Raw genomic sequence first — 57671 nt, 5'->3', positions numbered from 1 at the left:
GGCACCCCACCGCGGCGTCGCCGAGGCCAGGGCCAGGACGTTCGCACCCGTGCCGGAAAGCACGGGGAAGGCATGGGTGCCCGCACCGAACAGGCGGGTCGCCACTGCGGAGAACTCTGCGGTATAGGGGTCCTCGCCGTAGGCGCCCACATGGCCGCCTGCCGCCAGGCTCAGCGCGGCGAGGACGTCCGGATGGGCTCCTGCGATGTTGTCGGAGGCGAATGAGATGCGATGCTGATCGTGAAGTGTGCGCACGACCGCAACTGTAGCGAACCCCGCGTGGGTGTCCGTGCTCCCGCCCACCGGTCACGCGGCCATGTTCTCGATCGGCTGCCAGCAGATCCCGGACTACCAGCGCCCCACCTGGCCCTCCGGCCCCATCCCGCAGCAGGCGCATCTGGACTTCTACGTCCCCTCCGTGGCCGAGGCCGTGCCCCGCGCCGTGGCCGCCGGCGCCGTGCCCCATGAGTTCCAGCCCAGCAGGGACGGTCAATTCGTCGTCCTGCTCGACCCAGCCGGCCATCCCTTCTGCCTGTGCGAGGAGTGACGAGCGGATTAATCCATCGGCCTCAGCCGACCTCGCGCTGGATCCGGTTCAAAATCATGTCCATCGCCACCAGGTTGTAGCCGCCGTCGGGGATGATGAGGTCCGCCTTGCGCTTGGAGGGCTCCACATAGAGTTCGTGCATCGGTTTGACGGTCTCCAGGTACTGTTTCTCCACCGACTTCAGGGACCGGCCACGTTCGACCACATCACGCTTGATCCGGCGCATGATGCGGACATCGGCGTCCGTGTCGACGAACAGTTTGATGTCCAGCTGCCGGCAGATCTCCGGTTCGGCGAAGATCAGGATGCCCTCGACGATGAGCACCCTGGCCGGTTCGACGAACACCGTCTTATCCGAGCGGTTGTGCTGGGCGAAGTCGTAGACGGGGCAGTCCACCGCCATGCCGTCCTTCAGCGCGCACAGGTGTTCGACGAACAGGTCGTTGTCGAAGGCCTCCGGTGCGTCGTAGTTGACCAGCGCCCGCTGGTCCATCGGCACGCCGTCCTGCCGTTTGTAGTAATTGTCGTGGTAGAGCACGGCGGGCGAACCCCCGCACTTGTCCACCAGCGCATTCGTCAATGTGGTCTTCCCACTCCCGGTGCCGCCGGCCACACCCACCACAAGAGTCTTCATAGGAGTCAATTCTATGAGTTCCCGCGCCTGGACCCTCCAAAGGTCCGCCGATTCAACCAAAAAACCTTGACACGTACTCTTGTGCCAAGGTAGTGACATAGGCCATAATTGATGGTGAAACCAACACGTAGATCTGGGACAGCGTTGTGCCCACGGATACTCACCGATGGGACGGTAACGCGATGAGACTCGAATCGGAGGACTGGCCGGGCAACCCGGAGCTCGCCTGGCTGATGGCCGCCCAGGACGTGGACACCACGCCGAATGACGCACTGGCTTCCTGCACCCGCCCAGGCACGGCCTCGGCCCGGTGCAACGGCACGGACTGTGGGGACACGGCCACCGCCACCCTGCACGGTCCGGGGCTGCCGGAACCGGCCGAACTGACCCACGACGACCTCGAAGAACCGCCGGTACTGCGCCGCCTGGCCCGCGCGGCCTCCCTGCCCCTGTTGAACGGACTGGTCCGCGTGGCCACTTCCGGGCCCCGCGAACGCCGGCTGCAGGCGGCGCGTTCGGGAATCCTGTGCAGCGTCCACCCCAGCGATCTGGGCATCGGCGATGCGGACGGCTACTACACGCGCAGCACCCACGTGCTCATCGCCACGGACATCCCGGTCCCGCGCGCGCTGCGACTACTGGCCGCCTTCGACCGCTGGATCGGTGGAATGGACGCCGATGCCCGCGTCTACGCCAGCTCGGTGTGGAACTGGTCGGGGCCCGGCACCCTGGCCTACGGCTCACAGGAGATCTTCGGCCCGGAGGCCGCCGGTGCCTTCCTGGTCAGCGGTTCACTCGAATCCTCCTGGGCCTCGCTGGCACTGGACGCACAGACCGACCCGATGGATGCGCCCTTCCGCCGGGGGCCGGTGATCGGACTGCGGGAACGCCCGAGCAAGTAGTCCATATTTCGGTCCGTACCCCCTCCATGCCCTATACTGGTTCTCCAGTGATGTGCTTCACAGCGTTGTGATAGGAGGTCGCAGGCCCTTGCATCTGAATACCGGCACCCACGCCACCATCGCCGCGGGCAACCCGCGGACTGCCTCTAACGCGGTCGGCCGCCGCTCGTTGAAATCTTCGGCCTGGCTGGCCGATGCCCGCCGCTTCGAGGACCCGAGCAGGTTCATGCGCGAATCCCGCAATGCCCATGCCCAGGCGTTCAGCGGCCGCGACCAGTCCCTCATCGACTCCGAGGTAATGGCCGCCTGGCAGCGCTCCACCGCCGCGGGGCTGACCCCCGATCTATGCCAGCCCGAACATGTGCTGGCCGCGGGCGAACTCCACGACCGCCGGCTTGAACACCCCCTGGCCGCCGTGGCCAAGGACATCGTCGGCGCCCTGGCCGACGAATCCGCTGCCGGCCGCCACCTGGTGATCCTGACCGACGCCGCAGGCCAGGTGCTGTGGCGTGCCGGTAGCCCATGGGCCCTGCGCCGCGGCGACAGAGTCGCCCTGGCCGAGGGCGCCGACTGGTCGGAATCCGGCTTCGGCACGAATGCGATCAGCCAGGTGGTCGTGATGAACGAGGCCGTGAACATGATGTCGGGCGAACACTATGTACGGGCCCTGCACGAATGGTTCTGCACCGCCTCACCGCTGCGCGACGACCAGGGCAGGCTGCTCGGAGTGCTCGACATCTCGATCCCCACGCGCTTCGCCTCCAATGAGCTGCGCACCCTGGTCAAGAGCGGCGTGCGCCTGGCCGAAACCCTGCTCAACCTGCGCGTCGAGCAGGTGGGCACTCCGGCCAGCCGGAACGATTTCGTCAGCACCGCGGTCGCCGTCTCACCACCGACCGCACCCGGCGGCGGTCCGCACGTCGGTGCTGCGCCAGGGGACACCGACACCGCGTCCAACACCGCTGAGTCGCACAGTGGGATCGGACTGATCCGGCTGCTGAGCTACAAGCCCGAGGTCGTCTGCTGCGATGGCACGCGCATCCCACTGACGCGCCGGCGGGCGGAGCTGCTGGCGCTGCTGGCCAGCCGCGAGGCGTGGACCGCGCAGGCCCTGGCCCATGCTCTCTATGGCGAATCGGGGTCGCCCACCACTGTGCGCGGCGAGGTCCGGCGACTCAAACAATCCACAGGCCTGGACATCGATTCGAACCCATATGCGCTCAGCGATGAGCACCGCCAGGTGGTCGATTTCCTGCGCCCCGGTGCGGAACTCGAGCGACTCCTGCCCGATTCCGAGGTCGAGGCGATCGCCGACCTGCGCTGGGGGTGAGCACCGAGAGTTCGCCCCTCGGCAGGTCGGGCGCAACCCCTCATTCACGCAGTCCTGAGTGAATGAGGGGGTGACTCACAGAGAACCTACAGACGCACAGCCCACCCGCCCGACTACGACCCGCCGACGCCTGGGCGCCGCCCTGGCCGCCGCAGCGCTGCTCGCCACCCCGGCGTTCTCCCCCACTCTCCTGGCCGTTCCGGCACAGGCTGCCGGGACCTCGGCCACGGCGCCGGCGGCCACAAAGGCCCAGGACCTGGTGCTGCAGAACGGCTCCACCGACTCCCAGCGACTGCTGTCCTGGCAAACGGACGATCCGGCCGAACTCGGAGTGCGCTGGGCCAAGAAGGCGGATCTGGTCGACGGGAGGCTGCCGGAGTCCGCGCAGACGGCGCAACAGACGGAACAGGGCGAGGCGGTCGACGGCCGCCACTTCCACCAAGCAGCCTTGAACGGGCTGGACACGGACGCGCAATACTCCTATCAGGTGGGCAGCGATGAGGCCGGCTGGTCCGATGTCCACTCCTTCGGCACCTCGGTCACCGGTGACTTCAATGTCTACGGCGATCCGCAGATCGGTTCGAGTGGCGATGTCGACTCCGACGCCACCGGCTGGAAGCGGACCCTGCAGGCCTCCCTGCGGACGAACCCCGAGGCCTCCTTCCTCTACACCCTGGGCGACCAGGTGGAGCACAAGGACAACCAGGCGGAGTTCGCGGCCTACCTGGCGCCCGAGCAGAGCCGCACGCTGCCCCAGGCCACGACCCTGGGCAACCACGAGGCCGGGTCGAAGGCCTACAGCGACCACTTCAACCGCCCGAACGTCAGCGCCGACCACGGCCAGAACGTTAAGGGCACCGGCGGTGACTACTGGTTCATCAGCAATGACGTCCTGTTCGTGAACTTCAACGCCAACGCCAGTTCGGAAGACGATATCGCCGAGCACAAGGACTTCCTCGATAAGGTCGTGAAACAGCAGGGCGACAAGGCCCGCTGGACGGCGGTGGTGTTCCACAAGGCCCCCTATTCGACGGCCAATCACCTCGACGATGACGATGTGATGCGCTTCCGCGCTGCCTTCCCCGCGGCCTTCTCCGCCAACGACGTGGACCTCGTGCTCGGTGGGCACGACCACGTCTACTCGCGCACCCACCTGCTCAACGGCTCAGGCTCACCGGCGGACGAGGCCGCGGATGGCGAGTCGATCGTGGACAAGCGGCCGGACGCCTCGGCTCCGGTGGAATTGGACAAGGACTCGGGCGAATCGCTGTATTACACGCTGACCTCCAGCTCTGGGTCGAAGTTCTACGATATGTACACCGATGAGCAGATGGACGAGGCGGGCTTCCCGCGGGACAATATCGCTGCCGCCGAGCAGACCCGCACACCCGGCTACCTCAACGTCAAGGCGACGTGCGAGGCCCTGACCCTGACCTCGCGCTCGGTCGATGCGGCGGGTGCGGACTCGGTCGTGGAAACCGTGAAGCTGGCCAAGGACGCGGGCGACTGCCAGGGCGGGGAGCCCAGTGAGGAGCCCACTGCCGAGCCCAGCGAGGTACCCAGCACTGCACCCGCGGAAACCCCGAGCGCACAGCCGGGTCAGACCTCGACCCCGGAGCAGCCTACGGGCGAGCCGGGAGCCGGAGCCGGCGGCGGCGATGCCAACGGCGGCGCGGGCACGGATCCCGGTGCAGGCGGTGCCCCCGGGGCCGGGTCGCTGCCGCGCACGGGTGTGCAGATCGGCACTGCCCTGGGAATCGCCGGCCTGCTGGTGGCCGGCGGCGGACTGGCCCTGGTGCTGGCCCGCAAGCGCCGCGGCTGACCGCGCGCTGCAGCGGGGGCCGGACTGAGTAGCCTGGAAGCATGACAGACACGACTGAGTTCTGGCCCCTGCAGGTGGGCAGCCAGACCATCGACATCCCCCTGGTGAAGATCGATGACGAGCTGACCATCGCCCTGCTGATGACCATCGATGCCGGGGTGGCGTTCAACGAGACCGCCGGCCGCGAGCTGGCCGACAAGCTGCGGGACTTCGAACCCGAGATCATCGTCTCGGCCGCCACCCTGGGCATTCCCGTGGCCATCGAGGTCTCGCGCGCGCTGGGCCTCGACCAGTACCTCATCCTGCAGAAGACCCGCAAGCACCATCTGCGCGACAGCCCCAGCGTGGAGCTGACGTCGATCACCTCGGCGAACACCCAGAGCCTGATGCTCGACAAGCGGCGCGTCCCGGCGGTGGCCGGGCGCCGTGTGGTGTTCGTCGACGACGTCATCTCCACCGGCGGTTCCACCAACGCCGCACTGCGCCTGCTCGACCAGGTGGGGGCGAACGTCGTGGGGATCGGCGCCTTCGCACTCGAGGGCGATGCGTGGAAGACGGCCCTGGGCGAACGCGCGGGCCTGGTACGCGCTCTGGGGCAGATCCCCAGCTTCACCTCGGTCGAACAGGCCGTGGCCCAGCGGGATTCCGCGGACCGCTGAGCCCGTCTCAGGCCGCCCGGCGCCGCTCCAGCAGGGGGCGCACCCCGAAGTTGATTAGCGGGTGCAGCACGAGCAGCATGATGGTCGAGACCATCATGGGGCTGGTCAGGATGCTCGACACCGACTCCGGCAGCCCCTCGGCAACCCCCGCGGGGATCGCCTGCAGCCCGACGGGCACGGTGAAGCACAGTGCGGCGACCAGCAGGTTCAGGTTGTCCCACTTCACCACGGCCAGCTGCTGCACCCCGGAGAAGGCGATGATGCCGAAGAGCACCGTCGCCGCCCCGTACATCGCCGGCGTCGGCAGACTGGCGAGGAACAGGGCGACCGGCGGCAGGAAGGACACGACGATCGCGATGACGCCCGCGGTCGCCGTGACGACGCGGCTGGCGATACCGGTCACACGCAGCACGCCGACGTTCTCGGGGTAGGACGTCGTGCCGATGCCGCCGAACAGACCGCCGATCGACGAGCCGATGAACTCCACGAACAGGCCGCGATTGGCCCGGTCGACATCGATCCTCTCCCCGCCGATCCGGCCCAGCAGGCTGTAGACGCCCATCGACTCCGAGGCGGCCTGCAGGAAGCCGACCATCATCAGCGGCACCAGCGCCCACTCCAGCTTGAATCCGAACGGCAGCAGGTGCGGCGGGCCGAGAACCAGCGTGCCGGACAGATCGGGCAGCTGCCAGACGCCGAGCACCGCGGCGACGATCGCGCCGACGGCGATCCCCCACAGGACGGCGGCGGTCTTGATGATGGTCTTGCCACCGAAGATCATGCACAGGGCCACGACCACGATCGTCACGATCCCCGTTGCCAGCGCCGCTCCCAACGGCATGCCGGCCGAATCCGTGAACCAGCCGCCCACGCCGATCTGCGCCAGCTGCGCACCCAGCACCAGGAACATCGTGCCGAATACCAGCGGATTGCCGACGAATTGGGCGATGTGCCCGTAGAGTCCCAGGCGTTTGAGTGGGAAGGCCAGCACAGCCGACAGCAGGCCGGCGACGACCATCGATCCGAAGGCCGCATCCAGCCCGAAGGCCGAACCGCCGGCGATGAGTGCGACCAGCAGGGCCGCGGTGGGGCCCTGGACGATCGGCAGTTTGAGTACCTTGGTCGAGGACAGCAGCGTGACCAGGCCGGTCAGCAGGAAGCAGCCCTGGATCAGGAAGGAGGTCTGGACATTGTCCAAGTGCAGGCCCGCACCCAGGGAGATCGGGAAGACCCACAGTCCGTTGAGTGCGAGCAGGTGCTGTCCGCCCAGGGGAATGGCCCTGCCGATGGAGTAGTGCTGGTCGAAGCCGACGGCCAGGGGTTGGTCGGCCGTCCGCTGACCGGGTTCGTTGTCTGGATTGTTCACCGGGTTTGTCACAGTGCTGGTCACGGGGAAACCCTACACGGCCGATGTTTCCACAGGGATAATACGGGACGCCGGAGCCGATTTCCTGTATATTAAAAGTCACGAACATACGTTCGGTAAGCGTAAAGCCCGTAAGCATGACCACGGCGACGAGGCCGTGGCGACAGGAAGGTGAAGCCCCTCATGGACAACCCCCTCAAGGCGATGCCGGTGGTCCCCGACGTCGAAACCCTCGACCTGCGACCCACCGAGCGCGGCCTCGAACTGCGCGAGAAGCTGGTCGCCTTCATGCACGAATGCGTCTTCCCCGCAGAAGCCGAATACCACAAGTACCGGGCCGCGAAGGGCCCCACCGACTCCTCCGTGCCCCCGGTCGTCGAAGCGCTCAAGGACGAGGCGAAGGAACGCGGGCTGTGGAACCTGTTCCTGCCCAGCGAGTCCGGGATCGGGCAGCTGGACTACGCCTCCCTGGCCGAGATCAGCGGCTGGTCGAACGACCTGGCACCGGAGGCCATGAACTGCCAGGCACCGGATACCGGCAATATGGAACTCCTCCACATGTTCGCCACCGAGGAACAGAGCGCGCAGTGGCTCACGCCCCTGCTCGCAGGCGAGATCCGCTCCGGGTTCTCCATGACGGAGCCCGCCGTGGCATCCTCGGACGCCACGAACATCGAAACCACCATCACCCGCGAGGGCGATGAGTACGTCATCAACGGCCGCAAGTGGTTCACCTCGGGCGCTGCCGATCCGCGCTGCAAGATCCTCATCGTCATGGGCAAGACCGATGTCACCGCCGAACGCCACAAGCAGCAGTCGATGATCCTGGTCCCGATGGACACCCCGGGTGTCCGCCTGGTGCGCGACGTGCCGGTGATGGGCCATTACGACCAGCACGGCCACTGCGAGATCGCCTATGAGAACGTCCGAGTGCCGGCGTCCAACCTGCTGGGCGAGGAGGGCTCCGGCTTCGCGCTGGCCCAGGCCCGGCTGGGGCCCGGGCGCATCCACCACTGCATGCGCGCCCTGGGTGCGGCCGAACGTGCCATGCAATTGCTCATCACCCGCGCGCAGGACCGAGTGGCCTTCGGCCAGCCGCTGATCGAGCAGGGCATGGTGCAGGCAGACATCGCCGAGGCCCGGATCGCCATCGATCAGGCCCGCCTGCTGTGCCAGTACGCCGCCAAGACGATCGACGTGCACGGGAACAAGGCCGCAGCCTCGCTGATCTCGGCCGCGAAGGTCGCCGTGCCGCGCGCGGCGCTCAAGGTCATCGACCGCGCCATCCAGATCCACGGTGGTGCCGGCGTCACCGATGACACGCCGCTGGCCTCGATGTACGGCTGGCAGCGCGCCATGCGGATCTTCGACGGCCCCGACGAGGTCCACCTGCGCACGATCGCCCGCCGCGAGGCCCGGGCGGTCGCAGCCACCCGCGGCTGAGGCCTCGGGCCCCGGGGACGGTATCCCCGGAGCCCGTTCCCGCAGCGCGGGCTAGAGGTTGTTCAGCAGATCATCGGAATCATTGAGCCAGGCGTCCTTCGTGGGCGCCTGGCTCGTTTTCCCCTGCGCCCCTGGCCCGCCCCGGCGCGGCGCCAGGGCCCCCAGCTCGGCGAGCAGCTCGGCCTCGGCGTCCTGCAGCCGGACCACGCGTTCGGCCACATCGTCGTCCGCCGGCACCCCGCGGCGCTTGACCATCTGCGCGATATGGCCCAGTAACGAGGTGTCGTCGTCGGCCAGCCGCGCCCGGCCGGCCTGGATCTGCCCGCGCACCACCTCGAGCTTCCAGCGCAGCAGGGTGAAGCGTTCGCGCGCTGCCAGGTCCATCGCCTCCCACACCTGGGAGGTCACGGTGTCCTTGCCGCCGAACAGCGACACGGGTTGGCAGGCGAAGACGATGTCCCCGGCCCGGTCGACCAACAGGGCGCCGCGCCTGTCGCCGGAGCCGGTGTCGTCGACGGCGTCGATGAAACTCGTGTACTCGAACATGCCACCATTGTGCCGCACCGGCCCGAGCCGGTCCGCTGCGCCGACGTGGCTAGGGGCGGATCCGGGCCAGTTCCCGCCCTGGCTGCACCTCGTCCCCGGCGCCGAGGTCGGCCAGAGAGACCGTCCCGCTCGCCGGGGCTGCCACCTGGCACTCCATCTTCATGGCCTCGACCACCGCGATCTCATCGCCGGCGGCGACCTGCGCGCCATCGGCCACGCTGAAGCGCACGAGGGTGCCGGCGAATCCACAGGTCACGGGCGTTCCATCGGCCGGGGCGGCCGAGTGCGGAGCGGGGCTCGGGGCTTCCGGGGCCGAGGCGGCGGCCGGCCCTGCGAGCAGCTCGGCGGGAACCCGCACACGGTGGGCCCGGCCGTCGATTTCCACGGTGAAGGCGCGGAGGTCGGGATAGCTTTCGGGGGCCTCGGCGGCATATGCACCGCCGGCGGGCCCCGCAGCAGAACCCGCGGTACCCAGCCGGTACTCCTCCTCGATCCAGCCGGTGTGCACGGGGCCCGAGGCGAAGTCGGGTGCGCGCACGATGTCGCGGTGGAAGGGCAGAACGGTGCGCACGCCCTCGATCACGATCTCGTCCAGGGCGGCCCGCGCGCGGCGCAGCGCCACCGCACGACTCGGACCCCAGACGATCAGCTTGGCCAGCAGCGAATCGTAGGAACTCGGCACCACGGTGCCCGTGCACACGCCCGCGTCCACCCGCACGCCCGGCCCCGTCGGCGCCTCGAACCGGGTCACCGTCCCGGGTGCGGGGACGAAGCCGTGATCCACGTCCTCGGCGTTGATGCGGAACTCGAATGCGTGGCCGCGGGCGCGGCCCCGCTCCGCCTGCGCCTCGGCGGCCAGGACCTCCGGTGAGAGTTCCAAGCCGGCCGCGATCCGGAACTGTTCGGCCACAATGTCGACCCTGGTGACGGCCTCGGTCACGGGATGTTCGACCTGCACGCGGGTGTTGACCTCGAGGAAGGACACGGTGCCGTCGGCGGCCACCAGGAATTCCGCCGTGCCCGCACCCGTGTAGCCCGCCCGCTCGCACAGCCGGCGCGCACCGGAGACGATCGCGTGTTCCTGCTTGGCGCTCAGGCCCGGTGCCGGGGCCTCCTCGACCAGTTTCTGATTGCGCCGCTGCAGGGAGCAGTCGCGGGTGCCGATGACGGCGACCCGCCCGTGGGCATCCGCCAGGATCTGGGCCTCGACGTGGCGGGGGCGGACCAGGAACTTCTCCACGAAGCACTCGCCGCGGCCGAAGGCCGCCTGTGCCTCGCGCACCGCCGAACCATAGGCCTGTTCCACCTGGTCCAGGGCGTTCACGACCTTGAGTCCGCGGCCGCCTCCGCCGTGCGCGGCCTTGATGGCGATCGGCAGGCCGTGGGCCAGCGCGAACTCGTGGGCGTCCTCCCAGCCGGCGACCGGGCCGGGGGTACCCGGCGCCAAGGGGACCCCGACCTCAGCGGCCATGGCCCGGGCCGTGACCTTGTCGCCCAGGGCCTCAATGACCGGGGCGGACGGACCGATCCACCGCAACCCGGCCGCTGTGACGGCGCGCGCGAAGTCCGCGTTCTCGGACAGGAAGCCGTAGCCGGGGTGCACGCAGTCCGCGCCGGAGCTCGTGGCGATGGCCAGCAGCGCGGACATGTTCAGGTAGGTGTCGGCCGCGCGCACCCCGGGCAGGCGGTGCGCCTCATCGGCCAGCCGCACGTGCGGGGCGTCCGCGTCGGCGTCTGAATACACCGCGATCGAGCGCAGCCCCAGATCCCTGGCAGCCCGGATGATCCGCATCGCGATCTCCCCGCGGTTGGCGATGAGCACGGCGGTCAGTGCCCTGGTGGGCGCCGAGGCGAGCGCTGCGATGTCGGGTGCTTGCGGGTCTGGCACAGTCATGGCCGTCCTTCCGGGATGGGCTGCAGGGTGTCGGGGTCGACCAGGGCGAAGTGGACCTGGGCGCCGGGCGGCACCTGGGCCGCAGGGTCGAGGTCGGCGGCGACGAGGGTGGCGATGACCGGATAGCCGCCGGTCACGGGGTGATCGGCCAGGAACACCACGGGTGCGCCGGCCGGTGGCACCTGGATGGAGCCGGCGACCATGCCCTCGCTGGCGAGTTCACCGCTGTCCGGGCGACGGCGGATTGGGCCGGCCGCGGTTGTTTCCGGGGCGGTGCCGTCTGCCTCCAGGCGCAGGCCGATCCGGTTCGACTGCTGGGTCACCCGCCAGCGGGTCCGGGCGAACCGGGCGAGTTCACCGGCGGCGAACCAGTCCGCACGCGGGCCTGCGACACAGCGCAGGACGGTGGTCTGATCGCCCGCCTCGTCTGTTCCCGCGGTTCCCCTCACGGACCCCAGAGGATCGACGGAACCCGCAACGGACAGGATCGGCCCGCAGGCCGCGCCGGACAGCGCGTTCAGTTCGGCTCCGGCCCGCACCGGCGCGGGCCCCAGGCCGGAGAGCACATCGCTGGCCGCCGAGCCCAGGGATGCGGGTGCCGCGAATCCCCCGCGCACCGCCAGATAGGACCGCAGTCCGTGGGCGGCCGCGGACAGGGTCAGCTCCTCGCCCGTCCGCAGTAGGAACGGCGAGTCCAGGGCCACCCGACGCGCCGGCGCTGCGGCGGTGCGCACCAACGATAGCTCCACCCGGGCCCCGGTGATGGCCACAACGCAGTCATCCAGGGCGCGCAGGTGCAGACCGCCGATGTTCTCGAGCACCACGGCCCCGGCAGGTCGGAGGGACCGGGCCCCGCCCGCATTGCCAACCAGGTCGTTCGCGCGCCAGGCGGCACCCCGGTCGGCCGCGCCCGAGGTAGTCACGCCCATATCCCCACGCCCGGGCCGCCCGGCGTCCTGGAACAGGGTCAGCAGTCCGGCGTCGAGGACCTCGAACACGGGATGTGCGTGGGGAACTGGATCTGCTTGGTCTGCGCCCGGTTCAACGGGCTCGACTGACGGAGGTCCAGCGTCCTCGGTGCCGGTTCCCCCTGCCACCGTTTCAATCCGCTCGGGCACGGCGCGGTAGCGCACCCGGTCTCCGGGGACGATGAGCGCGGGGCCGCCGTGGTCCCTGCCGGCTCCGGACCGTCCGGTCTCGTCCCACAGTGGGGCGTCCGTGTGCCCGATGAGCTGCCAGCCACCGGGGCTGGAGCGCGGATAAGCCGCGGAGAAGCGCCCGGCCAGGCCCACGGAACCCGGTGGCACCGCGGTGCGCGGGGAGGACCTGCGCGGAACATTCCAGACCGGACCAGCCGACCCGGAGTCCGTGAGGAAGCGCTCGGGCACGCAATAGGCGAACCCGGGTGCGAAGCCGCCGAAGGCCGCAATCCAGGTCTCGGCGGTGTGCGCGGTGATGAGCGCCTCGGATGACAGGCCCAGCAGTTCTGCGGCAGCGGCGAGGTCCGGGCCGGTGTAGACCACGTCGAGCACGACCTCGCGCGTCCTCTGCGGGCCGGCGGGGACCTCGGCTGCGGCGGGGGCTCGGACGGAGTCGGCAGAGGCCTCATCGCGCAGCCGGGCCGCCAGCAGGCCCTGGGCCCGTGCGGCGGCTCGTGCCGAGTCCAGGACGAGCAACACGGTGGCGGCAGCGGCGACCACATCGACCTGCCCGGACACGGGTGCGGCGCGCAACGCAGCGGACAGTTCCAGCACCCGCCGTAGCACGGCACTCGTTTCCCCGGAGCCGTCTGTGGCACCACCGAGATCCACCAGCAGTGCCCGGTCCCCGACCCGGCGCACCCGCCCCGCATTTTCTACCCTCAGTCCCATAACACCCCTGAAACCGGCACCGCCATAGGACTGAAAGTACAGAATGCGACGGCACTCATACGAACCTCTGCACCTGCACGCCGGCCTCCTGCAGGGACGCGACGATGCGGCGGGCCAGTTCGACCGCTCCGGGCGAGTCCCCGTGGACGCACAGGGATTCGGCCTCCATGCGCAGCGGGCTGCCGTCGCGCGCGATGATCGTCCCGGTGCGCGCCAATTCGACGACGCGGGCGGCCACAGCGTCCGGATCGGCGATCACCGCGTCCGGCTCGCTGCGGGAGACCAGTGTGCCGTCCGGGTTGTAGTTGCGGTCCGCGAAGGCCTCACCGACGGTGCGCAGGCCCGCCGCGGCCGCCCGTTCGATCGCGATCGAGCCGGGCAGCAGGAGCAGCGGCAGGTCACCGCCGAAGGCCTTGACCCCGTCGACCACGGCCTGGGCCTGCACCGGATCGTGCACGATGCGGTTGTACAGCGCACCGTGTGGTTTGACGTAGGCAACGCGGGTTCCGGCGGACCGGGCCAGGGCTTCCAGGGCACCGATCTGGTAGAGAACCTCGTCGGCCAGTTCCGCCGGGGCGTAGTCGATGAAGCGGCGACCGAAGCCGGCCTGATCGTGATAGCCCACATGCGCTCCCACGCTGACATTCCGGGCGACGGCCGCGCGCAGGGTCGCGGCGATCCCGTGCGGGTCCCCGGCGTGAAAGCCGCAGGCGACGTTCGCGGAGCTGACCACCCGGATGATCGCGGCGTCGTCACTGACGGGATTGCCCGCGGTGGTCTCGCCCAGATCGGAGTTCACATCGATGCTGACCATGGCGCCAGCCTACCGGGGTGGTGGCCTCAGAGCCCGGACGGACTCTGAGGCCACTCGGTTACTTCCCCAGGGCCTCCTTGGCCGAGGCGATGAAGCGATCGAGCAGCTCGTTCAGGATCGGCCGCGGCAGACCCTGATTCAGGCGCACGTGCTTGGCACCCACAGCACCGCACAGTTCCCCGTCCGTGAAGGCGATGCCGGCGTGTTCCAGGAAGTACTCCTGCACATTGCCATCGATCCCCAGCGCCGAGCAGTCGATCCAGCCCAGGTAGGTGCCAGAGGGCTTGATGTAGACGACCTCCGGCAGCTCCTCGGACAGACGCTGGGCGACGAGGTCACGGTTGCCCTGCAGATAGTCCTTCGTGGCCGCCAACCAGTCCAGGCCCTTGGTGTAGGCGGCGGTGCCTGCCATAATGCCCGGATTCGAAGCCCCATGGGAGGTGAACACGCACTTCTTCTGCCACAGCGCCAGGTCCTCGTCATTGGAGAACAGGATCTGCGCGCACTTCAGGCCCGGAGTGTTGAACGACTTCGAGTGGCTGGTCGCGGTGATCGTGTGCGCTGCTGTGTCCGCGTTGACCGTCGCATAGGGCACGTGCTCGGCACCGTCATAGACAAGGGGCGCGTGAATCTCATCGGAGAACACCCGGCCGCCGTGCTTGGCGACGATCGCGGCGATCTGCTCCATCTCCTCGCGGGTGTAGACCTTGCCGATCGGATTGTGCGGATTGCACATGATGAGCACACCGCCGGACGTCCCATCGGGACCGCCGGTCGCCATCGCCGCATCCAGGGCCGCGAAGTCGAAGTCCCAGCGGTCGGCCGCGTCATTGCGGTGCAGCGGGACCTCGACGATTTCCCGGTCGTGCATCCCCGGCAGGGTCATGAAGGGCATATAGGCAGGGGTGGGCAGGATGACCTTCCCGCCGGCGGGCGCGAACACGTCGAGAACGGCCCCCAGGCCGGAGAGCACATCGGAGATCGTGTCCACATGGTCGGCCGCGATGTTCCAGCCGTAGCGCTGGGCGTAGAATCCGGCGGTCGCCTCGCGCAGGGCGGTGACGATGTCCGCCGGCGGGTAGCCGTAGAGGTCGCGGGCGTCGAGGTCTTTGAGGACCTGGCGGATGGGCTCGGCCACGCCGTAGTCCATTTCCGCGACGAAGGCGCCGATCTTGCCGGGATACGTGCTCCACTTGGTGGAGGCCTTCTCCTCCAGGCTGGCGCGGGTGATGGAATCGTATGCAGCGGTTGTATCCGCCATGTGCGGGTTCTCCTTGGTGCTTGTCGTGTCGTGTATCACTGTCATTGTGTCAGCCGCCCCCATCAGCCGAGCATGCGCATCGCATAGCGGACGAAGAACTCGACACCCAGGGGCAGGACATCCTCGTCGATGTCGAATTTGGCGTGGTGATGGTAGAACTGTTCGACGCCCTCGCGTTCCACACCCAGGTGGGCCAGGAAGCCCGGGAACTCGTGGACGAACAGCGAATAGTTCTCCGAGGCGAGGATATGGGGCGCCTGAACGCCCATCAACCGGTCGCCCATCTCGTCGAGCACGTCCACCGCCTCGTCGACACAGGCCTCCGTATTGACCACGGCCAGACCGCCGCGCAGGAAGTCCAGGTCGACCTCCACATCCCAGGCGGCCGCCGTGTGTTCGACGACTCGCTTGATCCCAGCCAGCAGGTTCTCCCGGACCTGCGGGTCGAAGTGCCGGATCGCACCCTGGATGAAGGCGGTATCGGGGAACACATTGCCGGCTGTGCCGGCCGTGATCTGCCCGATGTGCAGCACTCCGGAATCCAGTGGGGAGACCACGTTCGACGGCAGAGCGGACAGCTCCAGGACCATCTGGCATGCGGGCTTGATCGGGTCCTTGGCCAGGTCGGGGCGCGATCCGTGCCCGCCCACCCCGTGCACCGTGATCGTGAAGCCGTCCGCCCCTGCCATCACCGGCCCTGGTTTGAGCGATACGGCGCCCGAGGCGACATCGGCCCACAGGTGGTAGCCGATCGCCTCGGTCACCCCGCCCTGCTCCTTCAGATAGTCGATGATCGGCTGAGCGCCCCGGCCGATCTCCTCGGCCGTCTGGAAGCACAGGTAGACGGCTCCGTGCAGTTGGGATTCCGCTGCCTTGAGCAGTTTCGCCTCGCCCAACAACATGGTGACGTGACCGTCGTGGCCACAGGCGTGCATATGCCCATTGGTCGCGGCGAACGGCAGGCCGGTCTCCTCGACCACCGGCAGGCCATCCATATCCGCGCGGATCGCCAGGTTCTTCTCGCCGCGCTGCCCGATCTGGCCGACCAGCGAGCCCTCGCCCACCTCGACCACGGGGATGTCGAGCTCGGCCAGGATTTCCTTGATCCGCGCAGGCGTCCATACTTCCTCCAGGCCCCGTTCAGGGTGCTGATGGAACTCCCGGCGCCAGGCCACCAGCTGCGGGGTGATCTCCTGGGTCGCGGCCAATACATCCATGTTCATACTCCTTCTTCGTGTTTCAATCGGTCATCGGGCTCAATCGGTCATAGGGAAGTGACACGCCACCGTGTGGCCCGCCTCGGGTGGGCCCACCGGAATGCTGGGTGGGATCACATCCGCGCAGACCTGTTGGGCCAGTGGGCAGCGGGTCCGGAACGCACAGCCCGAGGGCGGATTCACCGGGTTCGGTGGCTCCCCCTTGAGCAGGATCCGCTCCCGTTTGGCCGCCGGATCCGGGATCGGCGAGGCCGCGCGCAACGCCCGGGCATAGGGGTGGGCCGGTGCCGCGAAGAAAGCGTCGACGGGCGCCGTCTCCACGATCCGCCCCAGGTACATCACAGCGACCCGGTGGGCCATCTGGCGCACGATCGGCAGGCCGTGGGCGATGAACAGATAGGAGACGCCGATCTCCCTCTGCAGGTCCATCATGAGGTTGGCGACCTGCGCCTGCACGGACACATCCAGAGCAGACAGGGCCTCATCGGCCAGGATCAGGCTGGGATTCAGGGCGATCGCACGGGCGATCCCAACGCGCTGCCGCTGCCCGCCGGACAGGGCTCGGGGCCGTGCCGCGGCGCGGCCGACATCCAACCCGACCTTCTCGATGAGCTCGGCAACCCTGGTCTCCAGCTCCCGCCCCCGCATGTGCCCGAACACCTTGAGGGGTTCGGCAACTGCATCGCCGACCTTCTTGCGCGGATTGAGCGAGCCGTAGGGGTCCTGGAACACGATCTGCATATCGGGGCGCAGCGAGCGCAGGCGCTTCTCCGGGGTGTGCGAGATGTCCTGGCCCTTGAACTCGACGCTGCCCAGGGTGGGCTCGGTCATCCGCAGAGCCACCCGTCCCAGGGTGGACTTGCCGGAGCCCGATTCCCCCACCAGCGCGACGGTCTCCCCTTTGTACACGTCCAGCGAGGCATCGTTGACCGCGTACAACTGAGCCGGTTTGGAAAACGGCTTGGCCGGGTCCTTGAGTTCGAAGATCTTCGAGACGTTCTTCACCCGCAGCACCGGTTCGCCGCTGACCCCGCCGTCCGTTTCACGTGAAACGGCATCCGCCGGGACCCGGCCGCCGCTTGCTTCCGCTGTCGTCGTCATGGTCGGTCCTTTCAGCGTGCACCGGCCGCGGCCGGCTCCAGGTTCAGCGGGTTGAAGCAGGAAGCGTAACCGGAGCCCATCCGCCGGCGCTCGGGGACCTCGGCCGCGCATTCGTCCGTGGCGAACGGGCAGCGCGGGTGGAAGGAGCAACCCGTCGGCAGGTTCGAGGGATCGGGGACCGAACCCTCGATCGCCGGCAGCCGCTCCGGCTTCTCGCCGGTCAGCGGCGGAATGCACGACAACAGGCCCGAGGTGTAGGGGTGGTGGGCTGCCGTGAAGACCTCGGACGGCGCCGCGTCCTCGACCACGCGGCCGGCGTACATGACGACCACTCGGTCGGCCAGTTCCGCGGCCACGCCCATATCGTGGGTGACCAGCAGCACTGACATGTCCGTCTCGTCCCGCAGCTCCTCGATCAGGCTGAGGATCTGCGCCTGGATCGTCACGTCCAGGGCGGTAGTCGGTTCGTCCGCGATGAGGAGTTTCGGTTTGGCGGCCAGCGCCTGGGCGATCATCACGCGCTGGCACATACCGCCGGACAGTTGATGCGGATAGCTGCGCAGCACGCGCGGGCCGTCGTGGATGCCGACCTTGGCCAGCAGTTCCACCAGCTGCTCCCTATCGGCCCTCTTCGACTTGCGCGGGCCCAGGCGGCGCAGGGCCTCGGTCAGCTGGGTCTCGATGGTGAAGACCGGGTCCAGGGAACTCAGCGGTTCCTGGAAGACCATCGCGATGTCCCTCCCCCGCAGGCCTGCGCTGGTCTTGCCGCCGGCGGCGATCTCCGCTCCGTCGAACACGATCGACCCGTCGACCCGGATGTCATCGTCCTGTTGCAGCAGGCCCATGATGGTCCGCGCGGTGACGGACTTGCCGGAACCGGATTCGCCCACCAGGCAGACGATCTCACCCGGGCGGATCTGGAAGGTGGCCTCGCGGATCAGCGGCAGTCGTTTGACGCCGTTGTCCAGGGTCACGCGGACATCGTCCAACTTGAGCAGCGGAGCGGATGCGGGTGCGCCGGAAGGTGCATTCATGGTCTTAGCCTTTCTCCATTGCGTCGCTGACGGAGTCGCCGATCAGGCTCACCGCGATCACGGTGATCGTCAGGGCCACGCCGGAAAAGGTGCTGATCCACCAGGCAGCGGACAGATAGGGCTGGCCCATCGCCAGCAGTTGCCCCCAGTCCGGGATGTCGGAGCGCGGGCCCAGACCCAGGAAGGACAGCGAGGCCGCCGCCACGATCGATACGCCCACGGTCACCGTCGCCAGGACCACGATCGGGGCGACGGCATTGGGTAGGACGTGGCCGAAGATGATCCTCCGGTTGGAGAACCCCGAGGCCCTGGCCGCTTCGATGTAGAGCTTCGAGCGCACCGCGATCGTCTGTCCGCGCATCACGCGGGCGAACTGCGGGATCGCCGCGATCCCCACCGCCAGGATCAGGTTCCCGGTGGTCGCGCCCAGGGCAGCGGTGATGATGAGGGCCATGAGCACGCCTGGGAAGGACATCAGGATATCCAGCACGCGGCCGATGACCATATCGACGACTCCACCCACATAGCCCGCTGCCAGGCCGATGACCGTACCGATCACCAGCCCGATGGCGGTGGCCGCCAGGCCGATGATGATCGCGGTGCGCGCACCGTAGATCAGCAGCGTGAGCACGCTGCGCCCATACTGATCGGTACCCAGCAGGCCACCGACCCCCGGTGCCAACAGGACATTGTCCGGGTCCAGGTCCAGCGGATTTCCGCGGGTCAGCAACCCGGGGACCAACGCGGCCAGGACGACCAGGACGATCCAGGCATAGGACAGGACGAGGAAGATCTTGTTGACGGAGATCTTGCCGATCCGCTTGTGTCCCTGGCCGGCGGCGGAGACCCCGACGGGTGCGGTGGGCGTTGAGATGGCCACGGTAATCCCTTTCCTTCGTGCCTCAGTTGGATGTCGCGGTCTTGACCCGCGGGTCGATGACCGCATAGGACAGGTCGACCAGGATGTTGATCAGGATGTAGATGACGGCGATGACGAGCACCACTGCCTGGATGACGGGGAAGTCACTGGATGCCACGCCCTGGACCAACATCTGGCCCAGGCCCTGCCGGGAGAACACCGCTTCCACGATGACCGCGCCGGCGACCAGGTTGCCCAGCTGCAGGCCCACGATCGTCACGGTGGGGATGATGGCGTTGCGCAGCACGTGCTTGACGACGATCGCGCCCATCGACAGGCCCTTGGCGTGCAGGGCGGTCACAAAGTTCTCCCCCAGCACGTCCACCACGGAATTGCGGACCAATCTGGCCACGGTGCCCGCTGCGGACAGCCCCAGTGCGATGGCCGGCAGCACCAGGGTGTTGAAACCATCGGAGCCCGTGGCCGGGAACCACCCCAGGCCGAAGGCGAACACGACGATGAGCAACAGTCCAACCCAGAAGGACGGCATAGACGTGTTGAGCAGGGAGATGACGCGGATGACCGAGTCCACCCACGACCCCTTGAACATCGCGGCCAGGGAACCCAGGATGATGCCGATCAGGGCGGAGACCACTGCCGCCGACAGGGCCAGCGCCAGGGTGGGCAGAATCTGGCCGAGCAGCAGATCGGCCACCGGCAACCTGGTGGCGTAGCTCAGGCCGAGGTCACCCTTGAAGATCCCGCCGACGAATACCAGATATTGCAACCACAGGGGCTTGTCGAGGCCGAACTGCTGCCGCAGCTCCGCTTCGACCTCCGGGGTCGACTGACCGCCGGCCAACAGCACGGTGACGGGATCGCCCGCCAGAACGCGCAGGACCAGGAACAGCACCAGGGTGACGCCGATGAGCGTGGGTATCGCCGCGACCAGGCGGCGCACGGTGAGCATCAACATGATCAGTTATCTCCGTCCGCGGGTTCGACCCCATAGAAGCTGGGATATGCCTCGGCATCGAACGTCAGGCCTTTGATCCCCTTGGTCGCCACCGTGTACGTGGGCACATAGATCGGCAGCGCATATGCCCGGTCGAGCGCGTACTTCAGAATTCCCCGGTAGATCTCCGTGCGCTTGGACTCGTCCGGTTCGGTCTGTGCCGCCTGCAGCTTGTCGTCCAGGTCGTCGACCTTGGAGATGTTCATGGCGTACTTCTCCGCGGTCGGGATGTTCTCCGATCCGTACAGGGTGCTGAGCACATTGGCACTGGCATTGACCAGGCTCAGCCCGTAGATGTCGTACTTGCCCGCCTGCACATAGGCCGGCGCCTCCGCGGTCTGGATCATGCCGCTCTTGACCTCGAAGCCCACCTTTTTCGCATAGCTGTAGACGAACTGGGCCACATCCTGGCGTTTCTCCCGGTTGGGAGCGACGTCATTGGTGTGAATGGTCAGGCGCTTGCCGTCTTTGACCCGTACCCCGTCCGGCCCCGGCTTCCAGCCGGCCTCGTCCAGCAGCTTCTTGGCACCCTCCGGATCATAGGAGATGGTCCCCTGCAGGGAGTCATCGAATCCACCGGTGGTCGGGGAGATCGCCTCGATCGCCGTATCGTAGACGCCGAAGTACAGCGCCTTGTTGATACTGGGAACGTTGACCGACTTGACGAAGGCCTGCCGGACCTTCACATCCTTGAAGAGGTCGCGCTTGGTATTCAGGTGCAGCTGGTAGGGCGCCCCGGACTGGGCCTTCGCGAAGAACTCCAGTGATGGATCCTGTTGCAGGGTGCCGGCATCGGTCTCCGGAATATTGCCGATCGCATCCACGCCTCCGGAACGCAACGAGCCCACGCGGACCGTAGGGTCGGTGATGATCTGGAAGATCAGCTTCTTGATCTTCGGCGGCCCCGTGTGCGCGGAGGTGGGCGGGCCCCAGTTGTAATCCGGATTCGCCTTGAGGACCAGCTGGTTCTTCACGGTGTAGCTGTCGAACATGAAGGGGCCGCTGCCCACCGGATGGAAATTGAACTGATCACCGTACTTCTTCACAGCCGTCGGCGAGGTGATCGACAGGAAGGGCGAAGTCAGGTATTCGAAGAACGGGCTATAGGCGCGCTTGAAGTCCACCTCGAACTTCAGTTTGCCGTGAGTCTTGCAGGACTCATAGGGGCCCAGGAGCGAGATCGCATAGCGGGAACCCGCTTTGGGATCGGTGATCCGATCGAAGTTGTCGCAGACCGCCTGGGCGTCCAAATCAGTGCCGTCGTGGAACTTCACCCCGTCGCGCAGAGTGAAGGTGAACCGTTTACCGCCGTCCAGCTGCGCGAACTCGGTGGCCAGCCAGCCGACGATCTTCCCCTTGTCGTCCTTGGCCAGCAGATTGTCATAGATCTGCCTGGCAGCCCGTGCATCCTGCGCCTGCGGGGTGGTGTTGGGGTCCAGCCCCAGGAAGTCCGTGTCGATCGCGTAGGTGACCGTATCGGGATCATCGGAGTCCGAACCCGCCGAACCGCAGGCGCTCAGGCCCAGGACCAGGGCCGTGAGACCGGCTGTCAGTGCGGCCAGGCGACGCATGCGGATGCCCATGCATTCCTCCGTGCAGTTCTAGGAGACGTGCATCACAAGTGTGATGTGCGACTCAGATTAGCACGAAGTCTCAACTCTCAGTTGATATTTTTCGCGTTCCTTGTGAAGTTGTTACACAGATTTTTTATATAATCCACGAGTATTCAAAATGAGTAAGGGTGAGCTCAATCACTTAATTCAACATCTACTTGAAGTACAGGTGACGGGTCGCCTGAGGGCTCACTACTCGTCCGGAAACCCCCACGGAATCAGGCGACCCGGTGCGCCGCGCCGAAACCGAACTTCGCCCGAGCACCCGCCAGCAGGGTGAGCACCAGCAGACACGCCGCCACGATGTTGATCAGCTGGAATCCGCCCAGCTCCAGCAGGCTGCCGGAGGCCGCAGCCATGATCGCGGCGCCGAAGTTCATGATCGAGTCCGACAGGCCCTGCAGCGGCACCCTGGCCGCAGCCGGGACCGAACCGTTGAGCACCATCGAACCGCCGATGAAACAGGCCGACCAGCCCACGCCCAGCAGAGTCAGGGCTGTGGAGATGCGCGGCATCTGGGAGCCGGCGATCGCATCGTAGATGCCCAGGGCGAAGGCGATCGCGAAGATCGCGTAGCCCAGGATCGCCACGGTCTGCCCGCCCCACTTATCTGCCATCCAACCGAACAACGGCGACAGTCCGTACATGCCCAGGATGTGCAGGCTGATGACGATCCCCACGAAGTGCAGCGCCATCCCGTCGTGGGCCATGTGAACCGGGGTCATCACCATCACCGATGACATCATCATCTGCGCCGTGGCGACCGTGACCAGCCCGAACAGGGCCACCTTGTTGCGGCACACGATACCGAGCACCTGGCGCACGCCGGGGGCGGGGGCCTCGGCCACGGCGACGTCCTCAGCCCGGCCCGGGGAGCCGGCCGCAGGCCCCTCCCCCACCGCACCGGGCACGGGCTCGGACTTCACGCGCGAGGCGAAAAAGGCCGCGATCGCGAAGGCGCAGACCGACAGGACGAAGGGGCCGGCCAGCGGGTGCAGACCAAGGGCCCGGCCCACATGGGCACCCGGTTCGGTCAGGTTGGGCCCCGCCACGGACCCGATCGTCGTCGCCCAAACCACGAAGGACATCATCCGGCCCTTGATGTGGTCGGGGGCGTCGTCGGTGGCGGCGTAGCGCGATTGCAGGCCGGTCGCCGTGGCCACGCCGATGAACAGCATGCCCATGAAGTAGCCGGGCGCGAAGTTCAGGGTGGTCGAGACCAGGATGATGAGCGCACCCACGGCCGCCAGCGAGAACCCGGTGGTCAGCGCCCGGCGCCGCGTGTACTTGCGCGCCAGGTTCGCCAGCGGGATCGCGGCGATCGCAGCGCCCAGGATCGAGGCGGTCTGCGACAGGCCGGCGAACTCGGTCGAGCCGGTGAGCTCTTCGGCCAGCAGGCCGCCCACCGCGATGCCCGAGGCGATGCCCACTCCGGAGAACAGCTGGCCCAGGGCCAGGAAGGTCGTATTGCGGGCCAGGGCACCGCGGGGTTTCGCGGGCGTGGCCTGTTGGGTCGTCATCGTCTCAGTCATCTCGTCTGCTCGTCGTGGTAGTGCGCTGCCGTGCTGGAAATCTTTGTCTCGTACGTGTGATACCTGCCATACTAAGCAATCGATATATCACTGTCACGGGTATCTCACAGCTCGATCAGATCGCGGTGCGTCCGGCCCCTGACGGCGGCCATCGCCTTCTTGTACCGACAGGCGAACAGCAGCACGCCCAACACGATCCACACGGCGGCGGCGATCCACACGGCCGGAGTGAAGTCCAGGACCAGCAGATAGGTCTGGTACAGGCAGACCGGCACGGCCACGATCGTCAGCACCCAGTGGGTCCTCTCCCCCAGTTTGAACGGTGCCGCCCGCTGCAGCTCCGGTGCCACATAGCGCATCCGCAGCGCGGAGACCAGCACGACGATGAAGATGATCTGGGTCAGCGCCGATGCCGCCGAGCCGATCATCGAGATGTCGATCCCCGCGACCGCCGGGACCAGACCAACGATGAACAGCAGGGTCAGCAGCACGTGCGGGGTACCGAATCGCTTGTTCACCGCACCCATCCAATGCGGCAGCCAGCGGTCATCACAGGCGGCCAGCAGGCTCTTCGAGCCCCACAGCATCTGTGCGTTGAGGGTGCCGATGATCGCGAACATCGCGCCGCCCAGGATGAAGAACAGCCACAGCCCATGGGGCATGAAGTGCTCGGCCACCGTGGACAGCGGTTCGCCCGCCACCTGTTCGATGGGCAGGACGCCCGCAGCGGGGATAGCGATGAGGACGTAGACGACTCCGACCAGCGCGGTGCCGCCGATCATCGCGATCGGGATGTCGCGGCCGGGGCGCTTCATCTCGCGGCCCAGCTCGGCGACGCCGGTGGCGCCACCGGTCGCGAAGGTCAGCAGGGCAGCGGCCTGCAGCAGCTTGGCGAAGCCGTTGGGCAGGGATTCCGGGTACATGTTCCAGTTCACCTGGGCCAGGCCGTAGGCGATGAAGCTGAAGAAGCCCAGCAACATGATCGCCAGCATCACCAACCCGACGCGCGAGGAGATGGACGACCCCATGAGGTTGGCGATGAAGAAGATGGTCACGAGGACCACGGCCACGGCCTTCTCGTTGAACCAGGGGTTGAGGGCGTGCAGATACGTTCCGGCCGACAGCCCGTACAGGCTGATCGAGGCCTGGGACAGCACGAACAGCCACATGGAGAAGAATCCGACCGCCGGGTGCAGCATCCGGGTGGGCCAGGTGTACGCCCCGCCCACCACGGGCATAGCCGAACCCATGGCGGCATACGGAATGGCGACCAGCACGATGGTCGACACCGCGATCCCGTAGGCCCAGGACACCCCGCCGCCCGTCATTGCGATCGCGGCGCCGGTCAGGGAAACGATTCCTCCGCCGATGATCTGGTTGATCGAGATGCCCAGGGCGCCCGGCAGGCCGATCGTGCGCTTGAGTTTGGTCTGGTGGAATTCGGTGCCGGCCGCAGCCGGGGCTGCTGCGGCGGTGCCGGTGGGTATTGTGCGGGACACGGAGTGCTCCTCGACGGTGCGGGAATCTTCAGGGCTTGGACTGTGCGGTTCGGCAATGCCTCCGGCTTGTGACCTGGGACATAATGAAGCTACAGCGATACTACAAACCGTCATCCTTTAATGCAACACTCTGTTGAACTACTTGATCAATTGAGTAGAGTTGCCAGCAGAGGTATGAGTCCAGCACCATGCAGGGCGGCGCTACCCCGACCATCGACACCCGAATCCCAAGGAGGCGCGTGTGACAACTCCCATCGCCGCTGATCCGACACCAGGCGCAACGAACCAGGAGACGCCCCAGGAGACGCCGTTCACGCGCACCATCGACGGTGAGCGCCTCATCGTCGTGTTCAAACAGCTGGTCGAGCCCCTGGGCCGTTCGCTGCCGGCCACCAGTGAGGTGGTGCTGCACGATCTGAGCCTGCTGCCCAATTCGATCGTGGCCGTCTACGGCGACGTCACCCATCGCAGGATCGGCGACCCGGCCACGGACCTGTTGTTGCACCGCAGTGCCACCCATCAATTGGAGACGGTGGTCGGCTATGAGACCCAGCTACCCGACGGGCGCAGGCTGAAGTCCTCGACCATGGTGATCAACGATGTGGCGGGCAACCCCGTGGCGGCCCTGTGCATCAACTCCGATACCAGCGTCTGGAATCAGGTCTCCCGCATCGCCGCGAGCATGCTGGGCCAGGAGACGGCCGGGGACGAGCCCTCTGAAACGGGAACCACCGGCGCCGAGGCCCCCGCCGGGCGGGGCGACGCGCCGGTTCCCGAATCCGGGCCGGGTGCGGTCCTGCGCCCGGCCGCGGAGCCTGCTGCCGCCTCGGCCCCGGCGACACCCGGGGATCCAGTGGCCGGGGCGGAAACCCGGGAACAGGAGACCGGCGCCTCGGCGCCCGCGGACCCCGAGGTGTTCGTCCGCGATGTCAACGAACTGGCCGACCTGCTGCTCTCGCGGGCGATCGCCCGGGTGGGCGTGCCCGTGCACCTGATGCGCAAGGCCCACAAGGTCGAGGCCGTGCGGATCCTGAAATCCCGCGGCATGTTCCTGCTGCGCGACGGGGTGGAGATGGTCGCCTCGGCGCTGGACGTCAGCCGCTTCACGATCTACAACTACCTCAACGAGATCGAAGCCGAGGCCCCCGCAGACGAACCAGGGGACGACACCGGGGACGATACCGCGGAGGCGGCGGGGTCCTGAGCGGAGAAAGAAGCCGCGAAACCAGGGCCGGGACCCGCGTTCTGCGTTAGGTTGGAAGGTGGACCCGCGCTGATCCTGCGCGCTCCGGAATCTACCCGGAAGGAGTTCACGATGAAGGTGAACGCAGCGGTTGCCACCGCACCGAAGACCGATCTGGAAATCCGCGAACTGGAGCTCGACGCCCCACGTCCCGACGAGGTCACCGTCCGCCTGGTCGCCAGCGGCGTCTGCCACACCGACGCGATCGTCCGCGACCAGTGGTACCCGACCCCGCTGCCGGCGGTGCTCGGCCACGAGGGCTCGGGCGTCGTCGAGGCCGTGGGCGCAGATGTCGTCGATCTGGCCGTCGGCGACAAGGTGGTGCTGGCCCCCGCGTCCTGCGGCGTCTGCGAGAACTGCATCGCCGGCCACCCGCAGTACTGTGTCGACTTCTACAACCTGAACTTCGGCGGGGCCAGGACCGACGGCTCGAAGATGTTCACCGATTCCGCAGGCGAACCCGTGTCCTCGAACTTCTTCGGGCAGTCCTCGTTCGCAACCCGCACCAATGTCCGCGCCCGCAATGCGGTCAAGGTCGACGACGACGCCCCACTGGAGAAGCTCGGGCCCCTGGGCTGCGGCATCATGACCGGCTCCGGTGCGGTCCTCAACGTCCTCAAGCCCGGCCCCGGGGAGTCGATCGCCATCTTCGGCACCGGCGCGGTGGGTCTGTCCGGGATGATGGGCGCGGTGGCCGCGGGCGCTACGACCATCATCATGGTCGACATCGTCCCCAGCCGCCTGGAGTTCGCCAAGGAGCTGGGCGCGACCCATGTGGTGAACTCCAAGGAGGTCGACCCCGTCGAGGCGATCCGGGAGATCACCGGTGGCAAGGGCGTCCAGTACGCCCTGGACACGACCGGCGTTCCGCCCGTGTTCTCCCAGATGACGAAGTCCCTGGCCCTGCGCGGGCACGGGGCACTGGTGGGTGCTGCCAAACTGGGCACCGAGGCGCCCTTCGACATCGGCACCCTGCTGACCAGCGGGATCAACGTGTCCATGGTCGTCGAGGGCGATGCAGTGCCGCGCGAGTACATCCCGAAACTGGTCTCGATGTATGAGAAGGGGCTCTTCCCCTTCGACAAGTTGGTCAAGACCTACGCCTTCGAGGACATCAACCAGGCCTTCGCGGATTCCGAATCGGGCACGACGATCAAACCGGTCGTCGTGTACTGAGCAGATACTGATCCTGTACCGCGCGGGGAGGCTCAACGCCCGCGGGTCGCGCCCGAGCCCTACAGCTCCGGGCGCACCCCGCGGGTGAAGGGCACATAGCCCAGCGATTCGACGGCGGCTGCCAGGGAGAACACCGTGTCATCGGCATAGGGCCTGCCCACGATCTGCGCACCCGTCGGCACCCCGTTGGAGGCGAACCCACTGGGCACACTCATCACCGGACAGCGGTTGTTGACATTGAGCTGGGCGGTCAGCAGGGCCTCGATCCCGCTGACCTGCCGGCCGCCCACCTCGATCCCCGTCGCATTGACGTCGACTCCCGCCGGCTGTCCGACCGTCGCCGAGGTCGGGCACACCAGCGCGTCAAAGCCCTTCATGATCCGCGCCAGGGCCTGCTGAATCGCCCATTCAGCCTGCACCGCGTCGTACATCGTGTGCTCCGCGGCGACCCGCCGGCCCAGCGCCACGGTGTCACGGCCGTACTCGGTCAGTTCGTCCTCGCGGCCGGCGGTGGTGCGCGTGACCAGCTGGGAATTCAACTGCCCGAAGTGCACCATGAGTGCGGTCGCGAACTCGCGCCGCAGGTCGGGGAAGGCGACCTGCTCGACCTCGGCCCCGGCGTCGGACAGGGCCTCGAGCAGGGCGCGGGTGTTGGCCCTGACCTCGGCGTCCACGGCGAAACCGCCCAGGTCCTCGCTGTAGGCGATGCGCATCCCGGCCACCGGTTCATCAGCGCGGATCGTGACGTCCGGCAGCGAGGTCTGGTCGCGCCAGTGCTGCCCGGAGATCAGGTTGAAGCCCACGCATGCGTCTTCCACACTGCGCGCCAGTAGGCCGTCGCCACGGTAGTAGTCGAGGCTGTTGGGCGCGGCACCGGGCACCCGGCCATAGGGCGCCTTATAACCCAGCAGTCCACAGTAGCTCGCGGGCCCGCGGGTCGAACCGCCGATGTCCGAGGCCGTTGCCAGGGTCGTCATCCCGGCGGCCAGGGCCGCACCGGACCCGCCGGAGGAACCGCCAGGTGAGAAATCCGGGTTCCAGGGGTTGCGGGTCACGCCCCAAGCCAGGGACTGGGTGTAGCCGGTGATGGAGAACTCCGGGGTGGCGGTGCGCACGTGCAGGATCGCCCCGGCCGCGCGCAGCCGCTCGACGACGGGATGGTCGAAGTCCGGCACGGTGCCGTCCCAGGCCAGCGAGCCCTCGGTCATATGGCGCCCGGCCATCGCGTGCTTCTCCTTGACCGCCACGGTGATCCCCTCCAGTGCCCTGGCGGTGCCGGCGCGGTAGCGTTCCGTGGCGGCAGCGGCCAGTTCGCGGGCCTCATCGTCGTAGCGGTCGACGATCGCGCCCAGGCCGTCGGTACCGCCGTCGGGGGTGCCGCCGGACCCGTCGTGGGCGTCGATGCGCGCCAGTTGCGCCTCGAGCACCGCGGCGGGAGTGGTGGTTCCGGCACGGAAAGCGGTCAACAATTCCGTGGCGGAGGCGTAGGCCAGCTCGGTGGGATCGGTGAAGTCGGTGTGCTCGCTCATGGCACCACTCTAATATGCTCCACGTCACAATATCGGGCGGTGGCTCCACTGTGTCGAGAGTGGCTCCACTGTGTCGAGAGTGGCTCCACACAGTGTCATATGACAGGCCCACGGTGCCGCGGCCGGGTTCGGGCCTAGCCTGTGAGCAGCGAAAACAAAACACCACGTATCTCAAGGAGGAACCATGGGTGAGAAGATCGAATCGACGATCGAGAGCTTCGAACTGGACCACACCATCGTCAAGGCGCCGTATGTGCGCCGGATCGCCGTAGAGCACGGCCCCGGCGGGGATGCGCTGTCGAACTTCGATCTGCGCCTGACCCAGCCGAACGAGACGGCCATTCCCACCGGCGGCCTGCACACGATCGAGCATCTGCTGGCCGGGCTGCTGCGCGACCGCCTGCCCGGGATCGTGGACTGCTCGCCGTTCGGCTGCCGCACCGGCTTCCACCTGATCGTCTGGGGTGAGCCCACCGCCGGCGAGGTCGCCGCGGCCCTGAAGGACGCGCTGGACCAGATCGCGCACTCCATCACCTGGGACGATGTGCCCGGCACCACGATCGAGACCTGCGGCAACTACCGCGACCACAGCCTGTTCTCCGCACAGGAATGGTCGAAGACCGTGCTGGAGCAGGGCATCAGCATCGACGCCTTCGACCGTTCCGTACTCGCGTGAGCACAGTTTCCGCACGCAGTCCACTCCCCCGCTTCCCAGAACTGCGCGGCCGGGTCGCCCTCGTCACCGGCGGTGCCCAGGGCATCGGCGCCGCCGTGCGCGACACCCTGCTGGCCCAGGGCGCCACGGTCATCAGCGCCGATCTGGCCCATCCGAGCGCGGAACCCACAGAGGTCGCGGTGGGAACCGCGGCCTCGGCGGCAGGCGGAACGGCGGCTGCGACCGGCGGCCGCCTGTTCGAGGCGCGCCTGGACGTCTCGGACGAGGCCGGGGTCGAGGCCCTGCTCGACGCGGCCTGGCGCGGGGTGGGACCCGTGAGCGTCCTGGTCAACGTCGCGGGCATGTCGACGATGGACTTCGTCGTCGATTCCACCCTGGCGAACTGGGAGAAGACCAACCGGGTGAACTCGACCGGCACCTATCTGGTGGCCAGGGGCGTGGCGCGCCGGCTCAAGGATGCGGGCCTGCCCGGACGGATCGTGCTGCTGGCCAGCCAGGCGGGCAAGAACGGCTACCGCGCGATGGGCGCCTATGTCGCATCGAAGCACGCGGTGCTGGGGCTGACGAAGACCATGGCGATCGAATTGGCCGCCGACGGAATCCTGGTCAATGCGATCTGCCCGGGGATCGTCGAGACCCCGATGAAGCACCGCGAGCGCGTCGAGGGCGGAGCGCTGCGCGGGATGACCGCGGCCGAGGTCGAGGCCGAGGACAACTCCCAGGTCCCGCTGGGACGGACCGCCGATCCGCAGGACGTGGCCAATGTGGCGCTGTTCCTGGTGTCGGACCTGGCGTCCTATATGACGGGCCAGGGCATCAACGTCACCGGCGGCATGACGATGCACTGAGGACTTGGGGCTGCGCGAGGGCCAATGCACAGGACCCCGCAGGCGAGATATGTACTACATATGTAGGTATTTGTTCAGTCGCACGGCTTCGAGTCGTGCGACTGATCGCATTCACCCCGATTTCGCCTTGTATCGACCCTTTTGGTTACTCTCGCGCCACTGAAGCCAGTCCGAGTGAACAAACACCTGCACATGTATCTCACTCAACATATTCACACAATCTATGTCTTTTGAGACTGTTTGCACTAGATTACTCTCATATACATGAAACTATCGCAAACAGTCATAAGAACTATCCACCGACCCTTATTGACCTCGGAGGTGCGTAGAACCGGGATCTCCCGGACCCCACGGGACGGCAGGAACGGACTGCGACTCATCTACTCCGGTGTGTGGACCAGTGATGATGTCACCCAGGATGTCGAGTGCCCCCGGTTCGGAGCAGATGATCCCGACTGGCTCGAACTGCGCACTCGCGCAGCCGCCCTCCAACGACTCTTCCCCGATGCGCGCCCCGGCCGGCGCACGGGAGCCTATCTACGCGGATTGCCCGTCTCCACCGACACCTCGCTCCTGCAGATCAGCCGCCGGGCGGGAACGGGGTTGATCCGCAGGCCCGGCATCGACACCCTGCGCACCAAGCACCATGGGGACCACCCGACGGCGGGCATCCTGGTGCAACCGACGGCCTTTCTCATCGTCGAGCTCACGCGGATCCTCCAGCCGGTGGACATGGTCTACCTCCTGGATGCCGTCATGGGGCCCTGGCACGGTCCACCCGAGGCGACCAAGGCCGAGATCCGGGCGTTCGCCGATGCACTGGGAAACTTTCGCGGGCGCAGAAATCTCCTGACGGCCCTGGAGACCGCGCGGGAGAAAGTCGGCTCGCCTCGGGAGACACGTCTGCGCCTGGCCCTGGAGAAAGCCGGCCTGCCCACCCCCGTTGTGGGCCACCCCGTGACGATTCCGGGATTCGGCACCATCCATCCCGATTTGGCCTACCCCGGGATCAAACTCGCCATCGAATACGAGGGTGGGCACCACTTCCTCGACGCCGATCAGATCGAACACGATATGCAGCGGTACTTCTATCTGACGAAGGCCGGCTGGCTTGTCATCCGCGTCTCCAAGTACACCGCGCTGAGCTGGGTCCTGGCGGAAGTCAGGGAGCACATCGCCACAAAGGCCCTGCCTTTGTATTGAGCCACGCCTGTATTAGACCGTACAGTCGCACGGCGTGGGGTTCCACGAACATGCGACACCACGCCATCCAGGCCACGAATCAGCGCCCGGAGGTTACACTCGCACCGCCACGGCGCCCGCGAGTGAACAAACACCTACAGTTGTGGGTGCACCCAGCGCCCCAGAGCTCAGCGCCTCAGCACTCCACCACATTCACCGCGAGGCCGCCCATTGCGGTCTCCTTGTACTTGTGGCTCATGTCCTCGCCCGTGGACTTCATCGTCTGGATCACCTCGTCCAGGCTCACGCGGTGCTCGCCATCGCCCCACAGCGCCATCTTCGCGGCGTTGATCGCCTTGCCCGCGGCGATCGCATTGCGTTCGATGCACGGCACCTGGACCAGTCCGGCGATCGGATCGCAGGTCAGGCCCAGATTGTGCTCCATCGCGATCTCGGCGGCGTTCTCCACCTGCTTGGGGGTCCCGCCGAGGACCTGCGCCAGGCCGGCCGCTGCCATCGAGGACGCGGATCCGACCTCGCCCTGGCAGCCGACCTCGGCCCCGGAGATCGAGGCGTTGCGCTTGTAGAGCGTGCCGATCGCGGTGGCGGTGAGCAGGAATTCGACGATCGCGCGCTCCCGCCCCCGCTGCCCCTCGGCCACGACACCGGGCACATAGTTCAGGGCGTAGTGCATGACGGCGGGGATGATCCCGGCCGCGCCATTCGTGGGCGCGGTGACGACCCGCCCGCCCGAGGCGTTCTCCTCGTTGACGGCCAGCGCCACCAGGTTCACCCATTCCTGGTAGAACTCCGGTTTGCGCTCGGGATCCATCTCCTTGAGCTTGAGGAACCAGTCGTGCGCGCGCCTGCGCACATTGAGCCCGCCGGGCAGGAAGCCGGAGCGGTCGATCGAGTTCGCCGCACACTGTTCCATCACCTCGTAGATGTGCAGCACGCCGGCGCGGATCTGCGATTCGGTCCGGCTGGTCAGCTCATTGTCCAGCACCAGCCGCCAGAACGGCTTGCCGGTGTGCCCGGCCAGTTCCAGCAGATCAGCGCCCGAGGCGAACGCATGCACCGCAGCCGGCGCCCCGGAGGGTGCCCCCTGGGACGCCTGCGCGGCGCCGTCGGCCGCCTCGCCTTCCTCATCCGAGGCCGCGACGATGAAACCGCCGCCCACAGAGTAGTAGGTGTCGTGGGCCAGCTGGGCGCCGTCCCGGTCGAAGGCCGTGAGTTCCAGCGCGTTCGTGTGTCGCGGCAGCACGGTCAGCGGGCGCTTGACCATGTCCGCCTCGGTGAACGGCAGACAGCGGACCTCGCCGGGGAACGCCCCCGCGCCGATCAGGCGGTCGGCAAACGGCAGCATCCCGGTCTGGGCCAGGCGCGAGTTCCGGGCGTCGACCTCATTCGGCAGGGTGGTCTCCGGGTCGCAGCCCTGCAGGCCCAGCAGGATTGCATCGAAGGTGCCGTGGCCGGAACCCGTGGCGGCCAGCGAACCGAATACGTCCACCCGCAGCCCGGCCAGGCGGGACCAGTCCCCGGCCACGGCCTCGGCCACCAGGTGCGTGAAGCGCAGGCCCGCGCGCATCGGGCCGACGGTGTGCGATGACGACGGGCCGATGCCCACCGTGAACAGTTCGAAGACGCTGACCATGACTACCCTTCTCCTATACCCACGCTGAGCAGGCGGTTCGGTCGGCTCGCAGGCACTTTTCTCAGACCGAATCGCCTGCTCAGCGTCAGGGGGTGTTTCCTCAGATGTGGTTGGCCGCGGCGTAGGCGGCGGCGTCCAGCAGCTCGCCCGCTGCGGTGACCTCGACCTCGAACAGCCAGCCGGCGCCATAGGGGTCCGAGTTCAGCAGGCTCGAGTCCGCGGTGGCGGCCTCGTTGACCGCGGTCACGGTACCGGACACGGGTGCCACGATATCGGATACCGACTTCGTCGATTCAACCTCGCCACAGGCCTGACCTGCGGTGATGCTATCACCGACGGCCGGGGGCTCGACGAAGACGACCTCGCCGAGGGCGTCGGCGGCGACCGCGGTGATGCCCACGCGCACGGTCGTGCCGACCAGTTCGGATGCGGTCGTGTTGACCCATTCGTGGTCCGCCGAGTACTGGAAGTCCTGCGGCAGCGAGGGAAGTTCGGCCATGATGTTGCTCCTTTGAATATGTGTGTATGAAAACTCTAGAACGCTCGCGCCATGCGCGGGCCCGACGCCTTAAGCCCGACGCCTTGGGCCCGCGGCCCTAGGACTGCCGCCGGTAGAACGGCAGTTCGACCACCGTGAACGGCAGGCCCTTGCCGCGCACGTCCACGCTCAGCTGTGTGCCGGGGGCAGCAACCGCCGTGTCCACATAGGCCAGTGCGATGGGGTGGCCCAGGGTGGGGCTCGGCTGGCCCGAAGTGACCGTGCCGATCGCGGCCCCGGCAGCATCGAGCACGGTGGCTCCCGCACGGGCGGCGCGGCGCTGTTCGGAGCTCAGCCCCACCAGCACGCGCGTCGGTTCGCCCATCGCCTCGAGCGCTGCGCGAGCGAAGAACTCGCCCTTGTGCTTCAGCGCTCCGCGGACCATTCCGCCCAGCCCCGCGTCGAAGGGGCTGGTGGTGGAGTCCATCTCGTGGCCGAACAACGGCATCCCGGCCTCCAGGCGCAGGGAGTCGCGGCTGGCCAGGCCGCACGGGACCAACCCTTTGTCCTCGCCCACGTTCTCCAGGTAGTTCCACAGCAGCACCGCGTGCGCATTGTCGACGAACAGCTCGAAGCCGTCCTCACCGGTGTAGCCGGTGCGCGCCAGCAGCACGGACACGCCCAGGATCTCCACCCGGGTCCAGGCGTAGTAGCGCAGCTCCGTGATCGCCGTGCGGGCTGCGGCGATCGCAGCGTCCTCGGCGGCCGCAGTGTCCTCACCCTGCGTCGCCAGCAGGATCGCCTCGGCGGCGGGCCCCTGCACCGCAACGAGCGAGGTCTGGGCCGATTCGTCGACCACCGTCACCTCGAAGTCGCCGGTGCGTTCGCTCATGGCGGCGAAGACCACGGCGGTGTTCGCGGCATTGGGCACGACGAGGAATTCGTCATCGGCCAGCCGGTAGGTGATGAGGTCGTCGATCGTGTGACCGGCGGCGTCCAGGATCACGCCGTACTTGGCCCGGCCCACCTCCATCGGGGTGTAGCGGGCCAGCAGGGCGTAGTCCAGATAGGCAGCGGCATCCGGGCCGGACACCCGGACCTCGCCCATATGGCTCAGATCGAACAGTCCGGCCGTCTGGCGCACCGCGCGGTGCTCGGCCAGTTCCGAACCGTACTTCAGCGGCATGCCCCAGCCGCCGAAGTCGGTGAACGCAGCACCCAGCTGCTTGTGGACGTTGTACAGGGCGGTCTGGCTCATGCCTTCCCCTCCGTTGCGGTTTCCGTGGCCGAGGCGGTTTCCGGCAGGTCGACCGCGAAGGCCTCCGGCGGCGGGCAGGAGCACACCAGGTTGCGGTCGCCGTAGGCCCCGTCGATGCGGCGCACCGGCGGGAAGTACTTCGTCAGTTCCAGGCCGGGCACGGGGAACACCGCCTGCTTGCGCGAATATGCGCCCGTCCAGTCGTCCATCACGCAGGTCGCCGTGTGCGGGGCCGCGTGCAGGGGCGATTCCTCATAGGAATAGGCGTCCCCGATCGCGTCGATCTCCGCACGGATGGCGCGCATCGCGGTGATGAAGCGGTCCAGTTCGCCCTTGTCCTCCGATTCGGTCGGTTCGACCATGAGGGTGCCGGGCACGGGGAAGGCCAGGGTCGGGGCGTGGAAGCCGAAGTCGACCAGCCGCTTGGCCACGTCCTCGGCGCTCACGCCCGTCGCCGCGGTCAGCTCCCGCAGATCCAGGATGCACTCGTGGGCGACCAGGCCGGCATTGCCCGTGTAGAGCACGGGGAAGGAGGCGTCGAGCTCATGGGCCAGGTAGTTCGCGCCCAACAGCGCGGACTTCGTGGCCTCGGCCAGGCCGGCCGAACCCATCAGGCGCAAGTAGGCGTAGCTGATCGGCACGACCCCGGCGGAGCCGTAGAGGCTCGCGGACACGGGCAGGCCGGTGGCCGCGCGGTCGCCGGAGACCAGGCGGGCGTCGCGCGGATCGCCCGGCAGGAACGGTTCGAGGTGCTCGCGCACCGCCACCGGGCCCACGCCGGGGCCGCCGCCGCCGTGCGGGATGCAGAAGGTCTTGTGCAGGTTCAGGTGGCTGACGTCGCCGCCGAACTCGCCGGGCCGGGCCAGGCCCAGCAGGGCGTTGAGGTTGGCGCCGTCGATGTAGACCTGCCCGCCGGCTGCGTGGACCTTGGCGCAGACCTCGGTCACGGCGGATTCGTAGACGCCGTGGGTCGAGGGGTAGGTGATCATGATGCCGGCCAGCACGTCCGCGTGCGCGGTGATCTTCGCGTCCAGATCGGCCAGATCGATCGAACCGTCGTCGGCGGTCGCCACGACCACGACCTCCAGGCCGGCGAGTACTGCGGAGGCGGCGTTCGTGCCATGGGCCGAGGCCGGCACCAGCACCACGCGGCGCTGCTCCTGGCCGTTCGCCACGTGGTAGCCGCGGATCGCCAGCAGGCCGGCCAGTTCGCCCTGGGAGCCGGCGTTGGGCTGCAGGGACACACGGTCGTAGCCGGTGACCTGGGCCAGCATCCGTTCGGTCCGGGCCAGCAGTTCGCGCCAGCCGCGCGACTGCTCGAGCGGGGCGAAGGGATGGATCGAGGCGAATTCGGGCCAGGTGATGGCCTCCATCTCCGCGGCCGCGTTGAGCTTCATGGTGCACGATCCCAGCGGGATCATGGTGCGGTCCAGTGCCAGGTCGCGGTCGGCCAGGGTGCGCAGATAGCGCATCAGCAGGGTTTCCGAGCCGTGCGTGTTGAACACGGGGTGGCTCAGGAAATCGCTGTGGCGGATCAGCTCGGCCGGCAGCTGGGGCTCGGCGACGTTCGCACCGGCCGGACCGTAGGTGCCGTGGCCCGCGCGTTCGAAGGCCTCGGGATCGATCTGGCTGGGTGCACCCAGAGCGCCCAGCAGGGCGTTGGCATCTGCGACGGTGTGCGGTTCACCGAAGGACACGCCCACGTGGGTGGCGTCGATCAGACGGATATTGATGCCCACCGCGTCGGCGGCCGCCACCGAGGCGTGCGCATCGGGCACTGCCAGGGTGAGGGTGTCGAAGAACTCCTGGGTGGACACGGTGAGGTCCGCGGCTTCGGCCACACGGCGGGCGAAGGCGTGGGCCAGGCGGTGGATCCGGGAGGCGATCCGGGTCAGGCCGGCGGGACCGTGGTAGACGGCGTAGAAGCTGGCGACATTGGCCAGCAGGGCCTGGGCTGTGCAGATATTGCTGGTGGCCTTCTGCCGGCGGATGTGCTGCTCGCGGGTCTGCAGGGCCAGGCGGTAGGCGGGCTTGCCGTCGACGTCCTTGGACACGCCCACCAGGCGGCCGGGCAGCTGGCGCTTGAGTTTGTCGGTCACGGCCATGAAACCGGCGTGGGGGCCGCCGAAGAACAGCGGCACGCCGAAGCGCTGGGCCGAACCCACCGCGATATCAGCGCCCTGGGCCGCGGGGGTCTCCAACATGGTCAGGGCCAGCAGGTCGGCGGCGAAGGCGACCAGCGCTCCGCGCTCCTTGGCGCCGGCCACGGCGGCCTCGAAGGTGCGCACGGCACCCGAGGTCCCCGGCTGGGCGCACACGATGCCGAACACGTCCTCGCCCACGAGGCCCTGGCTCAGGTCCTCGACGCGGACCCGGAAGTCCATCGCGCGGGCGCGCGAGTTGACCACCGCGATGATCTGCGGGTGGAGTTCGCTGTCGAGCACGACCTCGGAGCCCTTGCGGGTGGCGCGGCGCATCAGCAGCACGGCCTCGGCCACGGCGGTCGCCTCGTCGAGCAGGGAGGCGTTGGCGATGTCCAGGCCGGTCAAGTCCTCGACCATCTGCTGGAAGTTCAGCAGGGCCTCCAGGCGGCCCTGGCTGATCTCCGGCTGATAGGGGGTGTAGGCGGTGTACCAGGCGGGGTTCTCCACCACATTGCGGCGGATCGCCGCCGGCGTGATCGTATCGGAGTAGCCCTGGCCGATCATCTGCACGCGGGTGACGTTCTGGTCGGCCAGTTCGCGCAGTTCGGCCAGCACTTCCTCTTCGCGCAGGGCACCGGGCAGGGAGTTGGCTTCGGCCTGGGCGATGGATTCGGGGATCGCCGCGGCGGCCAGGGCGTCCAGGGAGTCATAGCCCAGCGCGCCCAGCATCGCGGCTGCATCCGCTGCGCGCGGGCCGATGTGGCGGTCGGAGAAGGGCCGCGGGGCATCGCCCGAGGCCGCGGAGGTGTGTGCGAACGTGCCCGGGGCCCCGGAGTTCGGGGCTGTACTGGAGGACGGAGTGGTGGAGGCCGTCATGAACTTCCTTCGATCGGCTGGATCAGGTCAGTCCTCCCCGCTCTGTCACTCGGCTTGCGCTGCTCGGGCCAGGGGTCCGAGGCTGGCGCGCGTGCGCTCCAGAGTTGCCTGCGCGCACTGGTACTGGGCCTGAGAGTTTCCCGGGGAGGGAATTGCACCTACGGCGCCACTGGTCCGATCATCGGTCCGATTCGCCCAGCGGCTCTCCCAGAGCGCGTCATGACGGCTGCTGCCAAGTCTAGCGAAGATTTGCGACGGACAGGTTACGGATGTCGCTGGGCCGTGCGGGACGACTTAGGACTGGCCCAGGTGAGCTCTCAAGGTCTTTCCCACGTATTCCGTGCGGAATCTACCGCGCCGCTGCAATTGGGGCACGACATGGTCGACGAAGTCCTCGATACCCTGTGGCAGGGAGGGCGGCATCAGATTGAACCCATCGGCGGCACCGGTATCGAGCCACATCTCGATCTCGTCGGCGATCGACTCCGGTGTGCCCACCATCGTGCAATGGCCCCCACCCGCCGCCAACCGGCCCAGCAGCCGGCGCACCGTGGGCCGTTGAGTGGCGATGATGCGCAGAATCGTGGCGTAGCGGCCTTTGGGCCCCGTGAACTCCTCCAACGGGGGCAGCGGCGGCACGGGTGCATCCAGGTCCCATCCCGAGGTGTCCTGTCCGATGAACACGCTGAGCTGCCGCAGCGAGTTCTCCACGGGGAGGAGTCCGTCGAGTGCCGCCTGTTTGGCCAGGGCCTCTTCCATGGTCGACCCCACATAGGTCACCAAACCGGGCAGAATCGCCACTGCGTCCGGATTGCGCCCGGCGGCGGCGATGCGACGGCGCACATCGCCACGATAGGCACGTCCGGCCTCGGCGTCGTAGGCCACCGCATATATTGCCTCCGCGCGGCGCGCGGCCAGGTCGCGGCCCTGTTCCGAGGCCCCGGCCTGGAAGAGCACAGGCCGACCCTGGGGAGGGCTCGGCACGTTGAGCGGGCCCCGCACCGCGAAATTCCGACCGCTGTGGTTGAGCTCGGTGAGCATGGCGGCATCGACATACCGGCCGGGGTGGACTCCAGAAGCCCCAATCCCCTCTCCCCGTTCGACGACGATGGAGTCGGCCGGCCAGGAATCGAACAGCCGCAACACGACGTCGACGAACTCTTCGGCCCTGGCGTAACGGGTGGCATGATCCGGCAGGTGCGGCATGCCGTGGTTCTGCGCTTCTGCATCGAACATCGAGGTCACCACGTTCCAGCCGATGCGCCCTCCTGAAATATGGTCCAGACCGGCCAACATCCGCGCCGCATGGTACGGCGTGTAGAACGTGGCCGACACAGTACTGACCAGTCCGATACGATCCGTCGCCTGGCTCATGGCGGCCAGCAGAGTGAGGGGTTCGAGGGCCCAACCGGGCCCGTCCTGCACTGCGTCCCCGCTGAGGGACTGTCCGTCGGCGAAGAACACGGCGTCCAGTTTGCCGCGTTCGGCGATCCTGGCCAGTTCCTTGTAGTACTCCACATCGGTGAGGTGTTCGCTTGGCGCATCCGGTGCACGCCAAGCGGCCGCGTGGTGGCCGACACCGTGGATGAACAGGTTGAGATGGGCCTGCTTGACCGTCACGTCCCTCACCCCTTGACCAGGCCGCCGTCCACGATGAGATTCTGTCCGGTCACGCCCCGCGCCCAGGGGCTGGCGAAGAACAACACCGCGTCGGCCAGCTGTTCGGGCGTTGTGACCGCGCGCAGCGGGGTACTCGCGGCGATCCCGGCGAAGACCTCTTCCGGGGTGGCCGCCGATGCATCGGTGGTCTGCAGGAGTCCACCGGAGACCATATTGACGGTAATCCCCCGGGGCCCCAGATCGTCGGCGAACGTCCTGGTCAGGGACAGCAGTGCCGCCTTGGCGGCGGTGTAGTCGTGATACGGCACAACAGGGTTCTGGAACAGATTGGTCCCGATGTTGACGACCCGCCCGAAACCGGCCCGCGTCATGCCGGGCAGCGCCGACTGGATGACATTCAGTGGGCCCTGAACGGAACCGGCGAACTGCGCGGCGAGTTCCGGGTACGTGATCCGGTCCGCCTTCGCTCGGGCATCACCGTTGAATGAGAAGTCGATCAGGGCGTTATTGACCACCGTGGTGACGGGGGCACCCCAGGTGGCGGATGCCTCGGCGAAAAGGGAATCGACTTGGGCACGGTCCCGGACGTCCGCCTGGATCGCGAGTGCCCGGTCGGGGAACTCCTGGGCCAGGGCCCCGGCGGCATCGTGCGAAGCACGATAGTCGATGACGACGCGGGCGCCCTGGCCCAGGAATGCCCTGGACACGGCCGCGCCCAGGCCGCGGGCCCCACCGGTGACCAGGACGATCTGCTCGGCGAGCGGAAGAACGGTTGATGTCATGATGCATGCCTCTCGATAGGAGGCGAAGGCGATCGGTGCGCGTCCGGTCGTGCCCGCGGGTGGATACCCTGCTGCCGGCCGACCATACACTGTCACCGGCCCACGGTGGGCGGTGAACACCGGACAATCCCTTCGCCAGTGCTAACTGGATCAGGTTCAACGGGTATTTCTCAGCCACTCGTCGCACCCGATCTTCATCCGGCGCATACGGGCGGTACCCCGTGTCACACATCCATCACATCACGACCCCGCGCACCTGGCAAGGGGCCGCGGCGAAACACAGAATGTGCGCTGGGCGACATGAGCCGCTAAGGTTGTCCCCGGTGTGCCGGGAAGTCTGGTCGGCGGGAACACCTCGGCGCGTACCCACGGTATACGGCGCGGGTGGTCTCTCATGTGAATAATCGGGGTCAGAGCACGTGCTGCGCATGTGCCCGGCGACCCCGTCGATCCGAAGAGGACCCCAATGTCCAGTACACCGACAACACTCAAGCCCGCGAAACCGTCGCTGGGCACCACCATCATGAATGCCCTGCGCGGGGAACACCTGGGCGGCATCATGCTCATCGTCGCGGCGGTGCTGGCCGTGATCTGCGCGAACTCCCCACTGGCGGGCTGGTTCTTCGCCGTGCGCGACACCTACCTCGACCTACCCCTGGGCTTCACCACCCTGCACCTGAGCGTGGCCCACTGGTGCGCGGACGCACTGCTGGCCGTGTTCTTCTTCTGCGTGGGCCTCGACCTGAAGTTCGAGTTCACCGGTGGAGCCCTGCGCGACTGGCGCCAGGCGCTGACGCCGATGGTCGCGGCCTGCGGCGGGGTCATCGTGCCGGCACTCATCTTCGCGGCCATCGTGGCCTCCAGCGGGACCGAGGGCCTACAGGGCTGGGCCACTCCGACGGCCACCGATATCGCCTTCGCCCTGGCGATCCTGGCGGTGATGGGTCGCTGGCTGCCCAGCCCACTGCGGGTCTTCCTGATGACCCTGGCCGTGGTCGACGACCTCATCGCGATCGTCATCATCGCGATCTTCTACGCCCAGGGGCTCCAGCCCCTGTGGCTGTTGGGCGCGCTGGTCCCGATCCTCGCCTACTTCTTCCTGGTCCGCGGCGCCCCCCGATTCTTCGCCAAGCACGCCTGGGCGATGTGGCTGATTCTGTTGCCGATCGGCGCAATCGCCTGGCTGTGCATGTACCAAAGCGGCGTGCACGCGACGATTGCCGGCGTGGTGCTGGGGCTGGTGACGCCGGCGGCCATGTCCGCCAACGGCGCCAAGCCGGCGTCCCAGGTGGCACTCGAGGAGGAGGATGAGGACGCGCCGGCGGCGACCTCGGGCGTGGAGGCCGAGCAGCGCCCCCTGGCCATGATTCTGTCCGACCGGGTCTCGCCGCTGTCCTCGGCCATCGCCGTTCCGATCTTCGCATTCTTCTCCGCCGGCGTGGCGATCGGCGGCTGGTCCGGTTTCGTCGCAGCCCTGCAGGCGCCCGTGTTCTGGGGGATCATGGTGGGCCTGGTGCTGGGCAAGCCGATCGGCATCATGGCCTCGACCTGGCTGATCACCCGTACCCCGCTGGGCCGCCTGGACCGGCAGGTGACCTGGACCGATCTGTTCGGCGTGTCGATCGTCGCGGGCGTGGGCTTCACGGTTGCACTGCTGGTATCCGATCTGAGCTTCGGCGTGTCCGGAGAGCATGCGAACGACGCGAAGATCGCGATCCTGCTGGCCAGTGTGCTGGCCACCGTGCTCTCCGCGCTATGGCTGGCCCCGCGCAACCGGATGTACAAGAACAACTACCGCGACAATCTGCGGTAGGGGTCCGCGCCCTCCATCCATGGACCGTTTGTTTCAGATTCCACTGTTCGAACAGTGGAATCTGAAACAAACGGTCCACATTCAATCGCGCAGGCCCTCGACGCAGGCCGCCAGCGCTTCCTGCAGCGTTTCGCGCTGAACGGCGGTGAGCCGGGAGACCAGGCGGGCCTCGACCCGGTGGGTGCGCTCGACGGCGGCCCCCAGCAGCTCGCGCCCGGCCGCGGTGAGTGAAATCGGCAGTGCCCTGCCACTGGATGCGCGCACCGCGCGTTCGATCAGGCCCCGCTCCTGTAGGCCGCGCAGCAGGGTGTTCATGGTCTGCCGGGTGACGAAGGCGCCGCGGGCCAGCTCCGCGTTCGAGGCGCCCGGAGTGCGACTGAGTACCTCCAGGCAGACGTACTGCGGGGTCGTCAGGCCCAGTGGCCGCAAGGTCTCGTCCATCCGGGAGCGCAGTATCGACTGCACTTCTTTGAGCCGGTAGCCCACCAGTGTCCCCAAATCCTCGGGGCCGGAATCGGCGGTTCCGGATTCGCCCGCCGCGCGCGCGTTTACCTCTTGAATCATGTAAGTATTCTGACATATAGTGGACTACGTCAGCATCCTGACATCGCGCTCCGGCTTCGGACCGAACCCCGGACGGACCAGGACAATCGGTCCAGGATCGTCGATCCAGGACAGTCGAACAGTAAGGAACACCCCATGTCAGTCACCGGACCCGATTTCATCGCCCTCCAGGTACGCGACCTGCAGCGCTCGGCGAAGTTCTACGAGACCCACCTCGGCCTGCACCGGGCGCCGAGCGCACCTCCCGGCGCAATCGTCTTCACCACCACCCCGATCGCCTTCGCCGTGCGCGAACCGCTACCCGGCGTCAATCTCGACCAGGTCCAGCAGCCCGGTCTGGGAGTCGCGCTGTGGCTGTGCTGCGACGATGTGCAGGGGCTCTACGACTCGCTGACCGCCGCGGGCACCCCGATCCTCTCGGAGCCCAAGCCCAGCCCCTTCGGCCGGACCTTCACCTTCGCGGACCCGGACGGCTACGCCGTCACGGTGCACGACCAGGCCTGATCGCCATGCGCACACCGGCTTCGGAAACACAGTCCGGACAAGCGCGACCCGAACAAGCACGGCCCACCCAGTCACAATCCGCGAACGCGCTCAAGCTCGACCTGCCGCGCACCCTCAACCTTGCACCTCGACCACGACCCCCGCACCGGGATCGGCGGCCAGGATCCCGGTATGGCGGGCCCACCCGGGATCGGGCCGTTCCCCGCCGGGCCCGCCTACCCTGCCCCTTCGGGCCTCGCGGGCCCGGCCGACTGCTTCCGCGATTCATTCTTCGCCTCGCCGAGGCCCGCCAGCCAGCGGTGGAACCAGATGCCGGCGAAACCGAAGGCCAGACTGAGGACCCCGATACCCACCCACAGCAGCCAGCCGTGCCGGTTCAACCCCGCATTGGGGTCGGACACCGTCGACTGGGCCGTATCCGCCGGATCGAAGTAGACGGTGCGCTGAGTCCCCTCGGCCTGCTGCTCACCACAGCGCCCGGACTCTTCGGCCTCACCGGTGGCCCTGGCCTCGGGCCTGGCCGGGTCCGGAGTGAAGACGTACCGAATCGTGCAGGTGTAGGTCGTGCTGCACGTCTTCTGCTCCGAGCCGCATTCCCGGTGCGTCGATTCGCTCGCTCCGGCCAGCACACTCGCCGTCACCGTGGACGTCATCGTCGACGCCTCGTACCGGTTGATCTGCCGGTCCCACACGCCCAGCACGATCATGAAGGCCGCGAGCGCGAAGGCGCAGGCCGGGGTGATCCACCACCCCGACTCCATCCGGCGTTTTCCCATGCCCTACTTCCACTTCCAGCTGTTGAGCACGGAGACCAGCATGTCGTTGCGATCGCCCTGCTTGACCTTCGGGTCGTTGCCGAAGCTCAGAACGTAGACATTCGTGCCGTGCAGCAGGTAGAACTGGTCGGCGAGGAAGGACCGGCCGTTGCTCTGGCTCTCCATCGAGAAGTGCAGGGCCTGTTCACCGTCGACGGTGAACTTGTCGTATTCCTTCGGGTTCTTGGCGCCGGTGTCCTTGATCTGGGATACCGCGTCCTTCTCCACATCGTCGATCGTCGTATCCGCACTCGTCGTGGTGGTCATCGCGATATTCATATTGGGGATGCCGTCCTTGGTGCCCTTGAGCGCACACACCTTCATTCCGTCGGGAATCGAGGCGCCGGGGACGGTCTTGGCATCCGTCCAGTCGGCGGGCAGGCGGAACGTGTACTCCTTGTCCGTCACCTCCTGACCGTCGGCAACCGGGCCGCCGCCCTGCTGCCCCGCGGCGGCGGAGTCCTCGCCCGCCGCACCGTCCGCGGCACCCCCATCGACACCCGGAGCCGAGGCCTCGGCCGGCTGGGCGGCCGCGTGCGAGGGCTGGGAATCCTGTTCGGGCTCCCCCGCACCCGGCCAGGGCGATGGTGGCGGCAACGGCGACAACGCCTGATGTAATCCTTAACCTATTCATGTTTCTAAACGTATCACGCAGGTCACATTGCGCCTCTGCGACCCATAGACCCAGGTCACCCGGGGTGATCCGCCCGGTGTCCCGGACGAATCACCCCGCCGAGAAGTCCAGAGCACGCCGGCCCTGCCCGTCGATCGCGAACTCGTACTTCAGGTGCAATGACTTCATCTGCTCGGCCGGTACGGCATAGGCGGTGATGAAGGACAGGTCCTTGCCCGCGGGAACAGAGGAGTGGAATCCCTTGTCGGTCCCGTCGATGGTCGGAGACACACTCCTGTCGAAGACCTCCGGACATTCGGCTCCCCCACCGTAGGTGCACGTGATGAGCGGGTACGGTGGAGCGAAGTCCGCATCCGAGGAATTGCGCAGGTGCACGCGCAGGAAGACCGGGTTCTGCCCCTGGATCCTGTCGGGAGCGGCGTGCTCGGACGCCTTGCCGGACGCCTCGGGCTCCAATTCCATGGTCACCCCCGGCACCAGTTCCTGTCCGGAGTCCTTCTGACCCCCTGCGTCCCCATCGGAGCCGGGCTGTGCCGGCTCGGCCGGGGAATCACCCTGCATCCCCGAGTCACCGTGCATCCCCCCGGTGTCATCCTGCGAAGTCGCCCCGATGCCGACGATCAACGCGATCACGATGGCCACGCTCACGATGAACCCGACGATCGTCGTGAAGATCCCCAGGACCAGACCCGTGACGGTCTGCCCCTTGTTGTCGGCACGGTTCAGGTTGAGGTTGCGCAGGCCGAGGATCCCCAGGATGATCGCCACCACGCCGGCCGGCCAGACGATGAAGCCGACGATGCCCAGGATCATGGCCCAGAGGCCCACACCGTTCTTGGACCCGGCACCCGCAGCGTTCCCCGGCGGGTTCACAGGCGCATTCCCCGGTGCGGGAGGGTAGCCCGGAACCGGCGGATTCCCTCCACCGGGACCGCCGGTATACCAACCCTGTTGCCGGGGATCGTTCGGATGGGACATCTCATCACCCTCTGCGCGCCTACGAAATCGGATCGTTACGCCGGGCCACGGTACCAGCCGATCTTCGTCATTCGCCTAGCACCCACCGCGCCCACGTTGTTAGGGTGGGCTTATCCGCAATCTCCAAACCCCGACGACCGCCCGGGAACTGGGCGGGGAAGCGAGACCACCATGGCATTCGTCAACATCACCGCACTGACCTTCCCTCCCGGCGCCGCGGCCGAGATCGAGAAGCGCTTCGCCGCGCGCAAGAAGGCGGTGGACCAGGCACCGGGATTCGCGGGCTTCGAATTACTGCGCCCGGTCAGCGGCCAGGACAAGTATTTCGTCGTCACCCGCTGGGACACCCGGGAAGCCTACGAGGCCTGGAGTGCCGCCCGCGATCAGCACGCCCACGATGCCGATCAGCGACGCGGCATGAGCGTCGACGTCTGGGGCTTCGAAGTGGTCTGAGTCGATTCTCTCAGCAGGACACAATAACCGGGCGGGCTCCAAGCACCCGATCAGCCGCATACCCCAACGGCAGGTAAACCGTCCCGGCGATGAGCGCATAGAGCACGCCGAGAACGGCGAGCTGGATCGGAAGGGGCCAACCGGCTGTATTCGTGAACTGCGGCAGCGCCGGCGGGCGTGCATAGGATACGGATGCCGGGGTTGGATGTCACTGAACAGCTTGACCAGCCAGGCCATCACCAATGATGGCCAGTCGTTTCCGCCCGCTCAGAACCCCTGGCCACCCAGCCAGGCCAGCAGCTCCCGCTCCCGCTGAGCCGCGGCCTCGGCGCTCCAGGGTCCCTGCCGCAGGGTGTCGACCACCCGGCCGTCGACCAGGTAGACCAGCCGTTCGGCCCGGGCCGCGCAGACCGGATCGTGGGTCACCATGACGATGGTCGTGCCCGCCCGGTTCGCCTCGGTCAGCGCATCGAGCGCGTCCTGGGTGGCGCTGCTGTTCAGCGCTCCGGTGGGCTCATCGGCGAACAATACGGCCGGGTCGGTGGCCAGGGCCCGGCACAGCGAGGCCCGCTGCAGCTGCCCGCCCGAAGCCTGGGTGACCTCGTGGTCGGCGACCTCGGCGATGCCGAAGCGCTCCAGCAGCCGGTCGACCGTCTGCTGCGCCGCGGCGGCCTGCTCGGCGCTGTTGCCGGCCTTGAGCGCAGGGAGCAGCACATTGTCCCGGATATTGAGATTGCGGAGGAAGTGCGACTGCTGGAACACGAAGCCCATCCGGGTCAGCCTGACCCGGCTCATCTCGGCCTCGCCCAGCTCGGTCAGCTCGCGCCCGTCCAGGCACACGCTGCCGCCAGTCGGATGGTCCATCCCGCTCATGGCGTAGAGCAGGGTCGACTTGCCCGAGCCCGAGGCCCCCATGATCGCCAGGTACTCGCCGGCTGCCACGTCCAGGTCGATCCCGCGCAGCACCTCGACCGGCGGATCCGTGGTGAAGAAGGTCTTGGACAGATCGCGCACCTGCAGACGCGGTTGGCTCCCGCCTGTCATATCGCTTCCTTTCGTCATCGCAGCCACCCGCTGCGGTCGGCCCCGCGCAGACTGTGCGCCACGAGTGCGGCCCCGCCCATTCCTGCGCCGGTGAGCAGGACGGGGAACAGCGCGTAGACGATCCACGGCTGCGGGATGAAGGTCAGCTGGGTCAGTCCCAGTCCGGCCAGGGAGATGAGCGCTCCCACCAGGCGCTCGCCCAGGGTCGCCGCCACCAGCGTGCCCAGGACGGTGCCGGCCGCCACCGTGATGAGCATTTTGAGGTGGAGCTGGCCGATGATCTCACCTGTTGAGAAGCCGAGCACGGACAGCACCCCCATCTTCTGCCGGTCCCGCCCGATGCACAGGCGCAGGAACAGGGTGGAGATGAGCGCCGCGGACCCGATCCCGAAGACCAGGGTGATGATGACGGCGGTGCGCAGCGTATCCGTGACATAGGACAGCGTCTGCCGCACGTATTCGCGCATCGGGATAACGGTGGCCGCCGGATTCGCCGCATCTAGGTCCGCGGAGACCTCGGCCGGATCAGCACCGGGGGCGACATCGGCGAAGAGGGTCCATCTTTCGGCTTCGGCAGGGGGTTCGCCCTGCAGTTTCGCGGTGAAGCCGCCACTGGTCACGTCCTGGTAGACGCCGCTGACCTGGGCCCGTGTGGTTCCACCGGCCTGTCGCAGCTCGATCGAGTCCCCCGGTCCCACGCCGTATTTCTCGGCGTTGAAGGCCGACAGCGCGATCTGCCCGTCCCGCGGCCCGGAGCCGGACAGGTACACCAGCCCGGCGTCCGAATAGTCGCCGATGCCCACACGCAGCGCCTCCCACCCCTCCTCCCCGGGGGCCTCCGCGAGCACCGTGGCGAAGGCCTTGACATCGGTCACCCGTGAGTCCCGATCCAGCTGCCCCCGCAGCTTGGCCATCGCCTCGGCCCCGGTGCCGGCGGCGGGGTCGACGAACTGGATGTCGGCGCGCAGATCGCTCTGGGGCGCGCCCATATAGGTGACGAAGCGGGGGCTTTCGAAGGTGCTCAGCAGGTTCATCGGCAGGGTGATGAGCAGGGCCGCAAGGAAGAATACTGCGGGCACCAGCGCCCACCGGCGGCGTTCGGCGCGCAGATCGAGCAGGGCCAGCCGCAGGTTCAGCCGGCCCCCGCGGCTGGGGGCCAGATGGGACTTCCGGCTTGCCGCGGATTTCCGGGCGGGGATGGACGGGACCGAGGTCCGAGCTCGCTTGGTCGACTTCGCCCGCCTGGCGGGCCGCGCATGCCTGGCCGGGGTGGTGCGCCCCTGCACGAGCGCCTCGACCACGCCCACCCGGCGCACCGCGCGCATCGCGCGGGCCGAGATCCCCAGGACCAGGGCCAACAGCACCGCGAGCGCCAGGATCGGGGCGAGCACCGTGAGCCAGGTGACCGGCGCCTCGGCGAAATTCGCCCGGATGCCCGAGGTCAGGGCGCCCAGCGAGGCGGCGGCCAGTCCGCCGCCGATGAGGCAGGCGAGCAGCGCCATCGCGCCGTAGCGCGCCAGGTAGAGCAGCGTGACGGTGCGCTGCGGGATGCCGATCGCCTTGAGCGCGCCGATCTCGTGGATCTCGTCCTCGATCGTCCCGCGCATCACGAAGCGCACATTGAGCAGCGCGATGATGATGAGCAGGAGGCCTGCGAAGACGAAAGCCACGGCGACCAGTCCGTCGCTGAGCATATTGACCAGCCGGATCATCACCTCGGTGACGGCCTGGCCGTTCTTCGGCAGGGCGGAGTCGGATTCGTAGGCCCGCTGCAGCCCGTCGATCTGCGCGGTGTCGTGCAGTCGGTAGGCGATGATGACCTCGGGGGCGGAGGTGCTGGCGCGCAGGCGGGCGAAGTCGGACGGCGCGACGACGAAGCGCGTCGCCGAGGACAGGGAGGACGCCATCTGGGCGTCGCGCACGAAGCCCGCCACCCGCAGGCGGACGCCCGTGTCCGCGGCGCCCACGGTGAGCACGTCCCCGGTCCGCAGACCGAAGAGCCGTTCGTAGCCGACGGGTGCGTACACCTCGCCGGCGGCCGGCTGCACAGGGGCGTCGGCGCGGTCGAGCAGCAGGTCGAAGCCCGCGGACTGCTCGACGAACAGATTGTCGATGAGGCTCTCGGAGAGGTCACCGCGCGACTCGGTGCCCGGGCGCGTCCAGGTGATCTGCTGTCCGTCGAAGCCGGCCATCTGCTCGATCTGCCAGTCGGCGATCTCCGGGTGGGCTGCGGCGAAGTCGTCCAGGGCGCGGCGGTCGTATTCGCCCTGGTGCATCTGCAGGAAGTGCGGGGGACGGGCCGCCGCGCTCAGTCGGCCCACCGAACCGCCGAGGCGCTCCATCACCAGCGCTCCGCTGGCCATGAGGAAGGCGCTGAGCACGAGCACGATCAGCAGCACGATGGTCACGCCCCGGTTGCGGCGCAGGTCGTTGCGCAGATAACGCAACAGGAGCGATTTCATGGGGTTCCCCCTTCGGCCCAGCCGGCAACCATGGCGCGCAACGCAGTGTCGAACTGCCGATGCGGATCGTAGGTCCAGCCAGCTGCGAAGACCGAGGCAAGATGCGGGTAACGGGCGAGCAGCACCTGGAGGTCAGCCTGTTCTTCCGTGTCCCCGCCCGCCGGTTCCCCGGCCTCGGCCAGGACATGGCCTACCGTGTAGTTGACCAGGGCGTTGAGCAGATCGGCAGTCTGCGCGCGCACCGGCAGGCCGGCTGCGATGAGCCGGGTGAGCAGCTGCTCCATCAGGTCGAAGGTTGCGGTTCCCGAGGCGGGCCGCGTGCCGATCACGGGCAGCGCCCTTGGGTGGGCGAGCAGGCTGGTGCGCAGCGCGTGCATGGTCGCGACGAGCTGATCCCGCCAGTCGGTGCCGGACTCGGGTTCGGGGATTCGGACGCCTGCCCAGATCGTGCCCATCACCCCATCGAGCACCGCGGCCTTATTGGCGAAGAAGCGGTAGACCATCATCGCGTCCACGCCCAGTTCCGCGCCCAGCCGGCGCATGCTCAACCACTCCAGGCCGTCGCGGTCGATCAGGCGCAGCGCGGCCTCGGCCACCCGCTCGCGGCTCAGCGGGATGCCTCGCGCGCCCTTGCGTTGACTCATGGCCGACCCTCCAACATGTACGTGAGTCTACAGTGTAGACCTGTAGGCGCGACGCGGGGTTCAAACACTTCGGTCCGGTGTCGCCATGCCGCTTATGCCGTGGTTATGCCACGCTCAGGCCTCGGAGTGCTGCGACCCCTCAGGGTACTGCGACTCGCGCCGTGCCCTGCGCCGGTCGATCAGCTTGAACACGCAGTACAGGATCGACCAGAGTCCGATGCCCCAGATCGCAAAGGTCACCACCGCACCCCACCAGCCGGCGGCCGTGCCCAGGTCGTACCAGCCGGTGGACAGCAGCGCCGGCAGGACCGTGACCAGCATGATCCCCAGGTGGAGAAGGGACTGGCGCAACAGGCTCCACCGTTCGATCTGATAAATGAATGCCGATCCCCCGACGGCCCCGGCAATGACGCCCACGCACAGCACGGAGCGGCCATCGGCGACCTCGCCCTGGGACAGCAGGTACAGCCCGATCGCGGTCATGATCCCCAGGGGGATGACGGTCGCAGCCAAGATCCGCCAGATCATTTCACAGCCTTCATTCTTGCAGGATACAGAGTGAACCACAGGAGCCTCGTGCACGACCGTGCCGTACCGTTGGAACATGGCAGAGACCCCCGGCACAGACTCCCGTGCGGATTCCCCGGACCCGCACTCGCCACCCATGCCCGCAGCGGTAGACCGCTGGGAGGGGGCGGGCGGCACCTGGCGGATCGAGGGCCTCGGCCCCGGAACGGCGCGCGTGGCACTGTGCCGGTGCGACGGCGGCGAGGTCGCCGAATGGCTCACGCTGCGCGAGCCCGCCGAGCTCATCTGGGCCAGGGCCGCGGCACAGGAGGCGGCGCGCACGGCCGGGGCGCAGGACGCGCAGGATGCTTATAGGAACATATCCGGCCGTTCCACGTGAAACGACGAAGTCGTCGGATCCACGCACCCCTTCCCCTGACCCACCCGCCGGATCTAGGCTGGAAGGCCAATCCAACGGGAGGACGTTATGAACCATCCACACCGGGCACTCATCGGTGCAGGATTGGCCGCCTGCCTCGTACTGGCCGGCTGCACGGGGCAACACGGCCCCGCAGACCATCGGGCGCCTCCCTCCGGAACCCGGGCAACGGCGGCCGGATCGGCCACCGCCGAACCGGGGGCGACCTCGGCCACGGGCACCAAACCGGCCACGGGCCGGCCGATCGCGGAGCGCCCCGAGACCATCGCCTCGGGCCTGCAAGCGCCCTGGTCGGTGGCCTTCGCGCAGAACACGCCACTGGTCAGCGAGCGCGATTCGGGCCGCATCCTCGAACTGGGCGCAGACGGCGGGACGCGGACCGTCGGCACGATCGACGGGGTCGAGGCCTCCGGCGAGGCCGGACTGCTGGGCATCACAGTGCAGGGCTCGCGGCTCTACGCCTATTACACCGCGGCCGATGGCAACCGGATCGTCGGTTACACGCTCACGGGTGAAGCCGGCGGCTTCGGGCTCGGCCAGCCCAGCACCCTGATCGACGGGATCCCGGCGGCGGGCAATCACAATGGCGGCCGGCTGGCCTTCGGGCCCGACGGAATGCTCTACGCGACCACCGGGGACGCCGGCGATCGGCCCAATGCTCAGAACAGGGAATCGCTCGCGGGCAAGATCCTGCGGATGACGCCGGACGGTGGCGTGCCCAAGGACAATCCCTTCGCCGACTCGCTCGTCTACACCCTCGGCCATCGCAACCCGCAGGGCATCGCCTGGGACGCCAAGGGTGCGATGTACGCCTCGGAGTTCGGCCAGGACGACTGGGATGAGCTCAATGCGATCGAGCCCGGCGCCAACTACGGCTGGCCCACCGTCGAGGGCGCGGCCAAGCGGAAGGGGTTCACCGATCCGATCGCGCAGTGGAAACCGTCCGAGGCCAGTCCCAGCGGGATGGCGATCTCCGGCGGCACCGCCTATATCGCGAACCTGCGCGGCGAGCGCCTGCGCACGGTCGAGTTGGCAGACCCGAAGCAGCAACACGAATACTTCGTGGGCGAGCACGGGCGCCTGCGCGATGTGGTGAGCGCTCCCGCTGGCGGGCTGTGGGCGGTGACGAACAATACGGACGGCCGCGGCAGCCCGGGTCGAGGCGACGACCGGATCCTGGAGGTTCAACCCGGAGGACAGTAGCCGCAGCGCGACCGTGCGCCCACCCGGTCAGGCGAGCGCCGGAGCCGACTTGGGTTTGGCCGCCGGGGCCGAGGCCTGCGCCTGATCGAGCATCCCGTCGGGCCGGGACCCGTACCGGTTGAGGATGTAGTAGATGATGGCGCCAATGGGCAGTCCGACGAACATGGCGATATCGATCCCGCCTAACCGTTCGGCCACGGAGCCCGTGTACCAGTCGCCGATGCTGAAGAACGGCACCATGATCACGATGGTGGCCACATATGTCACCAGGCCCCGCCAGTTCCATTTACCGTAGACGCCGTCCGGCTTGAACATCTCCTTGATCTCATAACGACCATGCCGGATGACGTAGAAGTCCAGCAGGTTGATCGAGGTCCACGGGATGAAGCAGTACAGCATGATGACGATGAGGTTCTGGAAGGTCGCCAGGAAGTTCTCGGAGGCGTACGAGGCCCCCGCGAAGGTGGCGACGGCGATGATGGCACTGGACAGGACCCGCTTGGTCGTCGTGGCCTTCAACGGTCGGATCGAATCGGACACCGTCAGCAGTGTCAGACCGGCACAGTAGGTGTTGACCGTGGTCACTGCCAACAACCCGGGGATCGCGACGATGAGCACGATGGGGCCGAATCCTGCGAAGAGGTGCTGCGCGGCGGAGTGCACCGCGGTAACGGGGCTGGCGTCCAGGCCCACCGCACTCATCAGGAGTGCGCCCAACCACATCATCCAAACCGCGCCGAAGAGCGAACCGGCGTAGGTCCACCAGAACGTCGCTCGCAGGCCCACCCGCTTGGGCAGGTAGCGCGAGTAGTCCGCGACATAGGGAGCCCAGCCCATCTGGCTGGCCGCTGCGATGCTGAACTGGGAGAGGAAGGCCAGCCAGACGAACCCGTTGTTCGGATTCATCGCACCGGCCGACAGGTGAATGGTGAAGAGCGCTCCGATGGTCAGGGTGCCGAACACGATGAGGAAGAGCACCGTGAGCACGCGCTGGACCACATGGATGAGGTTGTAGCCGACCACAGCCACGATCAGGACGAGGACCAGGAGCAGGATGTAGAGCAGGCTGGGCGGCAGGGCCCCTCCGCCGAAATCACCGATCACGACATTGGTCGCCTCGGCGGCGAGCTGGGTGTTGAGGATGTTGTAGCCGATGTACATGATCAACACGCCGGGAACGACCACGAGTGCTCCGCGGTACCCGAACTGGGCGCGTGACTGCACCATCTGGGGCATTCCCAGCTGCGGTCCCTGTGCCGAGTGGGATGCCATGAAGAACGTGCCGACCGAAACCCCGGTCAGGGCCGCGACCATGGACCAGAAGAGGTTGGCGCCGGCCAGCAGACCGAAAACCCCCGTGGCCAGAATGGTCAGGTTCGCGTTGACCGCGAACCACAGTGGACCCAGGTGCCAGGCTTTGCCGTGCCGCTCGGACTCTGGAATGTAGTCGATGGAATGGTGTTCGATCGTGGATGGGGAGCCGGTGTCACCGGGCATGTGTCAAGACCTTCTGGAATTGATGACGAGTACGTGGCCACAGAAGTGCCGCCACGGATGTGAAAAGTGAAAGTGCACGATGGCGCTGGGAGGCGTGTGGAAGCACGTGGACCCGCGCGATGCGACTGTCAGTCGGAGGACAGTGGGTGGACAACCTGACGCAGTCGACCTGAGATACTTATAATCAGCACACTTACTATCGTGGAAAACTTACCTCGAGTATACCGCGTTCGGCGTCGCTCCGCGGCGGTCGCTGGTGTGATCTACCCTCAGCCCGGGCTCGACAATCCTTCTCTGGACTGTTTATCTCAGATTTGGCTGTTCGAACAGCCAAATCTGAAACAGCTGGTCCAAGGATCGCGCGGGCGCGAGAATCCGACCGACGACAGGATATTGGAGATCACCCGATGAACCACTCCCCCGCCCACCCGCCAGCAGGTCCGCAGACCGCCGTCGCACCCCGGCCGGAGTGCGACGCGGCCCAGCCCGTGTTCGACGCTCATCTGCACATCATCGATCCGGCCCACCCGCTCATCGTCAACAACGGCTACCTGCCCGAACCCTTCACGGTCGCCGACTACCGGACGCGCATCGCGGACCTGCCGATCGCCGGCGGCGCGGTGGTATCGGGTTCGTTCCAGGGCTTCGACCAGGACTACCTGGTGGCAGCGCTGGCCGCTCTGGGCCCCGGGTTCGTGGGCGTCACCCAGCTGCCCGCCGACACTACTGACCGGAGGATCCGCGAACTGCACGCGGCCGGGGTGCGCGCGGTGCGCTTCAACGTGGCCCGAGGTGGCGCGGCCGTGCTGGCCGACCTCGAGCCCTTCGCTCGCCGGGTATACGACCTGGTGGGGTGGCATGCGGAGATCTACATCGACGCCGCGGGGCTGGACGCCGGGTTGTGCGATCGTATTGCGAGCCTGCCGGCGGTCGGCATCGACCATCTGGGGATGAGCGCGGCAGGACTGGGGAACCTGTTGCGCCTGGTCAAACGCGGGGTGAGGGTCAAGGCCACCGGGTTCGGCCGGATCGACATCGATCCGGCCAAGGCGATCCGCGCGATCATGGACATCGACCCCAGTGCGCTGATGATCGGCACCGATCTTCCGTCGACCCGGGCCCGGCGCCCCTTCCAGGAAGCCGACTTCGACATCGTCCGCGCGGCCCTGCAGCCCGATGAGGTCCCCAAGGTGTTCTGGAACAACGCCGCGCAGTTCTACCCGGGAGCCGACGGGCGGTAGGGCTACCACGGTCAGCCTTCCACTGTGTGCCCGTAGCCCATGAAGGCGGCCGCATAAAAGGCGATGATGGCCAGGACGATGGTTCCGATGACGACCACTATGCCGAGGATGACCAGGCTCAGGCGACCATTCCCCGATTCGCCTGAAGCTCCCATGGCGATGAAGAGGATGAGCAGCAGGCCCGTGACCACGATCCATGCGGCTGGAACCGCTGCGAAGTGCTCATCGGGCGATATGCCGACGAGCACGAATCCGCCGATGGGGGCGGCCACCATATCGGCGAGCGCCGCCCACACCAGCCACTCCTTGCTCTTCGGTTTGGTCGGGCCGGTCGTGGGCTGCGCTATTCCCTCCTGCGCGGGACTTTCCGGTGCCACACCGACCTGTGCAGCCTTCGGCACGGCTTCCGATTCGGGCTTCGACTCATCGTCGCTCATGTGATGTCTCCCTCATACGGCTCTCATTTGCACACACGTTTCTCCCGCCTGCGAGGATTGTCAAACGTCCCTACAATGGGCGTTCCAAGGTACCGAGGGAGGCTGGTGTGTCCGTGGAGTTCTTCGAGTCGTCGAACTTTCGACCCGGTGAGGAGCTGCGGTCGTGGAAGCCGGACGACACAGAACCTTCCATCGTCCGGGAACACAACTTCCATACCGCGTGCGAGGTCGCTTCAGCCGGTGACGCGCTCCGCAGGCTGCGCTCGGGCGCCGAATTGGACGCCGAGGACGTCCGGCACCTGGCCGAACTCAATTCCTGGGCCGTGCAAATCTGGTACGTCCCACCCGTCTTCTTCTATCAGGGTCGGATCATGCTCGCCCCGGACGTCGAGGACTTGGTCGACGCGCTGGGCCGGCAATAACGCGAAGTAAGCAGCGCACCGAAAATCTCTGGGTCATCTGTTTCAGATTGGGCCGTTCGTCTGGCCCAATCTGAAACCGATGGCCCACAGATTTCGGGGGCACGGGAAGCGGCACATCATGCGTCGAATTCGACCACTGCGGCCGAGGCTCCCCGCAGGACCGCGATGCACTCCGCCTCCGTGCGGAGCGCTTGGCGGGCCTCCGGAGAAAGAGGCGCGAACTCCGAGACCTTCAGCTGCAACCGTCTACCGGCCTTGCGCGGACGCCATATGCCCACGATCCGCCCATCGACCAGAACAGCACCCGGATCCCCCACCGGTTTCCACATCTGCCGATGGAACCCCTTGTCGAGGATCGTGCTCCGATCCCGCGCCTGGGTGTAGGGATCGTGCGGCGGCAGCAGGCGCACCCCACCGGTCCCCGGTTCCGGAAGGGACGCCGCGGCGAGTGCCTCCACATCGGCCTCGAGCATCCAAGTCCGGCGTCCGAAGTCCACCTGGGTCAGTTCATCGGACAGGCCGTCCCACCACGGACCCACGTCGCCCGTGCGCACCCCCAGCCAGGATGCGAAATCCGCCCGCGTCGATGGCCCGTAACAGTGCAGGTAGCGCCGGGCGAGTTCGGTGCGCGCAGCCGCGAAGTCATCGGCGCCGACAGCATCGCGCTGGGCCCGGCACCCGTCGGCGCCCAGCCAGTCCTCGACCAGGATGAACGGCTGCGTCTTGTCTTGGCGGGGAGCGAAACACACGATTCCACGACACGTGAGGATCCGAACGCAGAAATGCACGAGGGCCTCGCCGACGGGCTGTCCGGCGGCGTGCGGGCCCTCCTGCCACCAGACCCTCTGCTGGTCGGCGGTGAGGTGTTCGGCCAGGCGCTCGGCCAGTTCCCGGCCCAGATCCCCGATCGCCAGCCGACGCCCGCGCAGCACGGCGGGGACCTCGGCGGCGGCCAGGTCGGCGAGAGCGTCCAGGCTCATGCCCAGCCGGTCCACGCTGGGAACCGCGCCCGGAAGGAAATGCCGCAGGGCGGCCTCGTCTGCCGGCAGCACGCCGGCGGTGAACACCGCGAGGTCGGCTGTGGGGAAGAAGTACGGAGCGCCGCGCATGCACCAGCTGCCCAGCAGTGACTTCTCCGTGCCGAGGGCTGCGTCGAAGCGCTCCCGGGTGACGCCGCGGACCCGGGCGTGCAGGGACAGCAGGGCCGACCCGGGCGGGCTGTCCTGGACGCCGCACGCCCCCGCAGCACAACCCAAGGCCGTCATGGGGCCCGCCGGCTCGCCCAGGCGCTCGTCCAGATGGTGCGCGCGCAGGCGATGGGCGATTACCTGTTCGACGGATACGCGGACTGCCATGACACCACGGTAGCGCGATGGCAGCAGGCGGCCGATAACGGTGCAGCAGTACTGCGATCATCACGTCGGAGATCTTTGGGCCATGTGTTTCAGATTGGGCCGGACGAGGCGGGTTCACGTGGTCGTTGCAACACCCCTCACCACATGGGGGTACGGCCACGATGCCGACCAGAGCAGAACGACAGGTAATGAAGGAGGCCTTCTACGAGGTCTTCGACGCGATCGGGTCCCTGC

At 67.5% G+C, this 57671-nt stretch carries 52 protein-coding genes and 2 riboswitches (1 of these 54 running past the window's edge); of the genes, 18 read left to right on the top strand and 34 right to left on the bottom strand.

Annotation, left to right across the window (positions count from 1 at the left end; all coding sequences use genetic code 11):
• Positions 1–255: the 5' end (the start) of a beta-eliminating lyase-related protein gene (locus NQ038_RS13140; RefSeq protein ID WP_257062772.1), read on the bottom strand. The gene continues 801 nt to the left of window position 1, outside the view; only the first 255 of its 1056 coding nucleotides appear in the window; the start codon lies at positions 253–255; its stop codon lies off the left edge, out of view.
• A gap of 28 nt (positions 256–283) precedes the next feature.
• On the opposite strand from NQ038_RS13140, the gene NQ038_RS13135 reads away from it, so the two are divergent.
• Positions 284–547, top strand: a complete 264-nt coding sequence (locus NQ038_RS13135; RefSeq protein WP_257062771.1) for a VOC family protein — start codon at positions 284–286, stop codon at positions 545–547.
• A 22-nt stretch (positions 548–569) separates the two neighbouring features.
• Here the strand turns inward: NQ038_RS13135 and udk are convergent, their stop codons facing one another.
• Complete coding sequence (gene udk / locus NQ038_RS13130; protein ID WP_257057026.1) at positions 570–1181, bottom strand: uridine kinase; 612 nt, start codon at positions 1179–1181, stop codon at positions 570–572.
• Between the two features lie 182 nt (positions 1182–1363).
• Here udk and NQ038_RS13125 point away from each other — a divergent pair, with 182 nt between their 5' ends.
• The 4 genes from NQ038_RS13125 to NQ038_RS13110 all read left to right on the top strand — a co-directional run bounded on the left by NQ038_RS13125 (position 1364) and on the right by NQ038_RS13110 (position 5894).
• Positions 1364–2083 (top strand): hypothetical protein, encoded by a 720-nt coding sequence (locus tag NQ038_RS13125; RefSeq protein WP_257062770.1) that lies wholly within the window; start codon positions 1364–1366, stop codon positions 2081–2083.
• 88 nt (positions 2084–2171) lie between these two features.
• Positions 2172–3413 (top strand): helix-turn-helix domain-containing protein, encoded by a 1242-nt coding sequence (locus NQ038_RS13120; RefSeq protein ID WP_257048391.1) that lies wholly within the window; start codon positions 2172–2174, stop codon positions 3411–3413.
• Positions 3414–3483: 70 nt separating this feature from the next.
• Positions 3484–5235 carry a metallophosphoesterase gene (locus NQ038_RS13115; protein WP_257062769.1) on the top strand — a complete coding sequence of 584 codons (1752 nt, stop codon included), beginning with the start codon at positions 3484–3486 and terminating at the stop codon, positions 5233–5235.
• Positions 5236–5276: 41 nt separating this feature from the next.
• Complete coding sequence (locus NQ038_RS13110; RefSeq protein ID WP_257057028.1) at positions 5277–5894, top strand: phosphoribosyltransferase family protein; 618 nt, start codon at positions 5277–5279, stop codon at positions 5892–5894.
• Positions 5895–5901: 7 nt separating this feature from the next.
• Here the strand turns inward: NQ038_RS13110 and NQ038_RS13105 are convergent, their stop codons facing one another.
• Positions 5902–7284 (bottom strand): solute carrier family 23 protein, encoded by a 1383-nt coding sequence (locus tag NQ038_RS13105; protein ID WP_257048386.1) that lies wholly within the window; start codon positions 7282–7284, stop codon positions 5902–5904.
• A 159-nt stretch (positions 7285–7443) separates the two neighbouring features.
• On the opposite strand from NQ038_RS13105, the gene NQ038_RS13100 reads away from it, so the two are divergent.
• Positions 7444–8703, top strand: a complete 1260-nt coding sequence (locus tag NQ038_RS13100; RefSeq protein WP_257057029.1) for an acyl-CoA dehydrogenase family protein — start codon at positions 7444–7446, stop codon at positions 8701–8703.
• A 51-nt stretch (positions 8704–8754) separates the two neighbouring features.
• Here the strand turns inward: NQ038_RS13100 and NQ038_RS13095 are convergent, their stop codons facing one another.
• From NQ038_RS13095 to NQ038_RS13035, 13 genes are all read right to left on the bottom strand, one after another.
• A complete protein-coding gene (locus tag NQ038_RS13095) occupies positions 8755–9249 on the bottom strand; it encodes a hypothetical protein (protein WP_257048382.1) in 495 nt (164 codons plus the stop codon).
• A gap of 49 nt (positions 9250–9298) precedes the next feature.
• A complete protein-coding gene (locus NQ038_RS13090) occupies positions 9299–11143 on the bottom strand; it encodes a biotin carboxylase N-terminal domain-containing protein (protein ID WP_257057030.1) in 1845 nt (614 codons plus the stop codon).
• Positions 11140–13014, bottom strand: coding sequence for a carboxyltransferase domain-containing protein (locus NQ038_RS13085; RefSeq protein WP_257057031.1), 1875 nt, complete (start codon positions 13012–13014; stop codon positions 11140–11142). Before NQ038_RS13085 ends, NQ038_RS13090 begins: the two co-directional genes overlap by 4 nt.
• Positions 13015–13069: 55 nt before the next feature.
• Positions 13070–13828 carry a LamB/YcsF family protein gene (locus NQ038_RS13080; RefSeq protein ID WP_257048377.1) on the bottom strand — a complete coding sequence of 253 codons (759 nt, stop codon included), beginning with the start codon at positions 13826–13828 and terminating at the stop codon, positions 13070–13072.
• A 58-nt stretch (positions 13829–13886) separates the two neighbouring features.
• Positions 13887–15089 carry a MalY/PatB family protein gene (locus NQ038_RS13075; RefSeq protein ID WP_257062768.1) on the bottom strand — a complete coding sequence of 401 codons (1203 nt, stop codon included), beginning with the start codon at positions 15087–15089 and terminating at the stop codon, positions 13887–13889.
• Positions 15090–15151: 62 nt separating this feature from the next.
• Positions 15152–16306 carry a M20 family metallopeptidase gene (locus tag NQ038_RS13070; protein WP_257062767.1) on the bottom strand — a complete coding sequence of 385 codons (1155 nt, stop codon included), beginning with the start codon at positions 16304–16306 and terminating at the stop codon, positions 15152–15154.
• Between the two features lie 39 nt (positions 16307–16345).
• Positions 16346–17407, bottom strand: coding sequence for an ABC transporter ATP-binding protein (locus NQ038_RS13065; protein WP_257057036.1), 1062 nt, complete (start codon positions 17405–17407; stop codon positions 16346–16348).
• A gap of 11 nt (positions 17408–17418) precedes the next feature.
• Positions 17419–18441 carry an ABC transporter ATP-binding protein gene (locus NQ038_RS13060; protein WP_257048373.1) on the bottom strand — a complete coding sequence of 341 codons (1023 nt, stop codon included), beginning with the start codon at positions 18439–18441 and terminating at the stop codon, positions 17419–17421.
• 4 nt (positions 18442–18445) lie between these two features.
• On the bottom strand, positions 18446–19321 hold the full coding sequence (locus NQ038_RS13055) for an ABC transporter permease (protein WP_257062766.1): 876 nt from the start codon (positions 19319–19321) through the stop codon (positions 18446–18448).
• A 22-nt stretch (positions 19322–19343) separates the two neighbouring features.
• On the bottom strand, positions 19344–20276 hold the full coding sequence (locus tag NQ038_RS13050) for an ABC transporter permease (RefSeq protein ID WP_257062765.1): 933 nt from the start codon (positions 20274–20276) through the stop codon (positions 19344–19346).
• 2 nt (positions 20277–20278) lie between these two features.
• Entirely contained in the window at positions 20279–21898 is a 1620-nt protein-coding gene (locus NQ038_RS13045) for an ABC transporter substrate-binding protein (RefSeq protein WP_257062764.1), read from the bottom strand.
• A 248-nt stretch (positions 21899–22146) separates the two neighbouring features.
• Positions 22147–23460 (bottom strand): MFS transporter, encoded by a 1314-nt coding sequence (locus tag NQ038_RS13040; protein WP_257062763.1) that lies wholly within the window; start codon positions 23458–23460, stop codon positions 22147–22149.
• Between the two features lie 104 nt (positions 23461–23564).
• Complete coding sequence (locus NQ038_RS13035; protein ID WP_257062762.1) at positions 23565–24959, bottom strand: APC family permease; 1395 nt, start codon at positions 24957–24959, stop codon at positions 23565–23567.
• 241 nt (positions 24960–25200) lie between these two features.
• Between NQ038_RS13035 and NQ038_RS13030 the strand changes: the two genes are divergently transcribed.
• Positions 25201–26163, top strand: coding sequence for a helix-turn-helix transcriptional regulator (locus NQ038_RS13030; RefSeq protein ID WP_257062760.1), 963 nt, complete (start codon positions 25201–25203; stop codon positions 26161–26163).
• Positions 26164–26274: 111 nt separating this feature from the next.
• Complete coding sequence (locus tag NQ038_RS13025; protein ID WP_257062759.1) at positions 26275–27378, top strand: NAD(P)-dependent alcohol dehydrogenase; 1104 nt, start codon at positions 26275–26277, stop codon at positions 27376–27378.
• A gap of 59 nt (positions 27379–27437) precedes the next feature.
• Here the strand turns inward: NQ038_RS13025 and NQ038_RS13020 are convergent, their stop codons facing one another.
• Positions 27438–28907, bottom strand: a complete 1470-nt coding sequence (locus NQ038_RS13020; RefSeq protein WP_257062758.1) for an amidase — start codon at positions 28905–28907, stop codon at positions 27438–27440.
• Positions 28908–29091: 184 nt separating this feature from the next.
• On the opposite strand from NQ038_RS13020, the gene NQ038_RS13015 reads away from it, so the two are divergent.
• The 3 genes from NQ038_RS13015 (at position 29092) to NQ038_RS13005 (ending at position 31634) form a co-directional block, all read left to right on the top strand.
• A complete protein-coding gene (locus tag NQ038_RS13015) occupies positions 29092–29583 on the top strand; it encodes an S-ribosylhomocysteine lyase (protein WP_257062757.1) in 492 nt (163 codons plus the stop codon).
• Positions 29580–30431 carry an SDR family NAD(P)-dependent oxidoreductase gene (locus NQ038_RS13010; protein WP_257062755.1) on the top strand — a complete coding sequence of 284 codons (852 nt, stop codon included), beginning with the start codon at positions 29580–29582 and terminating at the stop codon, positions 30429–30431. The genes NQ038_RS13015 and NQ038_RS13010 overlap by 4 nt, the downstream gene beginning before the upstream one ends.
• A gap of 390 nt (positions 30432–30821) precedes the next feature.
• Positions 30822–31634, top strand: coding sequence for an endonuclease domain-containing protein (locus NQ038_RS13005; RefSeq protein ID WP_257062754.1), 813 nt, complete (start codon positions 30822–30824; stop codon positions 31632–31634).
• Between the two features lie 175 nt (positions 31635–31809).
• Here the strand turns inward: NQ038_RS13005 and NQ038_RS13000 are convergent, their stop codons facing one another.
• The 6 genes from NQ038_RS13000 to NQ038_RS12975 all read right to left on the bottom strand — a co-directional run bounded on the left by NQ038_RS13000 (position 31810) and on the right by NQ038_RS12975 (position 40425).
• Entirely contained in the window at positions 31810–33267 is a 1458-nt protein-coding gene (locus tag NQ038_RS13000; protein ID WP_257062753.1) for an L-serine ammonia-lyase, read from the bottom strand.
• A gap of 100 nt (positions 33268–33367) precedes the next feature.
• A complete protein-coding gene (gene gcvH / locus NQ038_RS12995; RefSeq protein ID WP_257062751.1) occupies positions 33368–33766 on the bottom strand; it encodes a glycine cleavage system protein GcvH in 399 nt (132 codons plus the stop codon).
• A gap of 97 nt (positions 33767–33863) precedes the next feature.
• Positions 33864–35003 carry a glycine cleavage system aminomethyltransferase GcvT gene (gene gcvT, locus NQ038_RS12990; protein ID WP_257062750.1) on the bottom strand — a complete coding sequence of 380 codons (1140 nt, stop codon included), beginning with the start codon at positions 35001–35003 and terminating at the stop codon, positions 33864–33866.
• The gene (gene gcvP / locus NQ038_RS12985) at positions 35000–38023 is read right to left on the bottom strand and encodes an aminomethyl-transferring glycine dehydrogenase (RefSeq protein WP_257062749.1); all 3024 of its coding nucleotides are present in this window, start codon (positions 38021–38023) and stop codon (positions 35000–35002) included. The genes gcvT and gcvP overlap by 4 nt, the downstream gene beginning before the upstream one ends.
• Positions 38024–38131: 108 nt before the next feature.
• Positions 38132–38243: riboswitch (glycine riboswitch) on the bottom strand.
• 74 nt (positions 38244–38317) lie between these two features.
• Positions 38318–39643, bottom strand: coding sequence for an LLM class flavin-dependent oxidoreductase (locus NQ038_RS12980; RefSeq protein WP_257048357.1), 1326 nt, complete (start codon positions 39641–39643; stop codon positions 38318–38320).
• Positions 39644–39648: 5 nt separating this feature from the next.
• A complete protein-coding gene (locus NQ038_RS12975; protein WP_257048356.1) occupies positions 39649–40425 on the bottom strand; it encodes a 3-oxoacyl-ACP reductase in 777 nt (258 codons plus the stop codon).
• 109 nt (positions 40426–40534) lie between these two features.
• Positions 40535–40657: riboswitch (TPP riboswitch) on the bottom strand.
• A gap of 234 nt (positions 40658–40891) precedes the next feature.
• Here NQ038_RS12975 and nhaA point away from each other — a divergent pair.
• Entirely contained in the window at positions 40892–42238 is a 1347-nt protein-coding gene (gene nhaA / locus NQ038_RS12970; RefSeq protein ID WP_257062748.1) for a Na+/H+ antiporter NhaA, read from the top strand.
• Between the two features lie 81 nt (positions 42239–42319).
• Here nhaA and NQ038_RS12965 read toward each other — a convergent pair whose 3' ends face one another.
• Entirely contained in the window at positions 42320–42802 is a 483-nt protein-coding gene (locus NQ038_RS12965) for a MarR family winged helix-turn-helix transcriptional regulator (RefSeq protein WP_257062747.1), read from the bottom strand.
• 135 nt (positions 42803–42937) lie between these two features.
• On the opposite strand from NQ038_RS12965, the gene NQ038_RS12960 reads away from it, so the two are divergent.
• Entirely contained in the window at positions 42938–43306 is a 369-nt protein-coding gene (locus NQ038_RS12960) for a VOC family protein (RefSeq protein WP_257048352.1), read from the top strand.
• A gap of 215 nt (positions 43307–43521) precedes the next feature.
• Here NQ038_RS12960 and NQ038_RS12955 read toward each other — a convergent pair whose 3' ends face one another.
• The 3 genes from NQ038_RS12955 to NQ038_RS12945 all read right to left on the bottom strand — a co-directional run bounded on the left by NQ038_RS12955 (position 43522) and on the right by NQ038_RS12945 (position 45628).
• Complete coding sequence (locus NQ038_RS12955; protein ID WP_257048351.1) at positions 43522–44082, bottom strand: DUF3592 domain-containing protein; 561 nt, start codon at positions 44080–44082, stop codon at positions 43522–43524.
• Between the two features lie 3 nt (positions 44083–44085).
• Positions 44086–44727, bottom strand: coding sequence for a hypothetical protein (locus NQ038_RS12950; protein ID WP_257048350.1), 642 nt, complete (start codon positions 44725–44727; stop codon positions 44086–44088).
• Positions 44728–44845: 118 nt separating this feature from the next.
• A complete protein-coding gene (locus NQ038_RS12945; protein ID WP_257048348.1) occupies positions 44846–45628 on the bottom strand; it encodes a DUF4190 domain-containing protein in 783 nt (260 codons plus the stop codon).
• Between the two features lie 276 nt (positions 45629–45904).
• Between NQ038_RS12945 and NQ038_RS12940 the strand changes: the two genes are divergently transcribed.
• The gene (locus NQ038_RS12940; RefSeq protein WP_257048347.1) at positions 45905–46186 is read left to right on the top strand and encodes an antibiotic biosynthesis monooxygenase; all 282 of its coding nucleotides are present in this window, start codon (positions 45905–45907) and stop codon (positions 46184–46186) included.
• 267 nt (positions 46187–46453) lie between these two features.
• Here NQ038_RS12940 and NQ038_RS12935 read toward each other — a convergent pair whose 3' ends face one another.
• The 4 genes from NQ038_RS12935 to NQ038_RS12920 form a co-directional block, all read right to left on the bottom strand.
• The gene (locus tag NQ038_RS12935) at positions 46454–47230 is read right to left on the bottom strand and encodes an ABC transporter ATP-binding protein (protein WP_257048346.1); all 777 of its coding nucleotides are present in this window, start codon (positions 47228–47230) and stop codon (positions 46454–46456) included.
• A 14-nt stretch (positions 47231–47244) separates the two neighbouring features.
• On the bottom strand, positions 47245–49692 hold the full coding sequence (locus NQ038_RS12930; protein WP_257048345.1) for an ABC transporter permease: 2448 nt from the start codon (positions 49690–49692) through the stop codon (positions 47245–47247).
• Positions 49689–50336: a TetR/AcrR family transcriptional regulator gene (locus NQ038_RS12925; protein WP_257048344.1), complete on the bottom strand. Its 648-nt coding sequence runs from the start codon at positions 50334–50336 to the stop codon at positions 49689–49691. The genes NQ038_RS12930 and NQ038_RS12925 overlap by 4 nt, the downstream gene beginning before the upstream one ends.
• A gap of 114 nt (positions 50337–50450) precedes the next feature.
• Entirely contained in the window at positions 50451–50864 is a 414-nt protein-coding gene (locus NQ038_RS12920) for a DUF3021 domain-containing protein (protein ID WP_257048343.1), read from the bottom strand.
• A 76-nt stretch (positions 50865–50940) separates the two neighbouring features.
• Here NQ038_RS12920 and NQ038_RS12915 point away from each other — a divergent pair, with 76 nt between their 5' ends.
• Positions 50941–51243 (top strand): hypothetical protein, encoded by a 303-nt coding sequence (locus NQ038_RS12915; protein WP_257048342.1) that lies wholly within the window; start codon positions 50941–50943, stop codon positions 51241–51243.
• Between the two features lie 87 nt (positions 51244–51330).
• Positions 51331–52485 carry a sorbosone dehydrogenase family protein gene (locus NQ038_RS12910; protein WP_257048341.1) on the top strand — a complete coding sequence of 385 codons (1155 nt, stop codon included), beginning with the start codon at positions 51331–51333 and terminating at the stop codon, positions 52483–52485.
• Between the two features lie 27 nt (positions 52486–52512).
• On the opposite strand, the gene NQ038_RS12905 is transcribed toward NQ038_RS12910, so the two are convergent.
• On the bottom strand, positions 52513–53982 hold the full coding sequence (locus tag NQ038_RS12905) for a cytosine permease (protein ID WP_257048339.1): 1470 nt from the start codon (positions 53980–53982) through the stop codon (positions 52513–52515).
• Positions 53983–54389: 407 nt separating this feature from the next.
• On the opposite strand from NQ038_RS12905, the gene NQ038_RS12900 reads away from it, so the two are divergent.
• Positions 54390–55223: an amidohydrolase gene (locus tag NQ038_RS12900; protein WP_257048338.1), complete on the top strand. Its 834-nt coding sequence runs from the start codon at positions 54390–54392 to the stop codon at positions 55221–55223.
• A gap of 11 nt (positions 55224–55234) precedes the next feature.
• Here NQ038_RS12900 and NQ038_RS12895 read toward each other — a convergent pair whose 3' ends face one another.
• Positions 55235–55660 (bottom strand): hypothetical protein, encoded by a 426-nt coding sequence (locus NQ038_RS12895; RefSeq protein ID WP_257048337.1) that lies wholly within the window; start codon positions 55658–55660, stop codon positions 55235–55237.
• 107 nt (positions 55661–55767) lie between these two features.
• Between NQ038_RS12895 and NQ038_RS12890 the strand changes: the two genes are divergently transcribed.
• Positions 55768–56082 carry a hypothetical protein gene (locus NQ038_RS12890; RefSeq protein WP_257057066.1) on the top strand — a complete coding sequence of 105 codons (315 nt, stop codon included), beginning with the start codon at positions 55768–55770 and terminating at the stop codon, positions 56080–56082.
• 116 nt (positions 56083–56198) lie between these two features.
• Here NQ038_RS12890 and NQ038_RS12885 read toward each other — a convergent pair whose 3' ends face one another.
• On the bottom strand, positions 56199–57437 hold the full coding sequence (locus tag NQ038_RS12885; RefSeq protein WP_257062745.1) for a winged helix DNA-binding domain-containing protein: 1239 nt from the start codon (positions 57435–57437) through the stop codon (positions 56199–56201).
• Positions 57438–57671 lie beyond the last annotated feature (234 nt).

This window comes from Brevibacterium sp. 50QC2O2 (assembly GCF_024580675.1).
In the GTDB taxonomy this organism is placed as follows: Bacteria; Actinomycetota; Actinomycetes; order Actinomycetales; family Brevibacteriaceae; genus Brevibacterium; species Brevibacterium moorei.
Note: the sequence above shows the minus strand (reverse complement) of the source record. Positions and strands in the feature narration are given on the sequence as shown.

Bases quoted from the DNA above. Each gene is read 5' to 3' on its own strand.
- NQ038_RS13040 (WP_257062763.1), bottom strand. From the start codon at position 23,460: ATGACTGAGACGATGACGACCCAACAGGCCACGCCCGCGAAACCCCGC.
- NQ038_RS12915 (WP_257048342.1), top strand. From the start codon at position 50,941: ATGGCAGAGACCCCCGGCACAGACTCCCGTGCGGATTCCCCGGACCCG.
- NQ038_RS13060 (WP_257048373.1), bottom strand. From the start codon at position 18,441: ATGAATGCACCTTCCGGCGCACCCGCATCCGCTCCGCTGCTCAAGTTG.
- NQ038_RS13050 (WP_257062765.1), bottom strand. From the start codon at position 20,276: ATGTTGATGCTCACCGTGCGCCGCCTGGTCGCGGCGATACCCACGCTC.
- NQ038_RS12885 (WP_257062745.1), bottom strand. From the start codon at position 57,437: ATGGCAGTCCGCGTATCCGTCGAACAGGTAATCGCCCATCGCCTGCGC.
- NQ038_RS13085 (WP_257057031.1), bottom strand. From the start codon at position 13,014: ATGGGACTGAGGGTAGAAAATGCGGGGCGGGTGCGCCGGGTCGGGGAC.
- NQ038_RS12900 (WP_257048338.1), top strand. From the start codon at position 54,390: ATGAACCACTCCCCCGCCCACCCGCCAGCAGGTCCGCAGACCGCCGTC.
- NQ038_RS13065 (WP_257057036.1), bottom strand. From the start codon at position 17,407: ATGACGACGACAGCGGAAGCAAGCGGCGGCCGGGTCCCGGCGGATGCC.
- NQ038_RS12920 (WP_257048343.1), bottom strand. From the start codon at position 50,864: ATGATCTGGCGGATCTTGGCTGCGACCGTCATCCCCCTGGGGATCATG.
- NQ038_RS13045 (WP_257062764.1), bottom strand. From the start codon at position 21,898: ATGGGCATCCGCATGCGTCGCCTGGCCGCACTGACAGCCGGTCTCACG.
- NQ038_RS12910 (WP_257048341.1), top strand. From the start codon at position 51,331: ATGAACCATCCACACCGGGCACTCATCGGTGCAGGATTGGCCGCCTGC.
- gcvH (WP_257062751.1), bottom strand. From the start codon at position 33,766: ATGGCCGAACTTCCCTCGCTGCCGCAGGACTTCCAGTACTCGGCGGAC.
- NQ038_RS12925 (WP_257048344.1), bottom strand. From the start codon at position 50,336: ATGAGTCAACGCAAGGGCGCGCGAGGCATCCCGCTGAGCCGCGAGCGG.
- NQ038_RS12955 (WP_257048351.1), bottom strand. From the start codon at position 44,082: ATGGGAAAACGCCGGATGGAGTCGGGGTGGTGGATCACCCCGGCCTGC.
- NQ038_RS13110 (WP_257057028.1), top strand. From the start codon at position 5,277: ATGACAGACACGACTGAGTTCTGGCCCCTGCAGGTGGGCAGCCAGACC.
- NQ038_RS13070 (WP_257062767.1), bottom strand. From the start codon at position 16,306: ATGGATGTATTGGCCGCGACCCAGGAGATCACCCCGCAGCTGGTGGCC.
- NQ038_RS13020 (WP_257062758.1), bottom strand. From the start codon at position 28,907: ATGAGCGAGCACACCGACTTCACCGATCCCACCGAGCTGGCCTACGCC.
- udk (WP_257057026.1), bottom strand. From the start codon at position 1,181: ATGAAGACTCTTGTGGTGGGTGTGGCCGGCGGCACCGGGAGTGGGAAG.
- NQ038_RS12935 (WP_257048346.1), bottom strand. From the start codon at position 47,230: ATGACAGGCGGGAGCCAACCGCGTCTGCAGGTGCGCGATCTGTCCAAG.
- gcvT (WP_257062750.1), bottom strand. From the start codon at position 35,003: ATGAGCCAGACCGCCCTGTACAACGTCCACAAGCAGCTGGGTGCTGCG.
- NQ038_RS13080 (WP_257048377.1), bottom strand. From the start codon at position 13,828: ATGGTCAGCATCGATGTGAACTCCGATCTGGGCGAGACCACCGCGGGC.
- NQ038_RS13015 (WP_257062757.1), top strand. From the start codon at position 29,092: ATGGGTGAGAAGATCGAATCGACGATCGAGAGCTTCGAACTGGACCAC.
- NQ038_RS13000 (WP_257062753.1), bottom strand. From the start codon at position 33,267: ATGGTCAGCGTCTTCGAACTGTTCACGGTGGGCATCGGCCCGTCGTCA.
- NQ038_RS13125 (WP_257062770.1), top strand. From the start codon at position 1,364: ATGAGACTCGAATCGGAGGACTGGCCGGGCAACCCGGAGCTCGCCTGG.
- NQ038_RS12905 (WP_257048339.1), bottom strand. From the start codon at position 53,982: ATGCCCGGTGACACCGGCTCCCCATCCACGATCGAACACCATTCCATC.
- NQ038_RS13100 (WP_257057029.1), top strand. From the start codon at position 7,444: ATGGACAACCCCCTCAAGGCGATGCCGGTGGTCCCCGACGTCGAAACC.
- NQ038_RS13090 (WP_257057030.1), bottom strand. From the start codon at position 11,143: ATGACTGTGCCAGACCCGCAAGCACCCGACATCGCAGCGCTCGCCTCG.
- NQ038_RS12965 (WP_257062747.1), bottom strand. From the start codon at position 42,802: ATGATTCAAGAGGTAAACGCGCGCGCGGCGGGCGAATCCGGAACCGCC.
- nhaA (WP_257062748.1), top strand. From the start codon at position 40,892: ATGTCCAGTACACCGACAACACTCAAGCCCGCGAAACCGTCGCTGGGC.
- NQ038_RS13075 (WP_257062768.1), bottom strand. From the start codon at position 15,089: ATGGCGGATACAACCGCTGCATACGATTCCATCACCCGCGCCAGCCTG.
- NQ038_RS12940 (WP_257048347.1), top strand. From the start codon at position 45,905: ATGGCATTCGTCAACATCACCGCACTGACCTTCCCTCCCGGCGCCGCG.
- gcvP (WP_257062749.1), bottom strand. From the start codon at position 38,023: ATGACGGCCTCCACCACTCCGTCCTCCAGTACAGCCCCGAACTCCGGG.
- NQ038_RS12930 (WP_257048345.1), bottom strand. From the start codon at position 49,692: ATGAAATCGCTCCTGTTGCGTTATCTGCGCAACGACCTGCGCCGCAAC.
- NQ038_RS12975 (WP_257048356.1), bottom strand. From the start codon at position 40,425: ATGACATCAACCGTTCTTCCGCTCGCCGAGCAGATCGTCCTGGTCACC.
- NQ038_RS12960 (WP_257048352.1), top strand. From the start codon at position 42,938: ATGTCAGTCACCGGACCCGATTTCATCGCCCTCCAGGTACGCGACCTG.
- NQ038_RS12895 (WP_257048337.1), bottom strand. From the start codon at position 55,660: ATGAGCGACGATGAGTCGAAGCCCGAATCGGAAGCCGTGCCGAAGGCT.
- NQ038_RS13025 (WP_257062759.1), top strand. From the start codon at position 26,275: ATGAAGGTGAACGCAGCGGTTGCCACCGCACCGAAGACCGATCTGGAA.
- NQ038_RS13095 (WP_257048382.1), bottom strand. From the start codon at position 9,249: ATGTTCGAGTACACGAGTTTCATCGACGCCGTCGACGACACCGGCTCC.